The sequence below is a fragment of the Streptomyces sp. NPDC026500 genome (assembly GCF_055567635.1).
The window spans coordinates 1-55,360 of the sequence record NZ_JBVHQB010000031.1 but is presented as its reverse complement, the minus strand read 5'-3'; the positions used below and the strand labels follow the sequence as shown (position 1 = coordinate 55,360).

Here is a 55,360-nt window from a genome sequence, read left to right as displayed (position 1 = left end):
CCTTCCCGATCGCCTTGCGTACATCGGCCTTGACCGGCAGCTTGTGGGTGCCGTCGCCGAGTGCCATGAACGAGCTGCGGAAGGGTCGGCCGTCGATCGTGCCGCTGACCTTGACCAGTCCCCGGGTTCCGAAGAACGCGACGGACTCGGGCCAGACCACGTAGGTCCAGCCGCCTTTCTCCGGGCTCTTCCGCAGCACCGCCGTGAATTCCGCTTCGAGCCTGCCCGCCGTGCTCATGTGGTCCTCCCGGTCCGGTGGTCGTCCTCTTCAAGAGACCACCGCAAGCGGGAAAACTCATCGCGAGCGGTCGGGTTCCGCCTCGGCTCAGGCCGGGACGCGGTCCAGGAATCCGTGCACGCTGCGGATCCGGCCCTCGCCGTCCAGGACGATCACGTCGAATCCGGCGACGGGCGCGGAACCGTCCGTCACGTCGACCAGCTCCCAGCCGAAGCGGGCCGTGTCGTGGTGGCCGTCGACCGCGCCCAGCAGGCGGAAGGTGAAGCCGGGGAACTGCTCGTGCGCCGCCGTGATCACGGCCGCGATCTGCTCGTGCCCGCGGACGTCGGCGAGCGGGTCGGTGTACGTGCCGTCCGCGGTCCAGGCGGCGGCCACCGCTTTCGTCAGCGTGTCCCGCCCGCCCGCGTTCCAGGCCTCGAAGTAGCGGGTGACGGCGGTCTCGTAGCGGTCGGTGATCGCGGACATGGTGAACCAGCCTCCATCGAGGAACGTATTCATGGTCAGGGTCCGTATCCCGAGCCGGTGTTGCCGCTCCGGGATGCGGTAAGACCACCCTGGCGGGCGCCGCTCGAAGCGTCGATTACCTGCGGGGTAGTGCCGCGGGCCAGGAGGCCCGGGACGCGGGCGGTGCCGTTTCGGCCAAACCCGGCGGTGAATATGCCAAGAGACTGGCTGGAATCACATGGTGACAGTGTGTCAGTAGTGACGATACTCAATCAGTAGGGCAATTCAGCCACACCCGTGCACCAGCACGGTGCACTGCATATGAGCCGCAGGGAAAGTGAGGCCGGACCGGCGACGAGCGACGCCAATGGGGGAAAACGTGCACGACGAATTCCTGTGCCATGTCACCGCGTACGGCATCTGCGGCGGTCAGCGAGTCGGCGTACCCCTGGGCACCTATCGCGCGCCGACCCTCGCGCTGGCCCTGTGGTGGATGCGGGACCGGGCGGCCTGGATGGCCGAACGGCTCGATCCGCAGCCGGAGGACCCCACGTTTCCGCCCAACTCGATCGCGCCGGTGGGGGAGAGCGTTCCCGACGTTCCGACGATGTTGCGCGCCTGGTGCGGTGACTCCGAGCAACAGGAGCTGGTCGCCGAGGAGTTGGCCGCGGGAAAGCTCGTGCGCGTCTCCACCAACGACGACACCACCGAATACGAACTGCTCGCGGAATCGGTGGACGCCCTGCGCATGCACCGCACCGCCGCGGTGCTCGGCATCTCCGCCGCCTGACCTTTCGCGCGCTCCGGCCGTGGAACGCTGATCAGGCGCACATGTGGGCGAATCGTTAGAATTCTGGCATGGCAGAGAGGCAGATCGCGGCGACTGCACCCGAGCTCGTCCTCGAAACCGAGACGGGCTCGACGGTGATGAGTCCGAACCACGATTACCACGTCGGGCGCGATCCCCTGTGCGACGTCGTGATCGACGACGTCCGGGTCTCGTGGCACCACGCGGTGCTGCGGCCCCAGGCCGATCACTGGACGCTCGAGGACGAGAACAGCACGAACGGCACGTACGCCGACGGCCGGCGCGTCCACGAGTGGGGTGTCGGACCCGGCAGCGTCATCCGCTTCGGCAGTCCCGCCGACGGCCCGCGCGCCGTGCTCGTCCGCCACCCGCCACCTGCCGCGGAGCGCCCCTCGGCCGTCTCCATGCCGGCCGCCACCGGCACCTTCAGACAGCCGACCACCGTACGGCCGCTGCCCTCCCGCACGGTCCGTATCGGACGCGGCGCCGACAACGACCTGGTCATCGACGACCTGATCGTCTCCCGGAACCACGCCGAACTGCAGGCCCGGCCCGACGGGACGTACGAGATCGTCGACCTCGGCAGCCACAATGGCACGTTCCTCAACGGCCAACCGGTCGAGCGCGCCCCGGTCACACCCGGTGACATCGTCGGCATCGGGCACTCCGCGTTCTGCCTCGTCGGCGACCAGCTGCAGGAGTACGTCGACAGCGGCGAGGTCTCCCTCGACGTGCAGGACCTCACCGTCGAGGTGGACAAGGGCCGCAAGACGCTTCTGGACCAGGTGTCCTTTCCCGTCGGCGAGAAATGTCTGCTCGCCGTCGTCGGTCCGAGCGGTGCCGGAAAGTCCACGCTCCTGAACGCGCTCACCGGACAGCGGCCCGCCGACCACGGCACGGTGCTCTACGACGGCCGTGACCTGTACCGGGACTACGCCGAGCTGCGCCAGCGCATCGGCCTCGTCCCGCAGGACGACATCCTGCACGCCCAGCTGACCGTCCGGCGCGCGCTCACCTACGCCTCCGAACTGCGCTTTCCGCAGGACACGGCCAAGGGGGAGCGCCGGGCGCGGGTCGACGAGGTGATCGGCGAGCTGGGCCTGGAGCAGCGCGCCGACCAGCCCATCCACAGTCTGTCGGGCGGACAGCGCAAGCGCGTCAGCGTGGCCCTGGAGCTGCTGACCAAGCCGTCCCTGCTCTTCCTGGACGAACCGACCTCCGGTCTCGACCCGGGCATGGACCGTTCGGTCATGCACATGCTGCGCGGTCTCGCCGACGACGGCCGAACCGTCATCGTGGTCACGCACAGCGTGCTCAGCCTGGACGTCTGCGACCGGCTCCTGGTCCTCGCGCCCGGCGGCAAGGTCGCCTACTACGGGCCGCCCGACGACACCCTGGCCTTCTTCGGCTACCGGCAGTGGCCGGAGGCGTTCGAAGCCTTCGAGCGCGACACGGACCGGGCCTGGGCGGAGGAGTACCGGGACTCGCCGTTCTATCGCCAGTACATCGACAAATCCACCTCTCAGCCGAGGATGCCGGACGCGGCCACCGGGGCGCTCGTCGGACCGCCGCCCAAGGCCCAGAGCTGGGGCTCCCAGCTGCGCACCCTGGTCCGCCGCTACGCGGCAGCGCTGGGCGCCGACCGGACCTTCCTCGCGATCATGATCGCCCTGCCGTTCGTGATGGGCGCGATGGCGCGGGCGCTGGCCGGCAGCAAGCTGACCCGGGACACGGCGATGAACGCGCTGCTCATCCTGTGTGTCGGCGGTGTGCTGACCGGAGCGGCCAACGCGGTGCGGGAACTCGTCAAGGAGCGGACGATCTACCAGCGAGAACGGGCCGTCGGCCTGTCCAGATCGGCGTACCTGATGTCCAAGGTCGTCGTCCTCGGCACCATCACCGTGCTCCAGGCAATCGTGCTCACCCTGGTCGCCCTGTTCGGCGTCGATCTCAACGCCCCCGGCGGCAAAGGCGTTCTCATGCCTCCGCTCGTCGAGATCACGCTGGCGGTCGCCCTGCTCGCCTTCACCGCGATGATGCTCGGCCTCCTCGTCTCCGCCGTGGTGCGCAAGGAGGAGGTGACGATGCCGCTGCTGGTGCTGCTGGCCATCGTCCAGGTGGTGTTCTGCGGCGCCCTGCTGAAGCTGAACGGCGTGCCCGGCATCGAGCAGCTGTCCTGGCTGGTGCCCTCCCGCTGGGCCCTGGGCGCGATGGCCGGGACCATCGGCCTCTCCCGGATCGTCCCCGGCGACCTGACCGGCGACCCGCTCTTCCGGCACTCGACCGGTGTCTGGCTCCTCAACATGGGGATGCTGATCGTGCTCTCCGTCGTCTTCGGCTGGCTGGTGGCCCGGCTGCTGCGGCGGCACGAGCCCGCGGTCATGCGGAAGTAGGCGCCGATGACGAGCCCCGACTTCCGCCCGACGCATGTCGTTCCGCAGGACGGGCTGCCCGCCTGGGAGTCGCCGGACCCCTCCAGGCCCACCGTCCCCCTCGACGCGCTGCTGCCGGTCGAGCTCGTCGACCGGCTCGGGGACTGGGGGCGGGTCGTCTGCGCGAACGGCTGGTCGGCCTGGGTCGACGGCCGCCTGCTGATCGCCGTCCCGCAGGTACCGCCGGCGGCGACGCGTCCGCTCGCCCGCACGGCCGATCCGCGCCCGCTGCTGGCCCGGGTCGAGGATGCGCTCACCGACTACCGGAAGGCCGCCGAGGAACTGGCGTCCGGGAAACTCGAGGCGGAGAGCTTCCGCGCCCGGACGCAGGGCAGCCGGATCGGCGTCGTCGTCGACGGCGAGTCGCTGTGGCTGTACGACGGCGAGCACGAGCGGTGGGTGTACTGCGACGGAACGCGGCTGAGCACCTTCGCCGCCGAGCGCACCCCCGCGACCGCGCGATCCCGGACGGCTCGGGAGCCCGGGGAACAGGCCCCGGAGCGTGACCGGGGCCCGGAGCGGGAGCGGGAGCGGAACCAGGATCGAGACCTGGAACGGGAGCCGGGGCCGAGGAAGGCGCACGAGCACGAGGCGGAACCGACGCGGATCGTGACGGAAGCCGGCCCCGGCGGACCTCCCGGCGGACCTCCAAGCGGACCTCCCGGCGGACACGAGCCCACACGACTGGTCACCTTCGACGGTGACGACCGGGGCGAGGACTGATGGACGGCGCCGGGCGCCACCGGGGTGACGGCTGATGGACGAAGAATCCCAGCGCGACACCAGCCTGTTCTCGGGGCGGCCCTCCGATCTGATCGGACGGCAGATCGCGGGCTACCGGATCGAGCGGGAGATCGGCCGCGGTGGCATGGCCGTCGTCTACCAGGCCAAGGACCTGCGCCTGGACCGCACGGTCGCCCTCAAGCTGCTCGCCCCGGAACTCGCCCGCAACGACACCTTCCGCGGCCGCTTCACCCACGAGTCACGGGTGGCCGCCGCGATCGACCACCCGCACATCGTGCCCGTCTTCGAGGCGGGCGAGACGGACGGTGTCCTCTACATCGCCATGCGCTACGTCGCCGGCCGCGACCTGCGTCATCTCCTCGACCGCGAGGGGCCGTTGCCGGTCGCGGTGGCCGCCCGGATCGCCCTCCAGGTCGCCTCGGCCCTCGATGCGGCCCACGACCACGGCCTGGTGCACCGGGACGTGAAACCCGGCAACATCCTGGTCGCCCAGGGCACCGACAGCGACCATCCCGAACACGTCTATCTCACGGACTTCGGGCTGACCAAGAAGTCGCTGTCACTGACCGGGTTCACGAGCGTCGGACAGTTCGTCGGCACCCTGGACTACGTGGCGCCGGAGCAGATCTCCGGCAAGCCGGTCGACGGCCGCTGCGACGTCTACAGCCTCGGCTGTGTCGTCTACGAGACGATGGCCGGCAAGCCGCCCTTCCAGCGCGACGACGACATGGCGCTGCTGTGGGCCCACCAGTACGACCAGCCGCCGGCCCTGACCACCAAGCGGCCCGACATCCCCGACGCGGTCGACGCCGTTCTCGCGAAGGCGCTGTCCAAGAGCCCCGACGACCGGTACGACTCGTGCCTGGCCTTCGTCAGCGCGCTGCGGATCGCCGCACGCGGTCCGGTGACCGGGGGCGGCACCGGGTCGCGGACGGACGCCGAGGCCGCACCGGGGCACCCCGGGCCACCGCCGGAGCCACCCGCCTGGGCCCGGCCGGTGTTCCGGCACTGACGCGAGCGCAGCGCACCCGGCCGGCGTCAGCCGGTGGACTCGACCTCGCCCCTGCGCCGGACGCCCTTCGCGAGCAGCGCGCCGAGGAAACCGGCGACCAGTCCCCACAGCACGGCGAAGCCGAGGGCGCCCCACACCTGGGGCTTGAGGAAGAGTTCCCCCTTCAGACCGCCGCCGATGTCGCCGAGACCGAGGATCGACAGGCCGAGGTGGGCGGAGATCCGGCCGAGGAGACAGATCATGAGCACGGTCAGCGCCAGGGCGACCGCCATGTGGACGGCGTGCTGCCAGGCGCGCACCCGGGCCGGTGAGCGGGCCGCCATCAGGAACGCCGCCCCGAGCACCAGGACGGCGTCGACGACCACCAGCCACCAGATCCTGCTGTCGTAGTCGGCGAGGGTGCCGAGATTGACCGCGGAGATGTCCGGAGTGCGCAGCACCTCGTCGAGCAGATGCGGCATCGGCAGCCCGAACGGCCCGTCCACGCGCCCGTTCCAGGTGGCGCCCAGCCCGATGGTGAACGCGAGCCAGACGACGTTGGGAAGCCCGAGGAGCATCACGGCGAACGTCTCGGCCGCATGGCCGCGGGTCGCCGCCACCACCAGTCCGATGACCACGCCGAGGCCGACGCAGGTGAGCAGCAGGACCACCATGGCGTACGCGGCCGGTCGCACCGATTCCTGGAAGCGCAGCAGCCGGGCGGGAAGCGGCGCGCCGCGCGAGACCAGCAGCGCGATCACGAACACGCCCGCCAGCCACAGCACTCCGAAGACCAGGGTCTGTGCCACGGCGGCCTTGAAACCCACCTCGGGCGTTGCGCCGAACAGGTCGCCGATGGCGCCGATGGTGCCGTTCCCTAGGTCGACGGTGAAGTTCTGGCGGGCCGCGAGCGCCAGCCCGATCAGGGCGAGCAGCCACAGGACGACGAGCCGTCCGGCCCAGCCGGCCAGCTCCTTCGCCCCGGCGACGGCGCGATGCCGCAACGGCCGCAGGAATCCCGCCCCGAGCACCAGCGCCCCGGCCAGGGTCACCGACAGCGGGATCACCGTGAGGCCCGCCTTGGTCTCGGCGATGCCTCCCGCGTCCCCCGTGAACTCGATGGTGCCGCCGACCGCCGTGACGACGGTGGCCGCGACCACCCGTGGATAGGCGTTGTCCGGAAGGTCGGTGGCGCCGGACGCCCACAGACCGAGAGCGGCGACCACCCCCATGACGACCAGCCCGGCCAGTACGGCCACGAGGGCCTGGACCCAGCCGTGGCGGGTGGCCGGACGCGCACCGCTGCTGTCGACCGGCTGGGCGGACGGTGTCTGGGGACTCACGCTGCCACGCTAAGCAGCGCCGACACCATCCGCCCCTCGGGAGGGCCGACCGCGTCGGCTTGCGGGCACTGGCGGACCGAGGCACACAATGGGTTCGTTGTGGAAGAAAGCGACATAAAAGCACCTACGTGCCGCAGCGTCCCTCCATCGGGAAGAAGAGCTCGTGAGCGTCGAACCGCCGTCCTCCGGCCGCCCCACCGGACCGCCTTCGGGCCCCCTGTCGGGTCCGACCCAGCCGAGCCCCACCCAGCCCGTCGGCCGCCCGCCCGCAGGACCGCCCAGCGGCGCGTCCGGCGGGGGAAGCGGAGCCGGCGGTTCGGGAGCCGGCGGTACGGGCGGCGGTGGCACGGGTGGTGGTGGCGCGGGCGGTCCCTCCGGGCCCGGCGGAGGTGCCACCGGCCCGGGGCAACCGGGCCGGGGACCCGAACGGCCCTGGTGGCGGTCGGCGCCGCGGGTCGCGCTGATCACCGGTGTCGTGGCGGCGGCGGTGATCCTGGGCCTGGTCTTCACGAACAGCGGTGGCGGGTCCAAGAACGCCAGCAGTGAGGTCTTCCTGCAGTCCGCGGACAAGACGGGGCCCGACCCGTTCACCGAGTCGACCGCCAACGACAGTTCCACCGCGCCGCAGACCCCGGCGACGCCGGCCCAGTCGGCGCCCGCCAACGCGACCCGCGCCGTGAGCGGTAACGCTCCCGGCCTCTACGGCGGCACCCGCAACGTCGCCAGCTGCGACGTGGGCAAGCAGATCAGCGCGCTCCAGGCGGACCCGGCGAAGAACAAGGCGTTCGCCTCGGTGGAGGGCATCCAGCCGGACACCGTCCCCGCGTATCTGCGCTCCCTGACCCCCGTGCAGCTCCGCATGGACACCCGCGTCACCAACCACGGCTACCGCAACGGCGCCCCCACCAGCTACCAGGCGGTCCTCCAGGCCGGCACCGCCGTCCTCGTGGACGCCCGCGGTGTGCCCCGGGTGCGCTGCGCGTGCGGCAACCCGCTGCTCGCGCCGGTCCCGCAGAACGGCACCCCCAAGCCGACGGGCGACTCGTGGCCGTCGTACCGATCGCAGAACGTCGTGGTCGTGGCGCCCTCGACGACGATCATCAACGTGTTCGTCATCTTCGACCCGGACAACAACGAGTGGATCGCCAGGCACCGGGGCGACAACGTGCACCACGACAAGAAGACGCACCCCCCGGTGAACCCCTCGCCGTCGGTCAGTGTCTCGGGCTCCGCTTCGCCGTGCTCCTCGCCCGGCGAAAAGAACTCGGCATCCGGAAGTCCGTGCCCGTCGACCTCGACCTCGCCGTCGACCGAGAGCTCGTCACCGTCGTCGTCCTCGCCTTCCACACCGTCCTCCTCCTCGCCGTCCTCGGTGCAACCGGAGACCCCGTCGAGCGGGCCTCCGACGACGCAGTCGGCTCCGGCGTCCGGTTCGGCGTCCTCCGATCTGACGACGCAGTCGGCGGCCTCCGCCGCCTCCTCCTCCGCCTAGGCCGACGGCGTTCCGCGGATTCACCGAGAGCGGAACGCCGATCCCTTCCCGTGCGGTCCGGGGCTCCTAGGCTGAAGAGGTGAGCAACCAGATGCCGAACGAAGCCCGCGTCATTCGCCTGCGCCCGGTGGCAGCACCGGAGCGCTCCCGGACCCCGGCGGTGGCCGAGGCCCCGGCTCGGCCACCGCGGCCGCCGGTCATCGTGCCGCGCCCGGGACCGACGGCTCCCGCCGCTCCCACCGGCAAGGAGCCGTTGTGGCGCGACCTGGTCGGCGACGTCCTGCGGCGTGAGCGCCTGGCCCAGGAGCGCACGCTCAAGGACGTGGCCGACGCGGCCCGTATCTCCATGCCCTACCTCTCCGAGGTGGAGCGCGGCCGCAAGGAGGCCTCCTCCGAGGTCCTCGCGGCCGCAGCGCGCGCCCTGGGTCTCGGCCTCACCGAACTGCTGTCGCTGGCCCAGCGCGAGTTGACCCGGCACACCCGGGCCGAGTCCGTCCGGGGCCGCTCCGCCTCGACCCCGGCCTCGGCCTCCCGGTACGACGGCATGTGCCTCGCCGCCTGACTCCGACCGGCCCCGGGGCGACCCGGGGTCAGAGCACGGCGAGCCGCCGGCTCAGGATCTCGTCCGCGAGTCCGTACGCCACCGCCTCCTGCGCGGTGAAGATCTTGTCGCGGTCCATGTCCGCGCGCAGAGTGGTGACGTCGTGGTGGGTGTGCCGGGAGAGGACCTCCTCGACCTGCGAGCGGATCCGGAGCATCTCCTTGGCCTGGAGGCTGAGGTCCGACACCGTGCCCTGACGTCCGCCGCTCGCGGGCTGGCCGAGCAGCACGCGCGCGTGCTCCAGGACGAACCGCCGTCCGGGATCGCCCCCGGCCAGCAGCACCGCGGCCGTGGAGGCGGCCTGCCCGACGCAGAACGTCGAGATCGGCGCCTGCACGAAGGTCATCGTGTCGTAGATCGCCATCAGCGAAGTGAACGAGCCGCCGGGGGAGTTGATGTAGATCGCGATCTCGCTCTCCGGACTCGACGACTCCAGATGGAGGAGCTGCGCGATGACGACGTTGGCGACGCCGTCGTCGATCTCCGTGCCGAGGAAGATGATCCGCTCCGAGAGCAGCCGGCTGAAGACGTCGTACGACCGCTCGCCCTGCGGTGTCCGCTCGACGACGTTCGGAATCGTGTACGTACCCATGTCAGAGTCCCATCCGTCGCCGTGACGCGGCCGGGCGGACATCGTCGAGCGACTCCACGACCCGGTCCACCATGCCGTACTCCTTGGCCTGTTCGGCCGTGAACCAGCGGTCGCGGTCACCGTCCCGGGAGATCGTCTCCTCGCTCTGGCCGGTGTGTTCCGCGGTGATCCGTTCGATGGCCCGCTTGGTGAACTCGAGGTTCTGCGCCTGGATCTCGATGTCGGCGGTCGTGCCGCCGATGCCCGCGGAGGGCTGATGCATCATGATCCGCGCGTTCGGCAGCGCGAAGCGCTTGCCGCGCGTCCCGACGCTGAGAAGGAACTGCCCCATGCTCGCGGCGAAGCCCATCGCGAGTGTGGAGACGTCGTTGGGGATCAGCCGCATGGTGTCGTAGATGGCGAGGCCCGCGGTCACCGATCCGCCCGGACTGTTGATGTACAGGCTGATGTCCGTGCGCGCGTCCTCGGCGGACAGCAGGAGCAGTTGGGCGCACACCCGGTTCGCGGAGACCTCGTCGACCTGGGTGCCGAGGAGGACGATCCGCTGGGCCAGCAACTGCGCGGCCAGATGGTCGTCGAAGCGGGTCGCGGGAGTGTCGCCCTCCTCGGCCCGCGGTGCGCGGGCCGGATCCCAGCCGGTGATGAGGGGAGTCATGGTTCCTCCTGGTCGTGACGCGGCGGGCGTCGCCGCTGACTCCACTCTCGGCCCGGTGACGGTGCCGGACCGGAATTCTCGGCCCGCAGCAGATTCGCTGTCGGCAGAGCCGGAGAGCGGAGAGCCGGAAGGCCGGAGAGCCGGGCGCCGCCGTACCCGGACTTCCCGACCACGGCGAGGTCGACGACAGGAGGTCCGGCACCATCCCTCAGGCGATCGCCCGGAGTTGACGGAAGAACGCCCGGATGTCCGCGACCACCAGATCCGGTTCCTCCATCGCGGCGAAGTGGCCGCCCCGGTCGAACTCGGTCCAGCGGACGATGGTGTCGGCGCGTTCCGCGACATGGCGCAGCGGGACGAAGTTCTCCTCCGGAAAGACGGCGAGCGCGGTCGGGGCGGTCGACGGCTCGGGCGGCGTACCCCAATAGTTCGCGTGGGCACGCTCGTAGTAGATCCGTGCGGACGAACCGGCCGTGCCCGTCAGCCAGTACAGCATCACATTGGTGAGCAGCAGATCCCGGTCGACAGCGTCCTCGGGGCGGTCCTTCGAGTCCGTCCACTGCCTGAACTTTTCCGCGATCCAGGCGAGTTGACCGACCGGCGAGTCCGTGAGGGCGTAGGCGAGCGTCTGCGGCCGGGTCGACTGGAGCGCGGCGTAACCCGCTTCCTCGCGGTTCCAATCCTGGCCCCGCCGCCAGGATTCGAGGGTGCGCTCGCGTTCGACCGTGGTCAGCGCGGACAGTTCCTCGGCTGTCGGCTCGGTGACGGCGTACGAACCGGGCAGCAGGTTGAGGTGGACGCCGGTCACCCGGTCCGGGTGCGCGCGCCCCAGTTCACGCGAGACGGCCCCGCCCCAGTCCCCGCCCTGCGCGCCGAAGCGCCGGTAGCCGAGTCGCTCCATCAGCTCGGCGAACGCGGCGGCCACCCGGGTGAACTCCCAGCCCGTGTCCCGTGTCGGCCCCGAGAGCCCGAAGCCCGGAATGCTCGGAACGACCAGGTGAAAGGCGTCGGCCGGATCGCCGCCGTGGGCGCGTGGATCGGTCAACGGCCCGACGACATCGGTGAATTCGACGATCGACCCGGGCCAGCCGTGCGTCATGATCAGCGGGGTCGCCCCGGGTTCCGGCGAGCGGATGTGCGCGAAGTGCATTCGCGCGCCGTCGATCTCGGTGGTGAACTGCGGCCATGCGTTGAGGCGTTCCTCGGCCGCGCGCCAGTCGTAGGTGTGCCGCCAGTACCGTACGAGATCCTGGAGGTAGTCCTTGGGGACCCCGTAGGCCCAGCCCACTCCGGGCAGTTCGTCGGGCCAGCGGGTGTGGTCGAGGCGTCGGTGCAGGTCGTCCAGGTCGCTCTGCGGGAAGTGGATACGGAACGGATGGACGCCGGGGGCGTCGGTGAAGGTCATGTCCGCGGATGCTAACTCCGCGGGCGGGGCGTCCGGCAGCGGTTTGTCCCGGCGCCGGAAGCCGCGCCGACCCGGCCCTACCGGCTGGTAGGGCTTGTTCGGAAGAGCCTGCGGCGGCGGGGTGGACCCGGGGCGTCGCGGGTGAGTTCATGCGCGCGCGACAGATGAGTTTTCGGACGAGGATCAGTCGACAGAAGTGACGACGTTTTCGCCCAAGGAGGTTCGCATGTCCGCCGACGGTTTCACCACCTGTCTGTGGTTCGACGGCCAGGCCGAGGAGGCCGCCCACTACTACGTCTCGATCTTCAAGAACTCCAGGCTCGGCAGGGTCGGCCGCTACACCGAGGCGGGCCCGGGCCCCGCCGGTTCGGTGCTGGCCGTCGAGTTCGTGGCCAACGGCCAGAAGTTCGTCGCGCTGAACGGAGGCCCGCAGTTCACGTTCGACGAGGCGATCTCGTTCCAGATCGACTGCGCCGACCAGGACGAGGTGGACCACTTCTGGAACAGGTTCGTCGAGGACGGCGGCGCGGCGGGTCCCTGCGGCTGGGTCAAGGACAAGTACGGACTGTCGTGGCAGGTCGTGCCCTCCCGGCTCATCGACCTGGTCAGCGACCCGGACCCCCAGAAGGCGGCCCGCACGACCCAGGCGATGCTCCAGATGTCGAAGCTGGACATCGCGGCCCTGGAGAGGGCGTACGCGGGGGAGTAGCCGACGGGCACCGTGCGGCAACGCGGACCGCACGCCGGGCGCAGGGCACGGCGCCGGGACGGCGTACGGTCCGCCCGCGGGCGGTGGGGGAGGGGTGCGTGGCCGGATGTCCTCGGGACCGGTGGCGGCGGTGCGGCGGCGCCGTACCGGCGCCCGCAGAATGGCCTTCCACGGCCCAAGGGGAGGATCACTCATGTCGCGCCACCACGAGCTGAAGTACCGCACGGTCACGGCGTTCCAGCGGCGTATCGGCAACCCCCTCCTCAGGCGACTGCCGGTGCAGACGCTCATCGAGACCACCGGACGCGCCTCGGGTCTACCGCGCCGGACACCGATCGGAGGCCGACTGGTCGGGCGGCAGTTCTGGTTCGTCTCCGAGTACGGCGACCGCTCGCAGTACGTGCGCAACATCCTGGCCGATCCGAGGGTTCGGGTCCGCGTCAAGGGGCGCTGGTACAGCGGCACCGCCCATGTGCTGCACGGGGACGACGCCCGCGCCCGGCTGAAGACTCTGCCCCGGTTCAACAGCGCCGCCGTCCGCATGGTCGGCGCCTCCCTCACCACCGTGCGCGTCGACCTCACCGACTGAACGCGTCGGTCGCACCCGACCGAACCGACCCGGCCGCGGAACAGGTCCTGAGCGTTCCTCAGGCCGGGTGGTTCCGGGGGTGGATCCGGGCCGCGAGTACCGCCACGTCGTCCTCCGCGTGCCGGGCGTCGAGCTTGACGAGCACCTCGTCGAGCAGGTCGTCGACCCCGGCACCCGGCGGCAGACGCAGCCCGGCCAACCGTGCCAGCGACTCGTCGATGTCCTCGTGGCGGCGTTCCACGAGTCCGTCGGTGAACATCACCAGGGTGTCGTCGGGGGAGAGTCTGCGGACCACCTGCTCGTAGCCGCCCACCCCCGTGCCCAGCGGCGGACCGACCGGCAGTGGCAGCAGCTCGCCGGAGCCGTCCCCGGCGAACACCACCGGAGGCAGATGCCCGGCGCCCGCGATCACCGCGACGCCGCGCGCCGGATCGACGCGGACGAGCAGACAGGTGGCCGGACGCCGGGTGCCCTCCTCGGCGACCGCCGCGTCCAGACGGCGCAGCACCCGATGGGGCGGCAGATCCGTGGAGGCGACATAGCGCAGCATCGAGCGGTACGCGTTCATGTCCACCGCAGCGTCCAGGCCGTGGCCCATCACGTCGCCGACGACCAGCAGGGTCCGCCCGAAGTGCAGCCGCACGGTCTCGAACCAGTCCCCGCCCACCAGGGTCCCGCCCCCGGCCGGCAGATAACGGGTGGCGAGGTCGAGGTTCGGATGTGGCCGGCCCGGTTCGGCCAGCAGCGCACGCTGCAGATCCAGGACCGTACCGCGGACGGTCTCGTGCTTCCGGGAGTGGCCGAGGTGCACGGCCGCGAGGCGCGCCGCGTAGTGCGTGCCCGATGTGTCGGCGTCCGTGAACGGTGCTCCCTGCCGGACGGCGAGCAGCACCCCGTACAGGCGTCCGTGCGCGAGCAGCGGCACGGTCAGGACCTGCCGGGGTATGCGGCCGGACAGGTCGATCGAGGCGGCGATCGGATGCCCCTCGTCGAGCGCCCGGACGGACAGCGGGCGCGGACCGCCCGACGGGGTGAGCAGGTGGGTGCGGCCGGCGGTGGCGACGCGGAAGAAGTCCGGGTCCGGGGAGTGACGGTCGGCCGCGACGTCCCTCGGCAGCAGGTCCACCGCGGCGGACTCGCAGAAGTGCCGGCAGACGAACGCCACGAGTTCCTCGCAGGTGGTGCGCTCGTCGAGTGTCGTGCCGATCGACTCGATGGCGTCCTCCAGGGCGTCGGACGGCGACCCCGCACCCGCTGTGTCGTCACCGCCCCGGCCCGCCATCGCACCTCCACCGCAGCACCCGCGTGGGTCCATCCACGCATGGGGTCGGCGCGCCCGCATGCTCAGCTATTCGGCGGGCGGTCGTTCACCAGCACCGCCGCCCCGTCGAAGCGGCCCGCCTTGAGATCCCGCAGGGCCTGCGGCGCTTGTTCCAGCGGATAGGCGTGCGTCGTGGCGCGGATGCCGTGGCGGGCCGCGAGGGCCAGGAAGTCCCTGCCGTCCTCACGCGTGTTGGAGGTGACGCTGCGCAGTTCCTTCTCGTAGAACAGGTCACTCTCGTAGCGCAGCGGCGGGACGTCGCTCAGATGGATGCCCGCGACCGACAGGACGCCGCCGCGGTCCAGTGCCCGCAGGGCGACCGGGACCAGATCGCCGACCGGCGCGAACAGGATCGCGCTGTCCAGGGGCTCGGGCGGCTCGTCGTAGGCCCCGCGGGCGGACGCGGCCCCCAGGTCGAGTGCCAGCTGTCGCGCGGCCGGATCCCGCGTCAGTACGTGCACGGTGGCGCCCTCGGCGAGCGCGAGCTGTGCGCAGAGGTGGGCGCTGCCGCCGAAGCCGTACAGGCCGAGCCGGCCGCCCCGGGGCAGCGCGGCCCTGCGCAGCGCCCGGTAGCCGATGATGCCCGCGCACAGCAGTGGCGCCAGGGCGATGTCGTCCACGCCGTCCGGCAGCCGGTAGGCGAAGGCGGCCGGCACCGTCGTGTACTCCGCGTAACCGCCGTCCGCGTCCCAGCCGGTGTACTCGGACGCCGGGCAGAGGTTCTCGGCCCCTCGTACGCAGTAGCCGCAGGTGCCGTCCGTGCGGCGCAGCCAGGCGACCCCCACCCGGTCACCGTGGGCGAAGCCGCTCACGGCTCCGCCGGTCCCCGCCACCACGCCGACGACCTCGTGGCCGGGCGTCACCCCGCGGCGGTGCACGGGCAGGTCGCCCTCACTGACATGCAGATCGGTGCGGCACACCCCGCAGGCGCGGACATGCACCAGGAGCTCGTCGGGTCCGGGCGTCGGCACCGGTCTCTCGACGAGCCGCAGCGGCTCCCCCTCGATCGGCCCCGGCTCGGACACTTCCCACGCCCGCATCATCCCGTACCCCGTCCCGTCGACGGCCAGGTCGGCCCGTTCTCCAGTGTCGTGCAGCGCCCGCGCTTCGGCGCGCGGCCCGCCCGAAGGCTGGCTAGCGTGAACAGCGCAACCGTTCACCGAACAGGAGAAGGTCGGGTCATGGCCGTACAGCCTGAAGGAACGCCCTGCTGGGCGGACGCGATGTTCAGCGATGTCGAAGGGGCCAAGAGTTTCTACGGGGACGTACTCGGCTGGACGTTCGGCGAGGCGTCCTCGGAGTACGGGAACTACACGCAGGCCTACTCCAACGGCAAGGCGGTCGCCGCCGTCGTGCCGCCGATGCCGGGGCAGGAGGGCCAGTCCGCCTGGTGCCTGTACTTCGCCTCGCCCGACGCCGCCGCCACCGCCGCGAAGATCAAGGACAAGGGCGGCGAAGTGCTGATGGAGCCGATGCAGGTCGGCGAGTTCGGCACCATGACGCTGGCCCGGGACCCCAGCGGGGCCGTCTTCGGCGTCTGGCAGGCGGGTGTCCACGAGGGTTTCGAGTCGATCGGTGAGCCCGGCGCGTACGCCAGGGCCGAGGTCTTCACCCGTGACCCGGAGAAGTCCGACGCGTTCTTCCCGGCCGTCTTCCCCTTCACCGCCCAGCAGGTGCGCGACGACGCCATCGACTTCCGCATCTTCAACCTCGACGGGAAACCGGTCCTCGGCCGGATGAAGATGACGGACGACTTCCCGCCCGAGGTACCGCCGTACGTCAACGTCTACTTCACCGTCGAGAACTGCGACGCGGCGGTGGCGAAGGCGACCGAGCGCGGTGCGGTCCTGCGCTTCGGGCCGATGGACAGCCCGTTCGGCCGGTTCGCCGCGCTGAGCGACCCGCAGGGCGCTCCGTTCTCCGTCATCGACATGAAGACGACCCAGGGCGAGATGCCCGAGATGACGGACGTGTCCTGACGCCTTCCAGGGCACGGGCGACCACACGTCTGGGGGCTTGAGGCCCGCGAGGCTTGAGGCCTGCGAGGTTTGAGGCCCGCGAAGCGTGCGGCCTGCGAAGCGTGCGGCCCGTGACCGTCTCCCCGAGGACGCGGTCGCGGGCCGCCGCTCGGCCCGCGCCCGCCGCCACCCGCAGGCCCGCGGGGTGCGCTGCGCCGGCCCTCTGCGCAGGCCGCATGCTTCGCGGGCCCCTGCGCCCGCCCCCGTGCAGGCCGCCCCCCTGCGCCTGCCTCCCCTGCGCCTGCCTCCCCTGTGCCGGCACCCTGCGCCCGTGCCCCCGCGCCCCTGCGCCCGCGCCCCGTGCGCGGCGCCCTCGCCGGGGCGTGGCATGATCGGGGTCATGCCTGAACGCGTTGTGGCCGCCTGTGACGGGGCTTCGAAGGGAAACCCGGGACCCGCCGGATGGGCCTGGGTCGTCGCCGACGGGGACGAGACCCCGATCCGCTGGGAGGCGGGACCGCTGGGCACGGCGACCAACAACGTCGCCGAACTGACCGCGCTGGAACGCCTGTTGACGGCGATCGCGGCGGATGTGCCGCTGGAGATCCGGATGGACTCCCAGTACGCGATGAAGGCCGTCACCACCTGGCTGCCGGGCTGGAAGCGCAAGGGCTGGAAGACGGCCGCGGGCAAGCCCGTCGCGAACCAGGAACTGGTCGCCCGCATCGACGAACTCCTCACCGGCCGCACGGTGGAGTTCCGCTACGTCCCCGCCCACCAGGTCGACGGCGACCGGCTGAACGACTTCGCCGACCGCGCCGCCAGCCAGGCCGCGATCGTGCAGCAGCCCGCGGGCAGTGACCTCGGGTCTCCGGAGCCGCCGGCGTCGCCCGACACCCCCGCTTCCTCCGGCGCCTCCCGCCGCCGCCCCGCGGCCAAGGCGCCCCGGCAGGGCACGTCGAGCCGCACCATCAAGGCGAAGTTCAACGGCCGTTGTGCGTGCGGCCGTTCCTACGCCGCGGGTGAGCCCATCGCCAAGAACGCCCAGGGCTGGGGTCACCCGGAGTGCCGCACCGAGGAGACGGGCGGCGCCTGACGCTCCGGCGTCCCAGCGCCGTACGCGTCCCCGTGCCGCAGGTGCTCCCACGCCTGCCGGACTGCCGATGACCGGTCGGCTCCCGCTGAGAGGGCCGCCGGTCACGGGAGCGGCCGGGATCAGGCCGTGTCGAACGTGTAGAACGCGGTGTGGTCGAGCAGGTCGGCCGGCCGGGTGTCGTTCCACGGCTTCATCGTCTCGCCGAGGTCGACGACGTCCGGGGTGCCCGCCAGCGGGAGATAGCCGGAGCCGGGGTGACGGCGCTGCCACTCGGACCACAGCTTGTCTATGAAGGCGTGGTGGAGCCAGAACACCGGATCGTTGGGGGAGACGCCGGTGCCCATCTGGCCGCCCACCCAGACGTGCACCCGGTTGTGCAGATTGACGCCCCGCCAGCCTTCGAGGTGATTGCGGAAGCCGTCCGAGGCGCTGTTCCAGGGCGCCATGTCGTACGTCGCCATGGCGAGCACGGACTCCACCTCGGCGCGGGTCGGCAGGTCCCGGACCCCGTCGCCGAGCGATCTGCGCAGGTAAGTCCGGCTGTCGACGCGGACGTTGATCGGCCAGTTGCCCGACGCGGCGGCGAACGGGCCGTCCATCACCCGGCCGTCCAGGCTGCGTCCGGTGCCGCCGAGGAGGTCGGGCGCCCACAGGGACGAGCGCGCCGTGCGGTCGCTGCTCCAGTCCCAGTAGGGCAGTGCCACCGAGGAGTCCACGGACTGCAGGGCCCGCTCGAACTCGAGAAGGAATCTGCGGTGCCAGGGCAGGAACGACGGTGAACGGTGGCCCGTGCGCTCGCCGTTGTCGGTGTCGCCCATGATGAAGGCGTTGTGCGTCGTGACGAAGGCGTCGTACTTTCCACTGCGCTTGAGCTGCAGCAGCGCGGCGACGAATCGCCGCTTCTCGTCGGCGGTCAGGCTCGCCTGGTTCTTGCGTACGGTCATGTGCGGGACTCCACGATCTGCTTGCGGGGTGGTTCAGTTGGCGGCGAAGGGCACGAGCGGCGCCCCCTGCAGCTCCACGACGGCGGCTCGGGCGGCGGCGCGCGGGGTGGGCACGGGGGCGTAGTGGCTGACGACGCTGATCCAGCTGCCGTCGGCGTTGCTCATGACGTGCAGCTCCGTGCCATCGATGAACACGGCGTATCCGGCGCCGTGATGGTGACCGCCCCCGGTGACCGGGCGGCCTTCTATGCGGCGCCCCTGGAAGACCTCGTCGAAGGCTTCAGGGCCGCCGTGGTGATGCTCGGCGGTGGACCGCCGTGGGGTGGGCCCGTTCGGAGACGCGGACGCCGAAGACGCGGCGAGGGTCTGGGCACCGGCGCCCGCGGCGAGCGCGGCGGCGGCCCCGAGGGCACGGCGACGAGTGACCTCCGGCATGCGGAGACCTCCTGTGATCAGCTGGGTTGATGACCCGATATGCCTATCGGATCGTCAAACAGCGGGAGAAATCGCCGAATGTCGGTTGGCCGTGATCCGGACAATCGCGCATATGTCGTGCAAGGTTGAACGAAGATGATCTTGCTGTGCGGGGTACTCGTGGCGCACTCGCGGGCGGAAATCCTCCGGCGGGGGGACCTCGCATGGATGATCTTGCGGTCGCGACCCCGGGCTCGTGGCGCGGCTCACGCCCGCGATCTGGCGTGAACTGTGGGCATGAACTGTGGCATGGTGCCCCCTGCTACTCTTCGTGATCAATTGACCGCATTGTGCAACATAGGGGAGTGCGCGTGAAGATCGCGTGCGTCGGTGGCGGACCCGCAAGCCTGTACTTCTCGATCCTGATGAAGCTCCAGGACCCGTCCCATGACATCACCGTCCATGAGCGGAACCCGGCCGGATCGACGTACGGCTGGGGAGTGACCTACTGGGCGGGCCTGCTCGACAAACTGCGTGAGGGCGACCCGGCGTCCGCGCTCGCCGTCAGTGAGAACTCGGTGAGCTGGAGCGACGGCGTCGCCCATGTCGGCGACCGTACGACCGTGCACCCGGGCGACGAGGGATTCGGCATCGGCCGCCGCCGGATGCTGGAGCTGCTCGCCGAGCGGGCCCGGGCCCTCGGGGTACGCGTCGAGTACGAGAGCGAGATCACGGCCGACCGGCTGCCCGACGCCGACCTCGTCGTCGCCGGGGACGGGGTCAACAGCGCCCTGCGCGAGCGCCACGCGGACCACTTCGGCAGCGAGTTCGACCTCGGGCGCAACTACTACATCTGGCTCGGCACCACCAAGGTCTTCGACTCCTTCACCTTCTCCTTCGTGGAGACGGAGCACGGCTGGATCTGGTGCTACGCGTACCGCTTCAGTGACGACCGGAGCACCCTCGTCATCGAGTGCTCCCCGCGGACCTGGACCGGCCTCGGACTCGACGGCGCGAGCGAGGCCGACGGTCTCGCGCTGCTGGAGAAGCTCTTCGCCGACCTGCTGAACGGGCACGGACTGATCGGCCGGGCGCAGACCGACGGCGCCGCCCAGTGGCTCACCTTCCGCACCCTGACCAACCGGACGTGGCACCGCGGAAACCTCGTCCTGCTCGGCGACGCCGCCCACACCACCCATTACTCGATCGGCGCGGGCACCACCCTCGCCCTGGAGGACGCCATCTCGCTGGCCCGGGCGCTGCGCGAGCACACGGACCTGGAATCCGCGCTCGGTGAGTACGGGCGGGAGCGCAGGGCGGAACTCCTGTCGGTGCAGAGCGCGGCCCGCCACAGCGCGCAGTGGTACGAGAACCTGCCGCGCTACATCCGCCTTCCGCCGGCGCAGATGTTCGCCCTGCTCGGGCAACGGCACTCGCCGCTGCTGCCGTACGTCCCGCCGCAGCTGTACTACCGGATCGACCGCGCGGCCGGGCGGCTGGAGGTGCTGCGCCGCTTCAAGCGCTGGATCGGACCGAAGGTGGCCCGCGGCGTACAGTCCCGCGCCCGGCGCTAGATTCTCCGTCCCGGCCCCCCGAGGCGCCCCCCAGCTACCTCGTGAGAAGCGGACCCCACTTGGGGTGAATGACAATTCACCGCTATGGTGAATTGTCATTCACCCCTTTGTCGCGTCTACTTCTGGAGTGTCGATGTCGGCTCTGCGCGAGCGGCTCGCGATTCCCGTCCTGGCGTTCGGCGGGATCCTCATGGCCGTCATGCAGACGGTGGTCGTCCCGTTGCTGCCCGACCTCCCCCGGCTGACCGGCGCCTCGGCGGGCGCGGTCTCCTGGATGGTGACGGCGACCCTCCTCTCGGGAGCCGTGCTCACCCCCGTTCTGGGCCGCGCCGGTGACATGTACGGCAAGCGGCGCGTGCTGCTCATGGCCCTCGGGATGATGACGGTCGGCTCGCTGATGTGCGCGCTCACCTCGGACATCCGCGTCCTGATCGTGGCGCGCGCCCTGCAGGGCGCGGCGGCCGCCGTGGTCCCGCTGTCGATCAGCATCCTGCGCGACGAACTGCCGCCGGAGCGCACGGGCTCCGCGGTCGCGCTGATGAGCTCCACCGTGGGCATCGGCGCCGCCCTCGGCCTCCCGCTCGCGGCCCTCGTGGTGCAGTACGCCAACTGGCACGTCATGTTCTGGGCGACGACGGCACTCGGTGTCTTCGGGACGGCACTGGCCTGGTGGGCGGTGCGCGAGTCGCCCGTCCGGGAGCCCGGCCGCTTCGACACGGTGGGCGCGCTCGGCCTGGCCGCCGGACTGGCGTGCCTGCTGCTCGCCGTGTCCCAGGGCGGCACCTGGGGCTGGACCAGCCCGAAGATCCTCGGCCTGTTCGCCGCCTGCGCCGCCGTCCTCACGCTGTGGTGGCGACAGCAGCTGCGTACCGAACGCCCCCTCGTCGACCTGAAGCTGGCCGCCCGTCCGCGTGTCGCGCTGCCACACATCGCCGCGCTCCTGACGGGCTTCGCGTTCTACGGCAACTCGCTGGTCACGGCGCAGCTGGTGCAGGCGCCCACGGCCACCGGCTACGGACTCGGCCTGTCGATCGTCGCGACCGGCCTGTGTCTGCTGCCCGGCGGGGTGACCATGCTGCTGCTCTCGCCCGTCTCGGCGCGCATCTCGGCGGCCCGCGGTCCCCGGGTGACGCTGGCCCTCGGTACGGCGATCATCGCCTCCGGCTACGTCCTGCGGATCGCCGACAGCCGCGACCTGTGGATGATCATCCTGGGCGCGACGGTCTGCGCGATCGGCACCACCTTCGCCTACTCCGCCCTGCCCACCCTGATCCTGCGTGCCGTGCCCGCCGGGCAGACCGCGTCCGCGAACGGCGTCAACGTCCTGATGCGCACCATCGGTCAGGCCGTGTGCAGTGCCGCCGTGGCCGCCGTGCTGGTGCACCACACGAGCCTGGTCGCGGGAGCCCCGGTGCCGACGCTGCACGGCTATCTGCTGGCCTTCGCGATGGCGGGTACCGTCGCACTGGTGGCATGCGCCGCCGCACTGTCGATACCCACCGACCCCGCCTCCCGCGAGACCCCGCGCACCCGCCGCCCCACCGGCGCACCCCGCGACGAGGCCCTCGAAGGAGCTTGAGCACCGTGACCACCCCGCACTCCGGTCTCACGGCGTCCCCGACCGTCCCGGGGCCAGGTGAGCAGCCGCCCGCCGCCACTCCACCGCACCGGGAGGGGGAGGCCGCACCCGCAACCCCCGCGACGCCTGCCGCGCCCCGGCGCGACGCCGAGGCGAGCAAGGCGGCGATCCTGCGCGCGGCCCGATATCTGCTGGCCCGGCACGCCCACGCGGACATCACGCTCAAGGCGGTCGCCGACCGGGCGGGGGTGAGCCCGCCGCTGATCCTCAAGTACTTCGGCAACAAGGACGCGCTGTTCGCCCGCGTCATGTCCTTCGAGTCCGACGCCGACGCCCTGCTGGACGCCCCGCTGGAGGAGCTCGGCCGGCACATGGTCCGCCATCTCCTCGAAGGCCAGACCCAGCGCGGCGCCGACCCCGTCCTGCGGATCGTCTTCGCCCCGCTGCAGGGGGAACAGGGCGAGATACTGCGCGCCAACTTCCGCGCCCAGGTGAGCGACCGTCTCGCCCGGCGGCTGAGCGGAGAGGACGCGGGCCTGCGCGCCGAACTCGCCGTGAGCACGCTGCTCGGCCTCGGCGTGATGTACGGCATCGCCCGGGGCTCGCACCTGCGCGCCACGACGGTCGACGACATCGTCGACCGGTACGCGCCGGCGGTGCAGGCCCAGCTCGCGCCGTGAGCCGGTCGGCCCCAGGGCGATCGGCCGCGCCGGTCAGTTCACCCCGTCGGGGCGGAACTGGATGCTGATCCGGGGTCCCGCCGCCCGTGCCGTCTTGGGGATCGCGTGCTCCCAGGTGCGCTGGCAGGAGCCGCCCATCACGATGAGGTCGCCGTGGCCCAGCGGGCGCCGCACGGTGTCCCCGCCACCGCGAGGCCGCAGCAGGAGATCGCGCGGGGCGCCCACGGACACGATGGCGACCATCGTGTCCTCGCGGGCGCCCCGGCCGATCCTGTCCCCGTGCCAGGCCACGCTGTCGCGGCCGTCCCGGTAGTAGCAGAGCCCGGCCGTGGTGAACGGCTCGCCCAGCTCCTCGGCGTACCGCACGGACAGCGCGTCCCGGGCCTCTTCGAGGATCGGATGCGGCAGCGGGTCGTCCGCGCGGAAATAGGCGAGCAGCCGGGGTACGTCCACCACGTGCTCGTACATCTGACGCCGTTCGGCCCGCCACGGCACCTCGGCGGCGAGGCGGGCGAAGAGCTCGTCCGCCCCGCTCAGCCAGCCGGGCAGCAGGTCGATCCAGGCTCCGTCGCCCAGCGCGGTGCGGTGCAGTCCGTTCAGCGGACCGAGTCGGAGCTCGTCGGTCTGGTCGAAGAGCGAGCCCTGGAGGTGCATGGCCATACGGCCAGCCTACCCCCGTAATCGAATACATGTTCCATCAAGCGGGTGTGTCCTGGTCACCAGGGGATGGGGCCCGCCGCGTCGAAGTAGCCGCCGGTCGGTCCGTCCGGGCCGATCCGCGCCATGCGCACGATGATCTCGGCACCCTCCTCCACGGTCTGCGTCCCGGTGTTGCCGTTCAGGTCGGTGGCGGTGTAGCCCGGCTCCACCGCGTTGACGCGGATGCCGGGGAACGCCTTCGCGTACTGCACGGTGATCATGTTGACGGTGGTCTTGGACGCCGGATAGGCGACGCCCGGGTAGGCGTGGGTCGGGCTCGCGGGGTCGGTGATCCGGGTCAGCGAGGCCAGGCCGCTGCTGAGGTTCACCACGACCGGGGCGGCCGACCGCTGGAGCAGCGGCAGGAAGGCGTGGGTGACCCGGACGAGACCGAAGACGTTCGTCTCGAACAGCTCGCGCATCATCCCGGCGGTCACCTCCGCCGCACCGATCACGCTGTTTCCCTCCCCGCGCCCCTCGATTCCGGCGTTGTTGACCAGGACGTCCAGGCCTCCCTCCGCCTCGATGGTCTTCGCCGCGGCGGCGACGGACGCGTCGTCGGTGACGTCGATGACGACGGCTCGTGCTCCGAGTTCCTCGGCCGCGCGCCGCCCGCGTTCCGGGTCCCGGCTGCCCACGTAGACGGTGTGGCCTGCCGCGACGAGCCGGCGGGCGGTCTCGAAGCCGAGGCCCTTGTTCGCTCCGGTGATGAGTGTTGTGGTCATGCGTCCAGACTCCGGCAGCGCCGCGCGGACAGCCAGGAGTCCGGTCTTCCTGGGACTGCCGGTACCAGGCGGGTCCGCGCGCGGAGGTGCACAGTTGGTGGCATGGCGAACACGGAGTTCGGGCGGACGGTGCGACGCTGGCGCGACCGGGTCACACCGGAGGCCGCCGGGCTGCCCGGCGGCGGGAACCGGCGTGCCGCCGGACTGCGCCGTGAGGAGCTGGCCCTGCTCGCCGGTATCTCGGTCGACTACATCACCCGCCTCGAACAGGGCCGGGCGGCCCATCCCTCGGAGCAGGTCGTCGAGGCACTGGGCCGGGCACTGCGGCTGTCCGGGGCCGAACGCGAGCACCTCTTCCAGGTGGCCGGGCTGGTGCCGCCGGGCCGGGGCATGGTGCCCGCCCACATCACCCCGGGCGTCCACCGGCTGCTCGACCGGCTGAACGGGACGCCCGTGGCGGTGTACGACGCCGCGTGGACCCTGCTGCTGGCCAACCCGCTGTACGCGGCCCTACTGGGGGATCCCTCCGGGTGGCGCGGCAACGAACGCAACGGCGTCTGGCGCAATTTCGTCGGCCCCGCCGGCCGGGTGCGGCACACACCCCGGGAGCGGCGTGCCTTCGAGGCGACGCTCGCCGCCGACCTGCGCGCGACCGCGAGCCGGTACCCGACGGACCGGCGCCTGACGCAGCTCATCGACGACCTGTGCGCGAACAGCGTGCGCTTCGCGGAACTGTGGGAGTCCGGAGCCGTCGCCCGCCACGACGCCTCCCGCAAGACCATCGACCATCCCCAGGTCGGCGCCGTGACCCTGGACTGCGACGTGCTCAGCGTCGCGGGCAGCGACCTGCGGATCATGGTCTACACGGCCGAGCCCGGCACGGAGGACGCCGAACGCGTCGCCCTCCTCGGCGTTCTCGGCACCCAGGCCCTGGGGTCCGTCTGACCATTCCCGCCGGGCCCGCGGCGCCTGGCCGCACCTCGCCGCATTGTCGGGCGGCACGCCCGAATACGCCCGGTACGAGGGTGACCCTCCGCCTTGCGATGCACGGCACCGGACGCCCCGGCCCGATCCGACGTGAATGGTCGGACAGGCCCTGGTGGAGTGATGTCGTCTACAACACCAGCCGGTCGGCGAGCACTTCGCGGATCACGTGCTCGGCGTTGCCCGCGATCACCGGGTTCGTGCCGCGGTAGTACGGGAGTTGGATCAGCGCCATGGACAGGGCCCAGCCACGGCCGCGCGCCCAGCCGGCGTCGTCGGCACCCGTCGTGTCCCGGAAGACGGACCTCGCCGCGGCCGGCAGGAGGTTCCAGGCCGGGATGAAGTCGCAGGCCGGATCGCCGGTGCCCAGGGTGCCGAAGTCGAGGACGGCCGCGAGGCGGCCTCCGCGGACCAGGAGGTTCATCGGCATCAGATCGGAGTGGAGCCACCGCGGCGGGCCCGTCCACGGCGGCGCCGCGAGCGCTTCCTCCCAGGCCGCCGTCGCGGCCCCCGTGTCGATCACGTCGCGCAGGTCGGTGATCGCCGCTCGCGTCTCGGCGTCCGCCGTGGCCAGCGGTGTGCCGCGGTAGGCGGTCGGCCCGCCGGGCAGGTCGATCCCGCGCAGGGCGGCGACGAACGAGCCGAGGTCGGCGGCCAGCGTCCGCGCGTCGGTGAGGGCGCCGGGCGCCGGAAGGTCGCCGTCGAGCCAGCGCAGTACGGCCCAGTACCACGGATAATCCGCCGCGGGGGTGCCTAGGCCGAGGATCTCGGGGACCGGGAACGGGAGCATCGGGGCGAGCCGCGGCAGCCACGCGTGCTCCTTGACCATGTCGTCGGCGCCGTCCGCGATACGCGGGAGACGGACGGCCAAGTCGTCGCCGAGACGGTAGACGGCATTGACGGTTCCGGCCGACTCTACGCGCTTCAGGGGCAGTTCGGCCCACTGCGGGAACTGCTCGGCCAGCAGGCGTCGTACGAGCGCCCCACCGATCCGTGCCTCGCCGACGTGCATCGGGGCTGCTGACACGCGGCCTGCTTTCCGTGGGGAGAAGGTGGACTTGCGCCATCCTGCGTCCCGTTCGGGCCGCGTCGCAACGCGTTTCCGGCGGCCAGGCAACCTCGCGGACGCGATCGTCGTCTTGATCGGCAACGGGCGGGTGGCGCGTCGTCCTCCATGAAGCAGAAATTCACGGATGGAAATCGGACGCACTATACCTCTTGCGTATACATGCCGTGTATACATCGGGTGTATAGCGGAGTCGGTGTACGTCAACGCCTTGAAAGACCCAGCTACAGCATCACCACCACGTCTTGACCAAATGTGGACGGACGGTGGCAGACGGAAAGGCATTCATGTACGGCAAGGCCTTCGCCCCGGAGTACCAGGGCGCTTTGACCACCCTGTCGGTGAACTCCTCGCTGACCGACGTTCTCGCGGCGGGCACCGAGCAGCTGCGCGCCGCCGAACGCACCGGCGCGCATGCCGAGGCCGCCCGGTCGGGCCTCGCGGTCGCCGAGGCGCACCGCCGGCTCGGGCAGGTGGCGGACGCCGACCGGGCGTGGAAGGCGAGTTACCGCACCGCCCGGGAGGCCGGTGACGCCGCCGCGATGGCATGGGCGCTGTGGAGCGGCGGCACGCTGGCCCGCCAGCGAGGAGCGTTCCCGCTGGCATGGCGGTTGCTGCGGCTCGCCGCCGAACTCGGCGGACAGGCGGGGGATGTCGTCGTGCGCGGCTACTCGCTGGCCGGTATGGCGGAGACCGGCCGCATCCAGGGCGACTACGCGGCCGTGACCGCCCTGCACGAGCAACTGCTGGCCGAGGCCCGCAAGCGCGGCGAGGCCCGGCACACGGTGTGGGCCCTGGAGGGAATCGCCCAGATCCACCGCAACACCGGCTCGTACGAGCGTGCTTACGCCATGTTCGAGGAGGCGGCAGGGATAGCCGCCCGGGCCGAGGACCGGCGTGGCCACGCCTGGGCGCTGCGAGGCCTCGCGGACATCGTCTCCGTGCGCGACGGGGACGCGGACCGCGCGCTGGAGCTGCTGAGCGAGGCGGAGGTGTCCTGCCGCGCGATGAAGCTGTCCGGCGCGCTGGCCTACAACCACAAGATGCGCGGCAACGTCCTCTACCGCGCCGGGCGTTACGAGCAGGCCCGCGATGTGTATGCGGGGGCCCTCGCCGAGTTCGAGGCGATGAGCGAGCCGCGCGGACGGGCCCTGTCCCGGCTCGGACTGGTCAAGTCCCTCGCCCGCCTCGGCCGCGACAGCGCCGAAACCGCCGCCGAACTCGACGAGTTGGCGACGGTGCTGGAGGGCATCGGGCTGCGGCACGCCCGGCAGATGGTCGAACGGGCACGCACGGAACTGGGGTTGACGCCCGAGACCGGCGAGAGGGAGGCCGCGTGATGACCTCGACCGCCCTGCACCGCTCGAAGGTCCCGGCAGCCCCGGCCAATTCGACAGCCACGGCCGTCCAGCCGCCCACCGCCCCACAGGTGCTGCGTCGCTGCCGTGAACTCGCTGCCCCCGCCCTGTCGGAGGCGATCGACACGCTGCACCCCTGGGTCGCCGAGATGGCCGGCTACGCGCTCGGCCGCTGCGAGGTCGGCGGCGCCCCCGCCGACCATGGCCAGGGCAAGGGCGTACGACAGGCGCTGGCCGTCCTCGGGGCGGAGGCCGTCTCGGGCCCGGCCGGGGCGGGGGTGCCGGGGGCCGTCGCGGTGGAGCTCGTCCACGTCTTCTCGCTGCTCCACGACGACATCATGGACGGTGACGCGCTGCGCCGGGGGCGCCCCGCCGTGTGGAAGGCGTACGGCACCGGTCCCGCCGTCCTCGCGGGCGACGCGTTGTTCGCGCTGGCCGTGGAGACCGTGGCGACGACTCCCCAAGCCGGTCTGGCCGTACGGCAGTTGACCGCGGCTCTCGGTGACCTGGTGCGCGGCCAGGCCGACGACCTGCTGTTCGCAGACCGGCCCTGGACCGGACCCGGGGCGGTGAGTGCGGGGGAGTACGAGACGATGGCCGAGCGCAAGACCGGTGCGCTGCTCGGCTGCGCGCTGGCGCTCGGCGCCCGGCTGGCGGGAGCGCCGGACCGGACCGTGACCGTGCTGGACCGCGCCGGACGGCATCTCGGTGTCGCCTTCCAGATCGCCGACGACGTACTCGGCATCTGGGGTGATCCGTCGGTCACCGGCAAGCCGGTCCACGGTGACCTGCGGCAGGGGAAGAAGACCCTGCCGGTCCTCGCCGCGCTCAACGCGCCGGGGTGCGCCGATCTCGCCGAACTCCTCGCGGCCTCACGCTCTTTGGACGGCGCGGGTGTCCGCCGCGCCGCGGCCCTCGTCGAGCGGGCCGGCGGCCGCACGGCGGCCTTGCGCGAGGCGCGCCGCCGGCTGGCCGCGGCGGACACGCTCCTGGCGGGCGTGCCCCTCGCCCCGGGGCCCGCGGCGGAACTGCGCACGCTGCTGTCCGCCCTCGCCGACCGCACGATCTGACACCTCCGCACGGTGCGACATGGGTCACATACGCGCGTCAATCGGCCTCGCCAGGCAACCGCCTCATTCCCCCTCACATCTGTCCGGTCGGTGCACTGTTGGTCACTCATTGATCACCGAGAAGCAAACATTTGTAAAGAGATGCCCCTAAAAGCAAGAAAAGGGATCTTTCTTCTTTACATGTACATGAGAAATCGGTGAGGGTGGCGAATCGGGGCCCGACAGCCCCCGCGGCGCCCAACAGCGCTGCGCCGTAAGGCGGTTGGCGAACCCGGCCGCCTCCGTGCAAAGGAACTCAGTGCGTAGACCCCACATACGCCGCGTGGCCATCGCCGTTGCGGTGACGACGGCCGCCACACTTCCGGGTCCCGCCTTGGCGGTGGCCTCCGACGAGCCCGCGCGCGCGGCGACTTCGGTCTCCTCGCCGGTGGCCGCCGCCAGGGCGGCGGCGTTCGCGCACGCCTCGGCCACCGGTGTCACCCAGGGCGACACCCTCCAGGTCAAGGACGTGATGACGGACCCGGACGGAAAGCAGCACGTCCGCTTCGTCCGTACGCACCGGGGCCTGCCGGTCCTCGGCGGCGACATGGTCGTCCACCTGGGCAAGCGGAGGGAGTACCTGGGTGTGACCCGGGCCGCGGACCACGTGGTGAAGCCGTCCACCGTCGAGGCGAAGCTGACCCCCGAGCAGGCGGAGCAGAAGGCCGAGGCCGTCGCGAAGGGTGACGCGGGCAGCGCCCGACTCGTCGTGGACGCCCGCGACGGCGCCGCCGCCCTCGCCTACCAGGTGCTCGTCATGGACAGCGACACCACGGAGGCCGGCGGGTCCAGCACGGTCGTCGTGGACGCCCACACCGGCCGGATCCGCAGCAACACCCCGAACACCGACGAGTTCATATCGCCGTCCCTGGCGGACACGCTGCGCAAGCGGGGCGAGAGCGCGACCCCGCGGATCGGTACGGCCGCCGGGCTGTCCGGTCTCACGAGCGCGGCCGCGGCCGGCCACTACCCGGTCAAGGCCACCGGCAGCGGGGCCTCCCTCTTCGCCGGCAAGGTGGCGCTGACCACCACCCGGACCGCGCGGACCAGCTATCTCCTCAAGGACCCGACCCGGTGGAACACCGAGACCCGGGACGCCAAGGGCCAGGAGCTGGAGTCCTTCGCGCGGGGCAGGACGTTCACCGACGGCGACAACAAGTGGGGCACCGGCACCACGGCCGCCCGGACCACCGCCGCGGTCGACGCCCAGTACGGCATCACCCAGACCCTGGACTTCTACAAGAAGGCCTTCGGCCGCAAGGGCATCAAGAACAACAGCGCCGGCGCCCGGGGAATGGTCCACTTCGGCAACAAGGTCGGCAACGCCTTCTGGGACTCGACGTGCGGCTGCATGCTGTACGGCGACGGCGACGGCGATCTGTTCAAGAAGCCGCTGGTCGTCCTCGATGTCACCGGTCACGAGCTGACCCATGGCGTCGTCGACGCGACGGCCGCCCTCGAACCCACCCGCGTGGACGAGGACGGCAACCAGTACGGCGAGCCGGGCGCCCTCAACGAGTCGCTCGCCGACATCTTCGGCTCGAATGTCGAGTTCTCGGCGAACAACCCGAAGAACCCGCCGAACTACCTGGTGGGGGAGAAGCTGGGCCTCGCCCAGAAGTTCCTGCGCCGCCTCGACCACCCGTCCCTCGACCGGCTCGAGGAGACGATCGACTACTGGTCGCCCGCCGCGTACGACACCGAGGTGCACGCCGGCTCCGGTGTCTCCTCGCACGCGTACTACCTGCTCGCCGAGGGCAGCGGCCGCAAGACGATCGGCGGCGTGACGTACGACTCGCCGACGTACGACGGTTCGCAGGTGACCGGGATCGGCCGCACCAAGGCCACCGCCATCTTCTACCGGGCGCTCACCCGTTACATGGTCTCCACGACCGACTTCCATGACGCGCGCACGGCCACGCTCAAGGCCGCCGCCGACATGTACGGGGCGGGCAGCACCGAGTACAAGGCGGTGGACACGGCCTGGGCCGCCGTCGACGTCACGGTCGCCAACACCCCGGCCGCGGAGCACTGACGGACAACGCCGACGAACGACCGAAGGGTGCCCCGCCGTCCGGCGGGGCACCCTTCGCGGTCCCCGGATCAGTGCTGCTGCGCCTTCTGCGGTGTCGCCTCACTGGGACGTACGACGACGTAGCCCTCACCCTCCAGCTTCAGCTGCACGGCCTCGCCCGAGCCGCCTCGGATCATCGAGCCGATCGACTGCGAGCGGTGCAGCGAGGTGCGCAGATGCGCCGTCCAGCCGACGACCGCGTCGGTGTCGACGAACACCGGCTGCTGCTGGGAGACGGGTATGACCAGCGGGTTGCCCTCGCAGATCAGACCCAGGCTGCCGTGACCGGTGAAGACGCTGTTGAACAGACCGCCGCCGGTGATGCCCGCGCCCTTCACGGTCTTTATCTCGTACGACAACGAGGCGTCGAAGCACAGGACGTTGCGGCCGTTGACCGTGAACACATCGCCGGGTTCGATGCCCACGATGAAACAGTTCTGTGCCTCGTGGGCGAACCAGGCCTCGCCCTGCCCGCGGACGGTCATCAGCGGAAGTCCCTCACCGGTGACGGCCCGCTTGAGCATCCCGCCCACGCCCTGGCCCTTGCGCTCGAACTGGAGACTGCCCCGGTAGGCGACCATCGCGCCCTGACGCGCGAACATCTCGCCCTGGACGGCGTACTTGATGGACTTGGCGTTCTGGACGGTCATGCCCGCCGCGACCGCGGGCTGCACCATGTGGTCACTGGAAAAGAGATCACTCTGCATGCGGGCATCCTGTCGCGGAGGGTGGGGCTCCGCCAGAGGCGTGGCGATCTTGCGACACGCGGTGACGGAGGTGCGACATGCCGAAGGCCGGCCCGGGTCAACCGGACCGGCCTGCAAGGACGTTGTCAGGCGGCTTCGGACGCGCCGACATGGCTGTGCAGCTGGTTCACGACCTCGGCGATCTGAGCGGCGACCTCGGCGTCGTCGACGGGGTGGGTCTCCGCGAAGCGGACCACGGAGCCGGGGACGGAGAGCTTGACGTCCTCCAGCACGGTGCCGCCGGCGATGCCCACGGCCTTGCGGGTCTCGTCCTGCGCCCAGACGCCGCCGAACTGGCCGTACGCGGTGCCGACCACGACGACCGGCTTGCCGCTGAAGGCGCCGGCGCCGAACGGACGGGACAGCCAGTCGATGGCGTTCTTGAGGACGGCCGGGATGGTCCCGTTGTACTCCGGCGAGAAGAGCAGGAAGGCGTCGGCGCCGTTGGCCGCGGCGCGCAGCCGGGCGGCGGGGGCGGGCACGCTGCCCTCGACGTCGATGTCCTCGTTGTAGAAGGGGATCTCGGCGAGGCCCTCGAAGAGCTCGACCTCGGCACCCTCCGGGGCGAGCTTGACGGCCGCCTCGGCGAGCTGACGGTTGTGGGAACCGGCGCGCAGGCTGCCGACGAGCGCGAGGATGCGTACGGACATGGATATCTCCCGAAACTGGAAACGCTGAAACACTGCGGCAACAAAACGGACCGAGGTCCGCTTAAAGGTGTACCACCTAAGCGGACCGCAGTCCAGTTGACCCTGTTGCCGTTACGCTGGCGTCATGTCCCATCCACTTCCACCGTTTCCGAAGCGACCGGAACCGTCCGACGAGCCCGTCCTCATGGAGCTCACCGCCCCCGAGGACGCCCCGCTGCGCGCCGACGCCGCCCGCAACCGCGCCCGCCTGCTGGAGGCGGCCGCCCGGCTGGTCGAGGAGCACGGGGTGGCCAGGCTCACGATGGAGGGTGTCGCCGTATCGGCGGAGGTGGGCAAAGGGACCGTCTTCCGGCGCTTCGGCGATCGCACCGGCCTGCTGATGGCGCTGCTCGACCACACCGAGCAGCGCTTCCAGACCGCCTTCATCAGCGGTCCGGCCCCGCTCGGCCCCGGCGCGTCACCGGTGGAGCGCCTGCACGCCTTCGGATGCCACGCACTGCGCCAGACCTCCGAACAGCTCGACCTGTACCTCGCCGCCGAGCCCGAGGCCACCCGCCGCTTCACCTCAGCGCCGTACCGGGTCCGCTTCATGCATGTGTGCATGCTGCTGCGGCAGACGGACTCGGGCCCGGGCATGGACACCGAGCTCGTCGCCCAGACCCTGATGGGATACCTGGACCCCGCCCTGATCGGTCATCTGACCCGCCAGCGCGGTATGTCGCCGGAGCGCCTGGAGACCGGCTGGCGGGACCTGGTGGACCGGAGCGTCGGTCCGCGCATCGCCTAGCGCCCTGTCCCCGGGCGGGCGGACAATGGATTCATGGGGCATCGCCTGGAGGACATGAGCGCACCCGCCCGGCTGGCCGGCCCGGACGAGGGCATCAGCGCCCAGGAGCTGGCTCTCGCCGCCCGGAACCACGGGCTGCCGCTGGAGGCCCTGCGGTACGAGGTCACACCGCCAGGGCTGCACTATGTGCTGACGCACTACGACATCCCGTACGCCGAAGAGGCCTCCTGGCAGCTCGTTCTCGGCGGACGGGTGCGGCGCCCGCTGCTGCTCGGAGTCGACGAGCTGAAGACGTATCCCGCGATCAGGCAGCGGGTGACCATGGAATGCGCGGGCAACGGTCGTGCCCTGCTGACGCCCCGGCCGGTGAGCCAGCCTTGGCTGGTGGAGGCGGTCGGGACCGCCGAGTGGACGGGCGTGCCGCTGCGGCTGCTGCTCGCCGAGGCGGGGGTCGAACAGGACGCCGTGGACGTGGTGTTCACCGGTGCGGATCACGGCGTCGAGCGCGGGGTCGAGCAGGACTACCAGCGTTCCCTTCCGCTGGACGTGGCGCGCGGCGACGAGCCCGAGGTCCTGGTGGCGTACGCGATGAACGGTGCCCCGCTGCCGCCGCAGCACGGACACCCTCTGCGACTCGTGGTGCCGGGCTGGTACGGCATGGCACATGTGAAGTGGCTCCGCGAGATCACGGTGACGGAGACCCCGTTCCGGGGATTCCAGCAGGCCGTGGCGTACCGGCTCCGGCAGGACGCCGGCGAGGAGGGTGAGCCGGTCAGCCGGATCGCCCCGCGCGCCCTGATGGTCCCGCCGGGCTTCCCCGACTTCATGTCGCGGGCGCGGGCGGTCCAGCCGGGCGCCGTCGGCATCACGGGACGGGCCTGGTCGGGGCGTGCGCCGGTGACCGGGGTCGAGGTCAGCACGGACGAGGGGCGCTCCTGGCACCCGGCCGAACTGGACCGGGCGACCCCTCACCGGTGGGCCTGGCGCGCGTGGCACTTCACCTGGACGGCGACTCCCGGCCGCCATGTCCTCAGTGCCCGCGCCACCGACGCCGAGGGCCACACCCAGCCGCTCGACCAGCCCTGGAACAGGGGTGGCTTCGAGAACAACCTCGTCCAACGGGTCCCCGTGCTCTGCCTGGATTCCGGCGGCGACATGGGACACCGATGACGCTCCGGGTGCGGACCGGAACGGTTGCCGCCGCCGACGCCTTCTGGTGGTGACGCCACGGGAACGGGGGCGGGCCCCTCAGGACCCGCCCCCGTCTCGTCCTCGACGGAACTCCAACTCCCGTCCTCGACGGAACTCCCGTCAGCTGAACGGATCCAGCGTGACGAACGCCTGCTGCGGATTGCCGTCGTTGACGAGGGACTCGTGGTTGCCGACGTCGTCGAAGGCGAACGCGTAGGCCTTGCCGTCGGCCATCTGCGCGTGGATGTTGCGGGCGTACTGGTTGGTCACCCCGTCCGCGTAGAAGTTCGCGGAAGTGGTGTCCGGCTGGTTGGGGTTGGTCAGCAGTGTGGTGCGGTTGAAGCCCGCGCACAGGGTGCGTGAAATGGGGCCGCGCACCAGGTCGTTGGGCGCGTCGAGCAACTTGTAACAGCCGAAGATGCTGTCCGCGTCGGGCTTCTGGAAGCTGGTGACGACCGCTCCGGAGCTGTTGGTGAAGTTCATGACGTTGCCGGAGACCCGGCCGAAGTACTTCGTGTTCGGCTGGTCGCCGAACGGTGTCACCGTTAGCGTCGACGAACTGTACTTCTGCCAGACGCGGTTGATGTAGTCGTCCATCACGGTGGCCGGAAGGGCGCCCGACTCGATGCCGTGCCCCGGGGCGAGCGCCCGCAGCACCGTGCCGTCCGACCGGGTCTGGATGAGGTTCGCCCAGCCGCCCGGCTGACTCCGCAGCGCGTTGAGGAAGCCGTTGTAGCCACCGGACTTGAGGTGACCGGTGCTCTTCGTGGTCCCGTCGGCGAGCTTGACTCCGACGGCGTACGGGGCCGAGAACATGTCGACCTGGGTGCTGTTGAGCCACAGGCCGGAGTCGTTGAGCGTGTACTCGGACCAGTTGAAGAGGATGTTGTGGTTCGGGTCGCTCGGATTCTGCACGGCCGGCTGCACGAGACCGCCGGTCGTCACCCGGAAGTCGAGCTTCTGCCCGAACGAGAAGTAGATCCGTCCGGAGAACTTGGGGAGCTGGATCGTCTTCGACTGGCCGTTGGCCGGTCCCGCGATCGACGCGTCGGGTGCGGGCGTCGGCGGATTGCCGCCCACGGGCCACGCGTGGAAGGTGCCGTTCGCGTCGGCCCAGCCCTGCTTTCCCGTCGACAGCTGGGTGCCGAGATCGTATACGTAGACCTGTTCGCTGCGGCCGGAGTTGTTCGTGAACGTGAGGGGGATGGTCGCCGGGACCGCGGCTTCGGCACGAGAAGGCGCGCCGAAGGTGAGCAATGCCGTGGAGAGCGTGACCGAGACCAACGCCCAAGCCGGCCATCTGGTGTGTACGCGCACTCTCTGCCTCCTTGATGTGGGGGTTCAGCGAGGTGGAATACCGCGGACGGAGATCGTCCGCTTCCCCTTGAGAGCGCTCTCAGAATTGCGCGCGCGTAACGTACATGTCAACGATTCACGCAAAGTCGGTCCGGTCCAACTTGCTTGCGGCTGGGGCGGGTTCGGGCCGTGTGTGGGTCCGGACCCGCCCCAGACCCGTATCCGGCAGCCCGGCCCGCCCCGTGCGCGGCAACTCGACCTTCGCGAACACGGCGAGGGCGGTTCGTTCGCGGCCGTCACCAACGACCCTTGCCGTCACAGGGGTTGACCGCGAAGAGCCCTCACTGGTTCAGTGGCTCATCCACTCAGCCACTGACCCGGAGGGGGAAACGTGGAGGCTCTGCCCCGCGAGACCATCGTGGACGTCCTGGAGGACCGGCTGCGTACGGACATACTCGACGGCCGTCATCCGGCGGGGAGTTACCTTCCTCCGGAGCGGCGGCTGGCCGACGGGTACGGCGTCACGCGTACCACGCTCAAGCACGCCTTCGGGCGGCTCGTGCAGGCCGGGCTGCTGGAGACGCGGCACGGAGTCGGGACCCGGGTGCGGGACTACGCGCGGCTCGGTGGGGCGGATCTCCTGCCCATGCTCGTGCGGCACGACGCGGGCTGGGTGCACGAGGTGTTCGAAGTGCGGCGCGGGGTGGGCGCGTTGATCGCCGAGCGGGCCGCCGAGCGCGGCACCCGCGTACAGCGGGCCGAGTTGAGCGCGCTGCTCGCGGCCGTACGGCGGGCCGAGGGCGCCGACGCGGTGCAGCTCGCCGATGTGGAGGTGCACCGCGCGCTGGCCCGCGCCACCGGCAACCGCGTCTACGTCCTGCTGACGAACACGCTCTTCAACGCCTACCTGCCGGTCCGCTCCCTGCTGAAGGGACCCTTTACCGATCCGGAGGCCGCCCACGAGAGGCTGGCGCCGGTCGTGGAGGCCGTGACCGCGGGGGACGCCCGGCGAGCGCACGCGGCGGCCGACACCTATCTGCGGGCCACCGAGCGCATCATGCTGGAGGGCCTCGCATGAGGGGCACGGTGTTCACCGAGACCATGCTCGGCACGGTCCGCCTCGACGGCGAGCCGGGGGAGCGGCGCATCCGGCTCGACCTGCGCGCCACCGCCGACCGGGTCCTCCTCCCGCACCGGACGACACAGGCCCGCCTGACCGGCCGGGCGCGGATCACCGGACGCGCCGACGACCATTGTGCCGAGGGCGAGTTGGAGGTGTCGCCGATCGCCCGGCGGCGCATCCGCTACCGGCTCACGTTCACCGCCGACGGGCGCCGCCTCACCCTGGACGGCTGGAAGTCCGTGACCCCACGCCGTCCCCTCGCGTCGATGACCGTGCTGCCATTCACCGTGTACGAGGGCGACGCGGGGGTGGGCGAGGGGGTCCTGCGCTTCCCCGTGGCCACCGGCCTCGCCCCCTTCCTGCTCAGCTTCCGCTTCCCGCGCCACCAGAACCCCGCGGAACACATGGCACCGCGATGGAACGGCTCCCCGGGCCGCACCGAGGTCTGGTACACCACCATCACCGACCCGGCGAGCGGCACCGGAATCTGGCTGCACCACGAACTCACCGCACCCGCCGACGGATCCGAGCCGTTCGCCCATGGCTGGGCCGCGGTGTTCCCCCGCGAGGGCGAGGTACGGCACGCCCGCTTCGGACCCGTCCCCTGGACCCGGCCGACGGACGGATTCGCGACCGAGGGAGTGACCTGTGCCGCCGGGCAACTGACCGGCAGCGCCGGTGACTTCCGCTGGAAGATTGCCGAACGGCCGCAGGGAACACCGCTGTTCACCTTCCCCCGCTGGTCCTGGCGCCGCCCCGTGCTGCCGGCCGCCCAGATGCTCCCGGCCGCCCGAGCCACGTACGAGGGCGAATTCGCCTACGGTGGAACGATCTTGAACCTGCGCGGCGCACCCGGCGCCTCGGCCCGGATCTACGGGCACGGCAACGCGCACCGGTGGACCTGGCTGCACGCGGACCTCGGCGACGGCGACGTCCTGGAGATCGTCGCCGCCGTGTCCACCCGGCCCGTGCTGCGACGGCTGCCCCCGCTCGTCTTCCTGCGCCTGCGCCGACGCGGCCGCACCTGGCCGCGGCGCCCGGAGCGTTCCGCGATCGGCCGGCTGGGACTCGGACGCTTCCGGGCCGCGTTCGGCCTGCCCGAGTGGACGGTCACCGGCCGGACGGCACTGCGCCGCATCCGCGTCGAGGTGAACCAGCCCGCGGAGCGGACCCTCACCCTCGAGTACCGCGACCCGGACGGCGCCCGCGCGGTGTGCCGCAACAGCGAGTCCGCCGACGCCCGAATCGTCCTCGAGCGCTGGTGGGGCCACTGGCGCCCGGAGGCATCCTGGGTGCTGGACGGCACCGCGCACGCCGAGGCGGGAGAACGATGACCGCCGACGGGTTCGTCGCCGCGCTGCTCGCCGACGAGGGTGACGCCGAGTGGGCCACCCGAGTGCCGAAGCGCCTCGACTCGGTGCTCGCCGCACTGCCCCGGCCGGCGCGCGCCGGGGTGCACACCGCCGTCGCCGCCCTGGAGACGTACGCCGTGGTGCGTACCGGCAGACGCCTGGCGGCCCTTGGCCCCGACGAACGCGAGGACGTGCTCCGCTCCCTGGCCGCACGACCCCGGCTCGCCCCGCTGCTGGACCTCCTCAAGGTTCCCGTGCTGCTGGCCGCGGGCACCGAACGGATGCCGGTCGCAGCCGCCCCCGCGACCGCGCCGGTGGATCCGCCCCTCGACTGCACCCCGGCCGAGGAATGGCCGGCCCGCAGCACCGCCGACGTGATCGTCGTCGGCTCCGGCGCGGGTGGCGCGATGGCCGCACGGACCTTCGCGCGCGCCGGACTGAGCGTGGTCGTCCTGGAGGAGGGCCGGCACCACTCGACGGCGTCCTTCGGCCGCCGGGCACCACTCGACCGGTTCGCCGAGCTGTACCGGGACGGCGGCGCCACCGTGGCCGTCGGCCATCCACCGATCCTGCTGCCGGTCGGCCGTGCCGTCGGCGGCACCACCGTGGTCAACTCCGGTACCTGCTACCGCACTCCGGCCCATGTCCTGGCACGCTGGAGCAGTGCGTTCGGGTTCGGGCTCGCCGACCGCTTCGGGCCCCTCCTCGACGAGGCCGAGCGAACCCTGCGCGTGGCGCCCCAGCCCCTCGACGTCCTCGGCAACAACGGACTGCTCACCCTCAGCGGGGCCGAACGCCTCGGCTGGCGGGCCGCCCCGCTGCGCCGCAACGCCCCCGGCTGCAAGGGCTCGTGCCAGTGCGTGGTGGGCTGCCCCACCGGCGCAAAACAGAGCGTGCAACTGTCCGTGCTGCCCGACGCCTGCGCCGCCGGTGCCCGGATCGTCACCGGCGCGCGGGTCCGCCGGATCCTGCTGGACCACGACGTGCCGGGCCCGCCCCGCGCCGCCGGAGTCCGGGTACGCCGCACCGACGGCAGCGAACTGGAGATCCTCAGCCCCCTCGTAGTGACGGCGGCCGGGACCCTGGAGACTCCGCCCCTGCTGCGCCGCTCGGGCCTCGGCGGACACCCTCGCCTGGGCCGGAACCTCAGCGTGCACCCGGCCACCAGCGTCGCCGGACGCTTCGCCGAGCCGGTCACGGCCTGGCGCGGCGTGCTGCAGAGCGTCGGCGTCGAAGAACTGCACGCACGCGGAATCCTCGTCGAGGCGACCGCGAGCCCGCCCGGCATGAGCAGCTTCGTCCTGCCGGGCCTCGGCCGGGAACTGCGGCGCGAACTGGAGGGCGTGGACCATCTGGCGACCCTCGGCGCCATGATCGCCGACCGCCCCTCCGGGCAGGTCAGGGGCCGGGAACGGACGCTCGTCCGCTACGACCTCGACCCCCGCGACGGCGACCGTCTGATGACCGCCGTACGTGCCATGGGCCGCCTCCTCTTCGCCGCCGGGGCGGAGGAGGTCCTCACCGGAATCCCGGGCGCGCCCCGGGCCCGGTCGCTCGACGCGCTCGACGAACTGCTCACCTCGGTGGGTGCCCGCGATCTGCACGTGTCCGCGTTCCATCCGACCGGCACGGTGGCCGCGGGCGCCGATCCGCAGCGGGCGCCCGCCGACCCCGAGGGCAGGCTCCGCGGTGTTCACGGAGTCCTCGTCGCGGACGGCTCGGTCCTGCCGGGATGCCCGGAGGTCAATCCGCAGCTGAGCATCATGGCGGCGGCCCTGGCGATCTCGGACGCGTGGCTCGACGGACCTCGGAACGGTCACTGATCGGTCGTATGCCACCCCAATGGGCCCCCGTGGTTCGCCGCCGCCCGGCGCGGCACAGAGCATGAGGGAGTCCGTACGGCAGGAAAAGGACGAGCCCCGTGCCCCGTACGGCAGGAAGAGGCGAGCCCCCATGAGCAGACGCGTTCCCCACGGCCGAAGCGGAACACGGCGTATCGCTGCCCTGCTGTCCGCGGTCGCGTGCGGCTCCGTTCTCGTCTCGTGCAGCTCGGACAACGGCGGCGGCAGCAGCACGGCCTCCATCACCCCACGGCCCACGCCGCCGAACGCGTCCAACTTCACGGGGACGCCGCCGTCCGCGATCGCCTCGGCCGCCTCCTCGATCATCGAGTCCGCGAGCGGGCGGGCGTCGTCGGCGGCCGCCTCCGCCTCCGCCAGGGCGTCGGAGTTCGCGGCGTCGGTCTCCGCCGACACCGCCCGCGCCGCCGCCACCGCCGAGAAGCAGCTGAAGAACGTCACGGGCAGCGGCAACGCCACGTCCGAGGTGAGCATGACCGGCCTGCCCACGGCGGAGACCGGCGGGCTGCGCGCGTTGGTCGTCACCATCACCAACAAGTCCGGCAAGACGGCGTCGTACGCCGTGCAGGTCGACTTCAAGAACCCCGACGGCAAGGTTGTGCAGACGTCGTTCGTCGGGAAGGAGAACCTCGAGCCGGGGAAGAAGGCGCAGCCGGTCGTGATCAGCAGGCAGCCCGCGGAGCCCCAGCTCACCCCCGTGCTGGCCAAGGCCCAGCGCTACTGACGAGTGCCGGACGGGCGAGAGCGACATCGGGCGCCCACCAGTGCTCTGACGGAGTGTCAGTCCTCCCGGACGAGGTGTACCGCCGTGCTGGACCAGTCGCCCGCCGGCAGGCCGAGGTCGAGCCCGTACTCGCCGAGCACCGTGGAGTGGTGCACGGCGCCGGTGCGGGCGTCGCGGTAGCGGCCCCCGGGGGTCAGACCGCGCGGCCGGACCGGCAGCCTCGGCGCGCCGTGGCGGGAGACGCGCCGGTAGGCGAGCAGCAGGGTCTCCGAGGCGTCCGCGGCGGTGTACTGCACCACGCAGACCGAGTCCTCGGCGGGCGGCGACAGCCGGTCCAGCCTGCCGTGCTGGACGAGATGGCGGACCTTCTTGTACGTGGCGACCAGGTCGGCCCCCTCCCGCAGTTCCTCGTCGGACCAGTGGGTGAGATCGCCTCCGATGCCGAGCGCCCCGGCCATCGCCACATGGAAGCGGAACCGCAGCGGGACCGTACGGCCGGTGAACTGGTTGGGTACGTCGGTCACCCAGGCGCCCATCGTGCGGGCGGGGTAGATCTGGCCGTAGCCCTGCTGGATCCCCATCCGGTCGGCGGCGTCGGTGTTGTCCGAAGCCCACGCCTGGTCCGTGCGGGCCAGAATGCCCAGGTCGACCCGGCCGCCGCCACCGCTGCACGTCTCGATCCGCAGCGCCGGATGGTCCGCTCGCAGACGGTCGAGGACCCCGTAGAGATTGCGCACGTACGCGGGGCCGAGGCGGTCGGCGCCGTCCTGCCGGTCGGGCCAGCCGGCCTCGCTGAACGCGCGGTTCATGTCCCACTTGAGGAAGTCGACGCCGTGGTCGCCGACCAGCCGGGTCAGCCAGCCGTGGGCCCAGTCGGCGACCTCGCGGCGGGCGAGGTTGAGGATCAGCCGGTTGCGCAGCTCGGAGCGGGGGCGGCCGGTGAAGTGCAGTACCCAGTCGGGGTGTTCGCGGTACAGGTCGCTGTCCGGGTTCACCATCTCGGGCTCCACCCAGAGGCCGAAGCGCATCCCGAGCCCGTGCACCGCGCGGACCAGCGGAGCCAGCCCGTCCGGGAAGCGGTCGGACGCCGGTGTCCAGTCGCCGAGGCCCGCCCGGTCGCTGCGGCGCGCCCCGAACCAGCCGTCGACGACGTAGAGCTCCACCCCGAGCGCCGCCGCCCGCTCGGCGAGGGCCTTCTGCCCGGCCTCGTCGACGTCGAAGCCGGTCGCCTCCCAGGAGTTGTAGAGCACCGGGGCGAACTCGTCGGCATGGGGCAGGACATGGGCCAGCACATACGCGTGCCAGGCGCGGCTGGCCGCGCCGAAGCCGCCGTCGGTGCACACTCCCGCGAACGGGGGAGTGGCGAACGCCTCGCCCGGCGCGAGCGGCACGGTCGTGCCGTCCTGGCCGGGGCCGCCGGTGAATCCGGCCCGCCCGTCGGGGGTGCGCTGCACGGTGACGCGCCAACTCCTGTTGGAACGGGGCTGGCTGGTGGAGGCGAAGCCGGGAAAGTTCACGACGCCGCCATCGGAACAGGTTGATCATGTCGGGCAGCCAGACGGCGGTTCATGAGTGCGATCATCGACCAGCGGATGACGGCCTCGCTCGTGTCGGTGCGTCGTTCGTAGTCCCGGACCAGGCGCCGGCTGCGCAGGAGCCATGCGAAGGATCTTTCGACGACCCAGCGGCGGGGCAGTGCCTGGAAGCCGCGGACGTCCTCATGGCGGTGGACGATGTCGAGGACGAGCCCGAGATGCTGGCTGGTCCAGTCGGTGAGGTGCCCGGTGTAGCCGCCGTCGGCCCAGACCTGCGTCAGCCGCCGGAAGTCCTTCTTTGCCGCGGGCAGAAGCGTCCGGGCGGCGTCCCGGTCGGTCGTGGATGCCGGTGTGACCAGCACGTTCAGCAGAAGTCCGAGCGTGTCGGCGAGCAGATGCCGCTTGCGGCCGTTGATCTTCTTGCCTGCGTCGAACCCGCGTGAGGCGTGGGCGACGGTGGCGTCCGCCTTCACCGACTGCGAGTCCACGACAGCGGCACTGGGTTCCGGGCCGCGGCCCTCGCTGGTGCGGACGGCCTCACGGAGCCGTTCATGCAACTCAGTCACGAGGCCTGCGTCCCGTCGATCTCGCCCACCGTGAGGGGGCGCGACTGGCGGCCGAGCACCTGCTGAACCGGGGGTGCCGGCGGATCGTCACCGTCACCGGGCCGCTCGGCGTGGCCGCGAGCCAGGACCGGCTCGCCGGGTTCCGCGACACGATGGCCCGCAGGGGACATCCGTACGTCCCCGTCGCCGAGGGCGGGTTCACGCTGGACAGTGGTATGGCGGCGATGTCGGGGCTGCTGTCCGAACATCCGGACGTGGACGGGGTGTTCGCCGCCAACGACCTGATGGCCCAGGGCGTGTGCCAGGTACTGCGGGAGCGGGGCAGACAGGTGCCGGACGATGTCGCGGTCGTCGGCTTCGACGACTCCAGTGTGGCGGTCACGTGCCGGCCTCCGCTGACCACCGTGCGGCAGCCGGTGGAGGAGATGGCCGCGGCGATGGCCGCTCTCCTCGACGAGCACATCCGGGGCGTACGCACCGAACCCACGTCGCTGATCTTCGACCCGGAACTCGTGGTGCGGGCGTCGGCGTAGCCGGGCGCCGCCCGTTTGCCACGACCTGCTGCCGTCGGACCGCGTTGTCCGGCCCACGCCCCTGGCCGGGGTGGGCGGCGCGTGCCTCCGCGCACCACGGGCCCTCCGGTCTGCGGGTTCACCGGTGCCGGTGGCGGACACTGGACTGGTCAGGATGGACGAGCACCCGGCCGGACAGACGGGCCGGCGACGGAAGGCAGGCGCATGACCCACCCGATCGCCGTGGGCGTGGACGGATCACCCGAGAGCAGGGCGGCGCTGGCCTGGGCGGGCCGGGAGGCCGTCCGCCGGGGTGTGCCCCTGCGGGTGGTGTACGCCTGGCACTGGCCGCCGCACGACATGGTCGGTGGTGGTGACCGGGAGGACCAGGCACGCTGGGTGCGCGGCATGATCGAGGACGCGGCGCGCACGGTCACCGCCCGGCACGGCGACCTGCCGGTGACGGTCGACGTGATCGACTCCGTCGAAGGTGATGTGGTCGAGGCGCTGCTGGGCGTCGCGGCCGAGACCGGGACACTGGTCCTCGGGTCGCGCGGCTACGGCGCGTTCGTCGGCTTCCTGCTCGGTTCCGTCGGACAGCGGGTGATCTCCGAGACGCCCTGTCCGGTCGTGCTGGTGCGCTCGGAGGACCGTCCCGAAGGGGAAGCGGGTGGCCGGGAGATCGTCGTGGGCCACCAGGGCGGTCCTGAGGACGGTGAGGCCACGCTCCGTTTCGCGTTCGAGACCGCGGCGGTCCGTGGTGCGGCGGTGCGGGCCGTACGGGCCTGGAGTCTGCCGCCGGTGTTCGCCTACAGCCCTGGCTCGCTGAAGATGCTGGACGAGGTCGGCGGGCTTGAGCCGTACGAGAGGAAGGCGCTGGCCGAGGCGCTCCAGCCCTGGCGCGAACGCTTTCCCGAGGTGCCCGTCACTCAGCACATCGAGATGGGCAGCGCGGGCCAGGTGCTGCTGTCACTCTCCGAGCGGGCCCAGCTGATGGTCGTCGGGCGCCGGGCCTTCCGCTCCGCGGTGGGCGCACGGATCGGGTCGGTGGCCCACGCGGTGATGCACCACGCGCCCTGCCCGGTGGCGGTGGTTCCGCACTCCTGAGGACCCTCGGAACGCGGCCGGCGCACCGCCGGCCGCGTTCAACTCCCGAAGGCACGACCGGCGTCGAGGCCGGGTGCGAGCAATCTTGACGTGAACTGTGGCCGCGCCGACCAGTGGCACACGTACGCCGTGGAGTGGACCCCGACGACGATGCGCTTCTACGTCGACGACGCCCTGGTCCAGGAGACGACCCGCAACAAGATGGAGTCGACCCGGGGTCAGTGGGTCTTCGACCACAACCAGTACGTCGTCCTCAACCTCCCCCTCGGCGGCACCTGTCCGGCGGGCTGGAACAAGGTCACCACGCCCTACTGGGGGCTGCCCCGGTCGAGCGTCGACCGGGTGGCGGCCGGGGGAGTCCAGGCCGAGATCGACTGGGTGCGCGTCGAGCAGAAGCGGTGACGTGAGATGACCCGGGCCGGACGTGGGAGCTAGCCGTTGTCGGCCCGGGACATCCGCAGCGCGAGATCCTGGAGGAGATCGGCCGTCTTGACGTCGGTCCGTCCGGAGTCGTGGAGGTCGGCGAGTTCGGAGAAGAGGAACGCGAAGGCGCCCACCAGGGAGATGGCGGCGGGCAGATAGGCGTCCGCGACCGCCTGCCCGGCCTCCGCCGGGCCGGCGTCGCCGGGCACCTCGACGCGCGGGAACACCTCGGTGACGAGCGCGCCCAGGTTGTTCTCGGCCGACTCGACCCCGGCCTCCTCGTCCTGGGCGATCCTGCGCACCATGGCGTTGGTCTCGGTGAGCACGCCGATGGCGCGCAGGATGATCTCCGTCTGTTCCATGCCGTGAGCCTAAACGGGCGAAGCCCCGCTGTGACAGGGATCTTGGTCTCGGGATGGTAGACAGTGACCATGAACGACATCTCCCGCGCCCGCCGGGCCGCCGAGCGATGACAGCGGGCATCGACACCCCCGACCGCCGTGGCCGCACCGGACTCGACCGGGTGGGCCGAGACCTCACCGGCAACCCACGGGTCAAGATCCGCGACGTCCAACTCCTGTCCTGCCACTGGTACGTGGAGCGCACCACCACCTTCGACCTCCAGCTCGCCGACGGAAGCTGGAGCACCCAGGAGCGCGAGACCCATGACCGCGGCAACGGAGCGACCCTCCTGCTGTACGACGCCGAGCGGGAAACCGTGCTGCTGACCAGGCAGTTCCGCTATCCCGTGTACGTCAACGGGCACCCGGACGGCATGCTGATCGAGACGCCGGGCGGCCTCCTCGACGAGGCGGACGAGCACCCCGAGGTCGCCGTACGGCGTGAGGTCATCGAGGAGACCGGGCACACCGTCGGCGCCGTCGAGCACGTCTTCGACGTCTATATGAGTCCGGGTTCGGTCACCGAGCGGGTGAGTTTCTACGCCGCCTCCTACGGCCCGTCCACCCGCACCCATGAGGGCGGCGGACTCGACTCGGAGGGCGAGGACATCGAAATGGTCGAACTGCCCTTCCGCGACGCCCTGGCGATGGTGCGCGCCGGGGAGATCGCCGACGCCAAGACCATCATGCTGTTGCAGTGGGCCGCTCTGGAGGGCCCGTTCAAGAAGGCTTGACTTGGAGGGCACTTCAGGTTCCAGACTCCCGTTCAGGCCCGGGGACTTCGGGCCCGAACGGGAGGGACACCATGCGCTACCGCACGATCGGCACGGACCCGAGGACCCGCCGTGAGGTGAGCGTGCTCGCGCTCGGCGCGATGCTGTTCGGCTCACTGACCGACGAGAAGACCTCCTTCGCCGTACTCGACCGCTATGTCGAGGCAGGCGGCAACTTCATCGACACGTCCGACAACTACGCCTTCTGGACCGACGGCGGCCAGGGCGGCCAGAGCGAGGAACTGCTCGGACGCTGGCGGCGCAGCCGGGGCATCGGCGACGAGATCGTCCTCGCGACCAAGCTCGGCGCACGGCCGCTGGCCCCCGGCACCGACTACGTCGACAACCCCGAGGGCCTGTCCGCCAAGGTGATCCGCGAGGCGTCCGAGCGGAGCCGGGAACGCCTCGGCGTGGAGAAGATCGATCTGCTGTACGCGCACATCGAGGACCGCACCGTCGCACCTGGCGAGACCGTCGGGGCGTTCGCCGAACTCGTCGCGGAAGGCGCCGTCGGACTGCTCGGGGTGAGCAACCACGCCGTCTGGCGCGTGGAGCGGGCCCGCGCCCTGGCCGCCGCGGCCGGACTGCCCGGCTACGAGGTCCTCCAGTACCACCACAGCCTCCTGCGCCCCCGCTCCGACATTCCGAGCGGCCTCTTCCCGGAGGGCGGCCTCGGAGCGGCGACCGGTGAACTCGTCAGCTACCTGGGGGCCGAGCCCGGCCTGACCCTGGTCGCCTACTCGCCGCTGCTGGGCGGCGGGTACGGACGGCGTGACAGGCCGCTGCCGTCCGACTACGACCACCCGGGAAACGCCACCCGCCTCTCCGTGCTCCAGGAGGTGGCGAAGGAGGCGGGAGCGACCCTCAACCAGGTCGTGCTGGCGTGGCAGATCGGCGGCGAGCGGTCGGTGATCCCGCTGGCCGGTGCCTCCTCGGTGGCCCAGCTGGAGGAGAACCTGGCGGCGGTGGACCTGGAACTGACCCCGGACCAGCGGGCCCGCCTGGACGCGGCCCACTGACAGCCTTCGAGCCCGGCACGGCCGGCGGGCGGGCGATCCGGACGACTCCCGCTACCGGTGTTCACCGCCCACGGGGCGTCCGGCGGGTGGTGAGCAGCAGGGCGATGTCGTCGGGGCGCTCGTTGGCCTGCCGTGCCTCCGCGGTGAGCAGATCGGCGGCGCGGGACAAGGAGGGTCCGCCCGATCTGAGGCGACGTGAGGGGCCGGCCTCGGCCAGCGTCGCGCGAAGTGCCTCGATCCCCTCGTCGATGTCCGTGCCGGGCCGCTCGACCAGGCCGTCGGTGTAGAGGGCCAGCACGGCCCCGGGCTCCAGCACCAGGTCCGTCACGGGATAGTCGGCCTGCGGGTCCACACCGAGCACGACACCGCCGGGCAGGTCCAGGACCTCCGTGCGGCCGTCGGGATGGCGCAGCAGCGGCTGCGGATGGCCGGCCCGCGCGGCCTGCGCGACACCGGTCAGCGGGTTCAGCCGGACATAGCAGCAACTCGCGAACTGGCCCGGGTCGAGGTCGATGAGCAGCCGGTTGGTGCCGCTCATCACCTCGTCCGGAGGATGGTCTCCGAGGGCGAACGCCCGTACCGCGCTGCGCAGTTGACCCATGGTGGCGGCGGCCTGGACACCGTGCCCCTGTACGTCGCCGATGACGAGGGCGAGCCCGTCGCCGGCCTCGACGACGTCGTACCAGTCGCCGCCCACGTCCATGCCGACGGTGCCCGGCAGATAGCGGCCCGCCGTCTGCACCAGAGGGTGCGCCGACAGGCGGTGCGGCAGCAGGGCCTCCTGGAGCCCGCGGGCGAGCGCGGACTCGTTGTCGTAGCGCCGCGCCCGTTCCAGGGACTGCGCGATCAGGCCGGCGAGCGCGGTGAGGACCGTACGTTCCTCGGTGGTGAAGGTGCGGGGCCGGTCGAACCCGAGGATGCACGAGCCGACCGGGCGTCCGGAAGCGATCAGCGGAAGGAAGGCACGGGCCCCGACCGTGGCGTCCAGGTCGATGCCCGGATAAGCGGCGGCCAGCTGTTGCATCGACTCGAAGAAGAGCGGCCGGCCGCTGGTGAGCGTCTCGACCCCGGGCAGTTTGGCGTCCAGGCCCACGCCGTCGAAGGGGGCGAGGAACCCCTGCGGGAAGCCGGTCTCCCAGGCCAGATAGAGCCGGCGGTCCTGGAGCAGATAGATTGCGAGACGGCGGCTGCCGAACGCGGGCAGCAGCTCGCGCATCACCACCTCGGAAACCTGCCGCGCCGTCACGGCCTCGGTCAGCGCTATCGCGAGGACGATGGGCCGGTACTGCGGTGCCGCGCCCGTGACACCGGTGTCGGGTTCTTCGAGGTCGGCCCGTACGGCCTGCGCCGCCTCGGCCTCGAACGGAGCGTTCCCGGTGGCCTCCGCGGCCCGTCCCAGAGGCATGATCTTGCAGGTCACACCCCTGGGTCCGGGATAGACGGAGATACTCAGCCAGGTTCCCGCCCCCTGGCCCGGAGACGTCTCGGTTCCGCTCTCCAGCGGGCTCCGGGCCCGGAAGTGCACCGGGTCCGGCGAGAGCAGCGCACTGCGCAGATGATCCTCGTACGCGGGGTGGTCCATCCACGGCACCACATCCCACAGCAGCCGCCCCAGCAGCTCGCCGCGCGGGCGGCCGAGCAGTGCGGCGGCGCGGGGATTGGCATAGGTGATCTGCCCGAGCCGGTCGATCGCGAAGACGCCCTCCGGGAGCTGGTCGGCCGCTCCGTCCGCCGCCGGCCCCGGTCCCGGGTCGACGAGCGCGCCGCTGACCCGGTACGGCGGTACGTCCGCTCCCCCCGCGGTCCACAGTTCAAGGAGCCGGAGCCCGCCACCGCCGGTGCGTACCGGCATCGGATGGGGCGGCGGACGGCCGGCGGCGGTCTCGCGCAGGGCGGCCAGCAACAGCCTGGGTTCGTCGTGGGCCAGCGCGTCCGCGAAGGCCTCGGGGGTGCCGTCGAAGTCCTCCTGGGGGATCCCGAGCAGCGCCCACAGGGCGTCGTCCGCGATCAGCGCGTTGTCGCTCGGATCCCAGGTGAAGCCGCCGACGCAGCGGGTGGACGGGCCGTCGGCGGGCGGGCGCGTTCCCAGCGGTTCGGCGTCCCACAGGACCGGGGACCCGTCCTTCTCCAGCAACGCCAGGGCGGCTCCGAGCTCCTCCGCCACCGCCGTCATCCGGTCGCGGTCCGGGAGGACCTCTGTGGCGTCCGAGGCCGGCGGACGCAGCACCGTGAGGACGCCGTACGGGGTGGAGTCGCCCACGACCGGCAAGTAGAGCGAACCGAACTGGAACGGCAGCCCGGCCGCGAGCTGCGGATAGCGGCGCATCGTCTCCGCCGGATCGGCGAGCAGCACCTCCACCCCGAGCCGATGGGCGTCCGCGACCGGAAACGGCCTGTCCATGTGCATGCGCCACCAGGGGCGGAAGAGGGGGCCCGGCAACCCCGCGAGCACCGCGAGGCGCAGCAGACCGGGGGTGCGGGAGCGCAGATACACACCTCCCGCGAAGCCGCGGGCGGCCCGGATCGCGTCCGTCACCGCGTCACTGAGCAGGACGGCCAGGCTGTCCAGCGCCTGGCCCTCACGCTCGGCGCTCCCTGTCATCGGTCTGCCCTCGTCCGCCCGCCGCCAAGGGGGTAACACAGCAAGAATGCGCCTCTCAGGTCGCTGACCGCACCTCGACGTCCTCCGCGGCACCAGGACGTGAGGCCATTCTTCCCGGCCTCGCCCGAATGTGCCCAGCGCGAAGATACCGGCTCGGGCGTGGTTCGGGAGCTGTCCGGAAGCGAGCGATTCAGGACGCCGGTCCACGCGCCAGCGTCTCGGCGGCGACGGCCGCCACGGCCTCGGCCATCGCGCCGAGCGCGGGGAAGTCGAGCTTCCACTGCTGCCAGAACAGCGGAACGTCGACGCCCCGGCCCGGTACGAGGTGGACCAGCCTTCCGGCGCGCAGCAGCGGTTCGGCCTGGACCTCGGGCACCATGCCCCAGCCCATTCCGGCCACCACGGCGTCGACGAAGCCTTCCGACGTCGGGACGAAGTGGCGCAGCGCGCTCGCTCCCGGACCGCCGGCGAGGGCGCGGACGAAATCGTCCTGGAAGTCGTCGTTGCGGTCGAAGGCCACCACCGGGGCGGAGCCGATCACCTCGCGCAGGGGTGTGCCGGTCGTGGTGCCGAGCCACTGTTCGACGCAGCCGGGGCTCGCCACCGGCAGATAGCGCATCCGCCCGAGGGCGCGGACGGAGCAGCCGGCCACCGGGTCGGGCGACGACGTCACGGCCGCCATCACCGTTCCCTCGCGCAGCAGGGCGGCGGTGTGGTCCTCGTCCTCGCGGCGCAGTTCGAAACAGAGCCGGAGTTCTGGCGGCACACGGGCGAGGGCCGGCAGGAACCAGGTCGCCAGCGAGTCGGCGTTCACCGCGATCGACAGTCGGGTGGGCTCCCCGGACCCGGACATGCCGAGTTCGGCGTGCGCGTCCCGCTCCAGCCGGGCGAGTCGGCGGGCGAAACGCACCACGATCTCGCCGGACTCGGTCGCCCGCACCGGCTTCGTCCGCATCAGCAGGACCCGGCCGGTGCGCTGTTCGAGTGACTTGACCCGCTGGCTCACCGCCGAGGGCGTCACATGGAGCACCGTGGCCGCCGCGTCGAAGGTGCCCTCGTCGACCACCGCGAGCAGGGTGCGCACCTGGTCGAGGGGAAGTTCCGCCATCATGAACGCTAATGTTACGTAAGAATCTTTAGCTGTACTCCGGGCGATCCGCTTTCTAGCGTCGAAGCCATGACAGACGCCCTCACCACCGCGGTCGCCGGATTCGGCACCGGCCTCTCCCTCATCGTCGCCATCGGCGCCCAGAACGCCTTCGTGCTGCGCCAGGGCATCCGCCGGGACGCCGTCCTCGCCGTGGTGGGCATCTGCGCCCTGTCCGACGCGCTGCTCATCGCGCTCGGGGTCGGCGGGGTCGGCGCGGTGGTGGTGGCCTGGCCCGCCGCGCTCACCGCGGTCGCGCTGGTCGGCGGCTGTTTCCTCATCGTCTACGGGGTCCTCGCCGCCCGGCGGGTGCTGAAGCCCTCGGCCCTCCGGGCGGCGACCGTGTCCCCCGGCTCCTGGCGCCGCGCCGTCCTCACCTGCCTCGCCCTGACCTGGCTCAACCCGCACGTCTACCTCGACACCGTGTTCCTGCTCGGCTCGCTCGCGGCCGACCGCGGATCGCTGCGCTGGACGTTCGGGCTCGGCGCGGCCCTCGCCAGTCTGTGCTGGTTCGCGGCTCTCGGGTTCGGTGCCCGGCTGCTGGGCCGCTTCCTGGCCCGGCCGGCGTCCTGGCGCGTGCTGGACGGACTGGTGGCCACGACGATGATCGCGATGGGCGCCACGCTGATCGCCGGCGCCTGAGCCGCCGTACACCGCCCTGGGCCGCCGTACAGGGCGGCCTGCGAGCGCTCGGCGCTGGACGCCCTGCGCACCAATCCGGTCCCCCGGGGGACACAAGCCGCTCACGCTCGGTCATAGTGATCCCCGAATCGAAAGATGTATCGAGCAACCAGGATGAGCGTGGACACGAGCCAGAGCAGTACGGACAGTGGCGCCGCCGCGTCCGACGGGAGCGCGGAAGCCGAGCGGCCCGACCGTTCCGGATGGCGCCGCTGGGCCATGGACACCCGGCCGCTGCGCCGCCCCGCCTACCGTCGGCTGTGGTCGTCGACGGCCGTCACGTCCGTGGGCAGCCAGCTCACCGCCGTCGCCGTGCCCAAGCAGATCTACGACATCACCGGCTCCTCGGCCTGGGTCGGCTACGCGAGCCTCGCCGGCCTGCTGCCCCTGGTGGTCTTCGCCCTGTGGGGCGGCGCGATCGCCGACAGCGTGGACCGCCGCAAGCTGCTGCTCGTCACCAACACCGGCATAGCCGTCACCTCGCTGCTCTTCTGGGTCCAGGCAGCCACCGAACTGGATTCGGTGCTCGTCCTGATGGTCCTGCTCGCCGTCCAGCAGGCGTTCTTCGGCCTCAACTCCCCGGCGCGCAGCGCGTCCATCGCCCGGCTCGTCCCGGCGGACGAGCTGCCCGCGGCCAACGCGCTCGGCGCGACCGTCATGCAGACCGGCTCCGTGGCCGGGCCGATGCTCGCCGGTGCGCTCATTCCCCTCATCGGGCTGCCCGAGCTCTATCTGATCGACGCCCTCGCCCTGTGCGTCACCGTGTGGGCCGTCCTGCGGCTCCCCGCGCTGCCACCCCTCGCCGGGGCGGCCTCCCAGCGGGCGGGCCTGCGCGAAGTGGTGGCCGGCTTCCGCTACATCGCCCTGCACAAGGTGCTGCTGCTGTCCTTCCTCGCCGACATCATCGCCATGGTCCTCGGCATGCCCCGCGCGCTGTTCCCGCAGCTCGCCGCCGAGACGTACGCCCCGTACGGCGAGGGACTCGCGCTCGGGCTGCTGTTCGCGGCGATCCCCATCGGCGCGGTCCTCGGCGGGCTGATGTCGGGCACTTTCTCCCGCGCCCGGCGGCACGGCCTGATGGTCATCGTCTCCGTCGCGGCCTGGGGTGCGGCCATCACCGGGTTCGGGCTCAGCGCCAGCCTGTGGGTCGCCGTGGCCTTCCTGGCCGTGGCCGGGGTCGCCGACATGGTCTCCATGGTCTTCCGCGGCGCGATCCTGCTGTCCGCCGCCACCGACGAGATGCGCGGGCGGCTCCAGGGCGTGTTCACGGTCGTCGTCGTGGGCGGCCCGCGCGTCGCCGACGTCCTGCACGGCACGGCCGGCTCGGCGTTCGGGGCACCCGCCGCGGTCGCCGCCGGCGGGCTTCTGGTGATCGTCGCGGTGCTTGCGCTCGCTTTTGTCACACCGGCTCTGAGGCGTTACACAATCTGAATAGTGATCTGAAGCGGAATGGACCTTCGTGGTTCTAAAGTGACCGCCATGGGGGACACGCGACCTACCTCGGAATTCCACGCGCAGAACATCAGCGCGGACAGCACCGCCCGTCTGGTGGGCGCCCTGGATGCTCAGGACGTCAACGACGGTGTACAACGCCTGCGTTCCTGGGCGCACGCGGCTCTGGCCGTACGGCCCGGAGAGCGGGCGCTCGACATCGGCGCGGGCACCGGCTCGCAGACCCGGCGTCTCGCGGCCGCCGTGGGTCCCCGGGGCAGGGTGCTCGGCATCGAACCGAACCCCGGCCTGCGCGCCGTGGCGGAACAGCGCGGGACCGAGGAGCGCAGTGCCGCGCGCTTCGCCGACGGTGACGCCCTCGCCCTGCCGCTGCCCGACGCCACCGTCGACGTGGTGTGGTGCGAGCGAGTGCTCCAGCACCTCGTCGAGCCGGAGAAGGCCGTCTTCGAGATAGCGCGTGTGCTGCGCCCCGGCGGGCGGGTCGCCCTGCTGGACACCGACTGGGCGACCACGATCCTGCACCCCGGTGACCCCGAGACGATCGCCGCTCTCACCACCGGCGCGCTGTCCGCGGCCGCCGACCCGTACTCCGGACGCAAGCTGGTGGGACGGCTGACGGCCGCCGGCCTGGTGGTCGACGACCGTGGGTCGCAGGCCCTGCTCCAGGATCACAAATCGGTCGCCTGGCCGCTCATCCGCATGCTGGGCGATTCGGCGCTGCGCCGTGGACTCATCGGCGAGACACAGCGCGACCGCCTGTACGAGGAACTCACGGAGGCGGCGCGACAGGGCGGTCTGCACATGTCCGTGACGATGTTCGGAGCCGTGGCACACCGTCCGGAATGATCCGGTTCATGGTGGCGTCGTACCGTCCGGAATGATCCGGTTCATGGTCGCGTCGTACCGTCCGGAATGATCCGGAATACAATGGAATGGCCGTCGCTGACGGACTAGTACGCAGATTTCCCCTGGTATTGGGGGTACGCGAACACCATGTACACCGCGAGCCATGATCTGATCGCAGCAAGTTCGACGCTCAACGCGGGCGCCGCCTTCATCGGCGGCCTCATCATCGCCGGTGCGCTCGTCTGGGCCGTCCGGATGGGCATCAGGGTGCGAAACCTGGAATCGCGCCCGCCCACTCCCGAAGAGCAGCCCCGGCTGCCCGACGGCGGGGCGGTGCACGAGGAACGGGAGATGCGGGAACCCGACGAGGTTCCGCACGCCGCGGACGAGAGCGAGCGGCTGATGCCGTACAACATGCACTCCGCGAGCACCAAACACGCCGACGACCAGCATCGCAAGCGCTGGCAACCGGGATCCAGCGGGTCCTTCGGCAGCGGCGGACCCGGCAGAACCTGACCGGGACGCGAAGGAGCCGACCGCCGCGAGCGGTCGGCTCCTTCACGTCCCGCACGGGCGGTCGGCGCCCCGCGGCCGGGGCGCGGGAGGCCGACGCCCGCGGATGTCGCACGGGAGGCCGATGCCCCGCGCATGTCGCACGGGAGGCCGGCGCTCTCCGCATGGCGTGCAGGAAGCCAGTTCCCGACGCAGGGCCCACGGGGCTCGGACTCACGTCACGCTTCCGGGAGATCGGCCGCCGAGTCCTCCGGAGCGAGGTCGGGACGCAGCCGCAGCCATGACGGCTGGCGCAGCAGTCCGGCCCGGGTACGGGTGCTGTAGCGGACCTCGCCCACCAGCCGGGGCAGCACCCAGCGCGCCTCGGCAGCACGCGGGAGACTGTCGAAAGGGCAGCGGCCGGTCTCCGCGGCCCGCAGGAGTCGGGCGAGTTCGGCGCGCTCGGCCTCGCTCCAGCCGGTGCCCACGCTCCCGACATAGCGCAGTCTTCCGGCGTCGCGCTGGCCCAGGAGCACGGCGCCGGGCAGTCCCGACAGGCGCCCCTTCCCAGGGACCCAGCCGCCGACGAGAACGTCCACGGTCCTCATGTTGCGGATCTTGATCCAGGACCGTGAGCGCACGCCGGGCTCGTACACCGAGTCCAGCCGTTTGCAGACCAGCCCCTCAAGACCGCTCTCCCGCGTCGCCCGCAGTGCCGCTTCTCCGTGGCCCACGAGTGCCGCCGGTGTCGACCAGAACGGGCCGTCGAGGGCGAGGCTCTCCAACGTCTGCCGCCGCCGCGCATAGCGCAGGCCCGTGAGATCGCCCCCGAGATGCATCACGTCGAACAGGACGAGATGGGCGGGTGCTTCATCCGCGCGCCGAGCGGCCTTGCCCGGCGACCGGGCGAGGCCCATCCGGGACTGCAGCAGCTGGAAGTCGCCCCGGCCCTGTTCGTCCAGTACCAGCACCTCGCCGTCCAGGACCGCCGCGGTCGTGCCGAGAACGCCGCCGAGGGCCCCCAGTTCTGGGTACGCGGCGGTGATGTCCTCGCCGGAGCGGGCCCGCAGCAGCACGCTGCCGTCCCCGGGCAGATAGACCACGGCACGCTGACCGTCCTGTTTCGTCTCGTACGCCCAGCGCATGTCCTGTCCGGAGGCCGGCAGGGTTCCGGGGGTCGCGAGCATCGGGGCGATCAGCGGCAGGTTCGGCAGGTTCACAGCTGTTGTGTCGACCCTCCGCCGACGGCACACGCTTCACGGACGCCTGTTTCCCCTGATCGGCCGCGCCGTGGGTGTCCAGGGCCTGTCCGACCATTCACGTCGGATCGGGCCCGGCGGGAATGGTCGGACAGGCCCTAGCTGTATTGCCCTGTGAGGTTGGGGACGCGGCTGGCGGGTGGTTTGCCTGCGAGCGCGGTGTGTCCGCGGTGGTGATTGTAGGTGTGCAGCC

Annotated in this window: 51 protein-coding genes and 3 pseudogenes (1 of these 54 cut by a window edge); 32 read left to right on the top strand and 22 right to left on the bottom strand. The window is 71.6% G+C overall.

Going from position 1 to position 55,360, the window contains the following annotated elements; all coding sequences use genetic code 11:
• A protein-coding gene (locus tag ACZ4N5_RS37765) for a DUF1905 domain-containing protein (RefSeq protein ID WP_467761530.1) crosses the window boundary here: on the bottom strand, positions 1 to 238 show its 5' portion. Its footprint begins 50 nt before the window's first position; 238 of the gene's 288 nt are visible here — the first part of the coding sequence; its start codon is at positions 236 to 238; its stop codon lies off the left edge, out of view.
• 87 nt (positions 239 to 325) lie between these two features.
• Positions 326 to 703 (bottom strand): nuclear transport factor 2 family protein, encoded by a 378-nt coding sequence (locus tag ACZ4N5_RS37760; RefSeq protein ID WP_467761564.1) that lies wholly within the window; start codon positions 701 to 703, stop codon positions 326 to 328.
• A gap of 358 nt (positions 704 to 1,061) precedes the next feature.
• Here ACZ4N5_RS37760 and ACZ4N5_RS37755 point away from each other — a divergent pair, with 358 nt between their 5' ends.
• From ACZ4N5_RS37755 to ACZ4N5_RS37740, 4 genes are all read left to right on the top strand, one after another.
• Positions 1,062 to 1,472 (top strand): hypothetical protein, encoded by a 411-nt coding sequence (locus ACZ4N5_RS37755; protein ID WP_328557338.1) that lies wholly within the window; start codon positions 1,062 to 1,064, stop codon positions 1,470 to 1,472.
• A 68-nt stretch (positions 1,473 to 1,540) separates the two neighbouring features.
• Entirely contained in the window at positions 1,541 to 3,883 is a 2,343-nt protein-coding gene (locus ACZ4N5_RS37750; protein ID WP_467761529.1) for an ABC transporter ATP-binding protein/permease, read from the top strand.
• A 6-nt stretch (positions 3,884 to 3,889) separates the two neighbouring features.
• The gene (locus ACZ4N5_RS37745; RefSeq protein ID WP_467761528.1) at positions 3,890 to 4,645 is read left to right on the top strand and encodes a hypothetical protein; all 756 of its coding nucleotides are present in this window, start codon (positions 3,890 to 3,892) and stop codon (positions 4,643 to 4,645) included.
• Positions 4,646 to 4,679: 34 nt separating this feature from the next.
• Positions 4,680 to 5,678 carry a serine/threonine-protein kinase gene (locus tag ACZ4N5_RS37740; RefSeq protein WP_467761527.1) on the top strand — a complete coding sequence of 333 codons (999 nt, stop codon included), beginning with the start codon at positions 4,680 to 4,682 and terminating at the stop codon, positions 5,676 to 5,678.
• Between the two features lie 26 nt (positions 5,679 to 5,704).
• On the opposite strand, the gene ACZ4N5_RS37735 is transcribed toward ACZ4N5_RS37740, so the two are convergent.
• On the bottom strand, positions 5,705 to 7,000 hold the full coding sequence (locus ACZ4N5_RS37735) for a streptophobe family protein (protein WP_467761526.1): 1,296 nt from the start codon (positions 6,998 to 7,000) through the stop codon (positions 5,705 to 5,707).
• Positions 7,001 to 7,163: 163 nt separating this feature from the next.
• On the opposite strand from ACZ4N5_RS37735, the gene ACZ4N5_RS37730 reads away from it, so the two are divergent.
• Together ACZ4N5_RS37730 and ACZ4N5_RS37725 are read left to right on the top strand one after the other, a co-directional pair.
• Positions 7,164 to 8,492: a DUF6777 domain-containing protein gene (locus tag ACZ4N5_RS37730; protein ID WP_467761525.1), complete on the top strand. Its 1,329-nt coding sequence runs from the start codon at positions 7,164 to 7,166 to the stop codon at positions 8,490 to 8,492.
• Between the two features lie 79 nt (positions 8,493 to 8,571).
• Positions 8,572 to 9,054, top strand: coding sequence for a helix-turn-helix domain-containing protein (locus ACZ4N5_RS37725; protein ID WP_467761524.1), 483 nt, complete (start codon positions 8,572 to 8,574; stop codon positions 9,052 to 9,054).
• Between the two features lie 28 nt (positions 9,055 to 9,082).
• On the opposite strand, the gene ACZ4N5_RS37720 is transcribed toward ACZ4N5_RS37725, so the two are convergent.
• The 3 genes from ACZ4N5_RS37720 to ACZ4N5_RS37710 form a co-directional block, all read right to left on the bottom strand.
• Positions 9,083 to 9,685, bottom strand: coding sequence for a ClpP family protease (locus ACZ4N5_RS37720; RefSeq protein WP_467761523.1), 603 nt, complete (start codon positions 9,683 to 9,685; stop codon positions 9,083 to 9,085).
• A 1-nt stretch (position 9,686) separates the two neighbouring features.
• The gene (locus ACZ4N5_RS37715; protein WP_467761522.1) at positions 9,687 to 10,340 is read right to left on the bottom strand and encodes an ATP-dependent Clp protease proteolytic subunit; all 654 of its coding nucleotides are present in this window, start codon (positions 10,338 to 10,340) and stop codon (positions 9,687 to 9,689) included.
• 208 nt (positions 10,341 to 10,548) lie between these two features.
• Positions 10,549 to 11,745: an epoxide hydrolase family protein gene (locus ACZ4N5_RS37710; RefSeq protein ID WP_467761521.1), complete on the bottom strand. Its 1,197-nt coding sequence runs from the start codon at positions 11,743 to 11,745 to the stop codon at positions 10,549 to 10,551.
• 226 nt (positions 11,746 to 11,971) lie between these two features.
• Here ACZ4N5_RS37710 and ACZ4N5_RS37705 point away from each other — a divergent pair, with 226 nt between their 5' ends.
• Both ACZ4N5_RS37705 and ACZ4N5_RS37700 read left to right on the top strand, forming a co-directional pair.
• Positions 11,972 to 12,454: a VOC family protein gene (locus tag ACZ4N5_RS37705; RefSeq protein WP_467761520.1), complete on the top strand. Its 483-nt coding sequence runs from the start codon at positions 11,972 to 11,974 to the stop codon at positions 12,452 to 12,454.
• 193 nt (positions 12,455 to 12,647) lie between these two features.
• A complete protein-coding gene (locus tag ACZ4N5_RS37700; protein WP_467761519.1) occupies positions 12,648 to 13,043 on the top strand; it encodes a nitroreductase/quinone reductase family protein in 396 nt (131 codons plus the stop codon).
• Between the two features lie 58 nt (positions 13,044 to 13,101).
• On the opposite strand, the gene ACZ4N5_RS37695 is transcribed toward ACZ4N5_RS37700, so the two are convergent.
• Both ACZ4N5_RS37695 and ACZ4N5_RS37690 read right to left on the bottom strand, forming a co-directional pair.
• Entirely contained in the window at positions 13,102 to 14,325 is a 1,224-nt protein-coding gene (locus tag ACZ4N5_RS37695) for a PP2C family protein-serine/threonine phosphatase (RefSeq protein ID WP_467761518.1), read from the bottom strand.
• A gap of 62 nt (positions 14,326 to 14,387) precedes the next feature.
• On the bottom strand, positions 14,388 to 15,404 hold the full coding sequence (locus tag ACZ4N5_RS37690; RefSeq protein ID WP_467761563.1) for a zinc-binding alcohol dehydrogenase family protein: 1,017 nt from the start codon (positions 15,402 to 15,404) through the stop codon (positions 14,388 to 14,390).
• A 141-nt stretch (positions 15,405 to 15,545) separates the two neighbouring features.
• Here ACZ4N5_RS37690 and ACZ4N5_RS37685 point away from each other — a divergent pair, with 141 nt between their 5' ends.
• The gene (locus ACZ4N5_RS37685; protein ID WP_467761517.1) at positions 15,546 to 16,343 is read left to right on the top strand and encodes a VOC family protein; all 798 of its coding nucleotides are present in this window, start codon (positions 15,546 to 15,548) and stop codon (positions 16,341 to 16,343) included.
• A 367-nt stretch (positions 16,344 to 16,710) separates the two neighbouring features.
• The gene (locus tag ACZ4N5_RS37680; RefSeq protein WP_467761516.1) at positions 16,711 to 17,418 is read left to right on the top strand and encodes a ribonuclease H family protein; all 708 of its coding nucleotides are present in this window, start codon (positions 16,711 to 16,713) and stop codon (positions 17,416 to 17,418) included.
• 119 nt (positions 17,419 to 17,537) lie between these two features.
• Here ACZ4N5_RS37680 and melC2 read toward each other — a convergent pair whose 3' ends face one another.
• Both melC2 and melC1 read right to left on the bottom strand, forming a co-directional pair.
• Positions 17,538 to 18,362 (bottom strand): tyrosinase MelC2, encoded by an 825-nt coding sequence (gene melC2, locus ACZ4N5_RS37675; protein WP_467761515.1) that lies wholly within the window; start codon positions 18,360 to 18,362, stop codon positions 17,538 to 17,540.
• A 33-nt stretch (positions 18,363 to 18,395) separates the two neighbouring features.
• Entirely contained in the window at positions 18,396 to 18,797 is a 402-nt protein-coding gene (melC1, locus tag ACZ4N5_RS37670) for an apotyrosinase chaperone MelC1 (protein ID WP_467761514.1), read from the bottom strand.
• A 350-nt stretch (positions 18,798 to 19,147) separates the two neighbouring features.
• Between melC1 and ACZ4N5_RS37665 the strand changes: the two genes are divergently transcribed.
• The 3 genes from ACZ4N5_RS37665 (at position 19,148) to ACZ4N5_RS37655 (ending at position 22,609) form a co-directional block, all read left to right on the top strand.
• A complete protein-coding gene (locus tag ACZ4N5_RS37665) occupies positions 19,148 to 20,350 on the top strand; it encodes an FAD-dependent monooxygenase (RefSeq protein WP_467761513.1) in 1,203 nt (400 codons plus the stop codon).
• Positions 20,351 to 20,483: 133 nt separating this feature from the next.
• Positions 20,484 to 21,929, top strand: a complete 1,446-nt coding sequence (locus ACZ4N5_RS37660) for an MFS transporter (protein ID WP_467761512.1) — start codon at positions 20,484 to 20,486, stop codon at positions 21,927 to 21,929.
• Positions 21,930 to 22,096: 167 nt separating this feature from the next.
• Positions 22,097 to 22,609 carry a TetR/AcrR family transcriptional regulator gene (locus ACZ4N5_RS37655; RefSeq protein WP_467761562.1) on the top strand — a complete coding sequence of 171 codons (513 nt, stop codon included), beginning with the start codon at positions 22,097 to 22,099 and terminating at the stop codon, positions 22,607 to 22,609.
• 33 nt (positions 22,610 to 22,642) lie between these two features.
• On the opposite strand, the gene ACZ4N5_RS37650 is transcribed toward ACZ4N5_RS37655, so the two are convergent.
• Both ACZ4N5_RS37650 and ACZ4N5_RS37645 read right to left on the bottom strand, forming a co-directional pair.
• A complete protein-coding gene (locus ACZ4N5_RS37650; RefSeq protein ID WP_467761511.1) occupies positions 22,643 to 23,269 on the bottom strand; it encodes an alpha-ketoglutarate-dependent dioxygenase AlkB in 627 nt (208 codons plus the stop codon).
• Positions 23,270 to 23,325: 56 nt separating this feature from the next.
• The gene (locus ACZ4N5_RS37645) at positions 23,326 to 24,033 is read right to left on the bottom strand and encodes an SDR family NAD(P)-dependent oxidoreductase (protein WP_467761510.1); all 708 of its coding nucleotides are present in this window, start codon (positions 24,031 to 24,033) and stop codon (positions 23,326 to 23,328) included.
• A 102-nt stretch (positions 24,034 to 24,135) separates the two neighbouring features.
• Here ACZ4N5_RS37645 and ACZ4N5_RS37640 point away from each other — a divergent pair, with 102 nt between their 5' ends.
• Complete coding sequence (locus ACZ4N5_RS37640) at positions 24,136 to 24,978, top strand: helix-turn-helix transcriptional regulator (protein WP_467761509.1); 843 nt, start codon at positions 24,136 to 24,138, stop codon at positions 24,976 to 24,978.
• A 169-nt stretch (positions 24,979 to 25,147) separates the two neighbouring features.
• Here ACZ4N5_RS37640 and ACZ4N5_RS37635 read toward each other — a convergent pair whose 3' ends face one another.
• Entirely contained in the window at positions 25,148 to 26,044 is an 897-nt protein-coding gene (locus ACZ4N5_RS37635; protein WP_467761508.1) for an aminoglycoside phosphotransferase family protein, read from the bottom strand.
• A gap of 326 nt (positions 26,045 to 26,370) precedes the next feature.
• Here ACZ4N5_RS37635 and ACZ4N5_RS37630 point away from each other — a divergent pair, with 326 nt between their 5' ends.
• The 3 genes from ACZ4N5_RS37630 (at position 26,371) to ACZ4N5_RS37620 (ending at position 30,585) form a co-directional block, all read left to right on the top strand.
• Positions 26,371 to 27,423, top strand: a complete 1,053-nt coding sequence (locus tag ACZ4N5_RS37630) for a tetratricopeptide repeat protein (RefSeq protein WP_467761561.1) — start codon at positions 26,371 to 26,373, stop codon at positions 27,421 to 27,423.
• The gene (locus ACZ4N5_RS37625; RefSeq protein WP_467761507.1) at positions 27,423 to 28,511 is read left to right on the top strand and encodes a polyprenyl synthetase family protein; all 1,089 of its coding nucleotides are present in this window, start codon (positions 27,423 to 27,425) and stop codon (positions 28,509 to 28,511) included. The genes ACZ4N5_RS37630 and ACZ4N5_RS37625 overlap by 1 nt, the downstream gene beginning before the upstream one ends.
• 298 nt (positions 28,512 to 28,809) lie before the next feature.
• On the top strand, positions 28,810 to 30,585 hold the full coding sequence (locus ACZ4N5_RS37620; protein ID WP_467761506.1) for a M4 family metallopeptidase: 1,776 nt from the start codon (positions 28,810 to 28,812) through the stop codon (positions 30,583 to 30,585).
• 68 nt (positions 30,586 to 30,653) lie between these two features.
• On the opposite strand, the gene ACZ4N5_RS37615 is transcribed toward ACZ4N5_RS37620, so the two are convergent.
• Both ACZ4N5_RS37615 and ACZ4N5_RS37610 read right to left on the bottom strand, forming a co-directional pair.
• A complete protein-coding gene (locus ACZ4N5_RS37615) occupies positions 30,654 to 31,331 on the bottom strand; it encodes an AIM24 family protein (protein ID WP_467761505.1) in 678 nt (225 codons plus the stop codon).
• 125 nt (positions 31,332 to 31,456) lie between these two features.
• A complete protein-coding gene (locus ACZ4N5_RS37610; RefSeq protein ID WP_467761504.1) occupies positions 31,457 to 32,020 on the bottom strand; it encodes an NAD(P)H-dependent oxidoreductase in 564 nt (187 codons plus the stop codon).
• Positions 32,021 to 32,144: 124 nt separating this feature from the next.
• On the opposite strand from ACZ4N5_RS37610, the gene ACZ4N5_RS37605 reads away from it, so the two are divergent.
• A complete protein-coding gene (locus ACZ4N5_RS37605) occupies positions 32,145 to 32,807 on the top strand; it encodes a TetR/AcrR family transcriptional regulator (RefSeq protein ID WP_467761503.1) in 663 nt (220 codons plus the stop codon).
• Between the two features lie 33 nt (positions 32,808 to 32,840).
• Positions 32,841 to 33,977, top strand: a complete 1,137-nt coding sequence (locus ACZ4N5_RS37600) for a sulfite oxidase (protein WP_467761502.1) — start codon at positions 32,841 to 32,843, stop codon at positions 33,975 to 33,977.
• A gap of 141 nt (positions 33,978 to 34,118) precedes the next feature.
• Here ACZ4N5_RS37600 and ACZ4N5_RS37595 read toward each other — a convergent pair whose 3' ends face one another.
• Entirely contained in the window at positions 34,119 to 35,282 is a 1,164-nt protein-coding gene (locus ACZ4N5_RS37595) for a glycoside hydrolase family 64 protein (RefSeq protein WP_467761560.1), read from the bottom strand.
• A gap of 403 nt (positions 35,283 to 35,685) precedes the next feature.
• Between ACZ4N5_RS37595 and ACZ4N5_RS37590 the strand changes: the two genes are divergently transcribed.
• The 4 genes from ACZ4N5_RS37590 (at position 35,686) to ACZ4N5_RS37575 (ending at position 40,352) form a co-directional block, all read left to right on the top strand.
• Positions 35,686 to 36,372: a FadR/GntR family transcriptional regulator gene (locus tag ACZ4N5_RS37590; protein ID WP_467761501.1), complete on the top strand. Its 687-nt coding sequence runs from the start codon at positions 35,686 to 35,688 to the stop codon at positions 36,370 to 36,372.
• The gene (locus ACZ4N5_RS37585) at positions 36,369 to 37,751 is read left to right on the top strand and encodes a hypothetical protein (protein ID WP_467761500.1); all 1,383 of its coding nucleotides are present in this window, start codon (positions 36,369 to 36,371) and stop codon (positions 37,749 to 37,751) included. Before ACZ4N5_RS37590 ends, ACZ4N5_RS37585 begins: the two co-directional genes overlap by 4 nt.
• Positions 37,748 to 39,592 (top strand): GMC family oxidoreductase, encoded by a 1,845-nt coding sequence (locus tag ACZ4N5_RS37580; protein ID WP_467761499.1) that lies wholly within the window; start codon positions 37,748 to 37,750, stop codon positions 39,590 to 39,592. The genes ACZ4N5_RS37585 and ACZ4N5_RS37580 overlap by 4 nt, the downstream gene beginning before the upstream one ends.
• A 130-nt stretch (positions 39,593 to 39,722) precedes the next feature.
• Complete coding sequence (locus tag ACZ4N5_RS37575; RefSeq protein WP_467761498.1) at positions 39,723 to 40,352, top strand: hypothetical protein; 630 nt, start codon at positions 39,723 to 39,725, stop codon at positions 40,350 to 40,352.
• A 56-nt stretch (positions 40,353 to 40,408) separates the two neighbouring features.
• Here ACZ4N5_RS37575 and ACZ4N5_RS37570 read toward each other — a convergent pair.
• Together ACZ4N5_RS37570 and ACZ4N5_RS37565 are read right to left on the bottom strand one after the other, a co-directional pair.
• Positions 40,409 to 41,821: pseudogene (locus tag ACZ4N5_RS37570) on the bottom strand (alpha-galactosidase); the annotation flags it as partial.
• A gap of 44 nt (positions 41,822 to 41,865) precedes the next feature.
• A complete protein-coding gene (locus tag ACZ4N5_RS37565; RefSeq protein WP_467761497.1) occupies positions 41,866 to 42,453 on the bottom strand; it encodes an IS5 family transposase in 588 nt (195 codons plus the stop codon).
• Between the two features lie 14 nt (positions 42,454 to 42,467).
• Here ACZ4N5_RS37565 and ACZ4N5_RS37560 point away from each other — a divergent pair.
• From ACZ4N5_RS37560 to ACZ4N5_RS37550, 3 genes and pseudogenes are all read left to right on the top strand, one after another.
• Positions 42,468 to 42,986, top strand: a pseudogene (locus ACZ4N5_RS37560) (LacI family DNA-binding transcriptional regulator); the annotation flags it as partial.
• 204 nt (positions 42,987 to 43,190) lie between these two features.
• On the top strand, positions 43,191 to 44,072 hold the full coding sequence (locus ACZ4N5_RS37555; RefSeq protein WP_467761496.1) for a universal stress protein: 882 nt from the start codon (positions 43,191 to 43,193) through the stop codon (positions 44,070 to 44,072).
• 96 nt (positions 44,073 to 44,168) lie between these two features.
• Positions 44,169 to 44,474: pseudogene (locus ACZ4N5_RS37550) on the top strand (glycoside hydrolase family 16 protein); the annotation flags it as partial.
• Positions 44,475 to 44,503: 29 nt separating this feature from the next.
• Here the strand turns inward: ACZ4N5_RS37550 and ACZ4N5_RS37545 are convergent.
• The gene (locus tag ACZ4N5_RS37545) at positions 44,504 to 44,857 is read right to left on the bottom strand and encodes a hypothetical protein (RefSeq protein WP_467761495.1); all 354 of its coding nucleotides are present in this window, start codon (positions 44,855 to 44,857) and stop codon (positions 44,504 to 44,506) included.
• 107 nt (positions 44,858 to 44,964) lie between these two features.
• On the opposite strand from ACZ4N5_RS37545, the gene ACZ4N5_RS37540 reads away from it, so the two are divergent.
• Complete coding sequence (locus ACZ4N5_RS37540; RefSeq protein ID WP_467761494.1) at positions 44,965 to 45,630, top strand: NUDIX domain-containing protein; 666 nt, start codon at positions 44,965 to 44,967, stop codon at positions 45,628 to 45,630.
• Between the two features lie 71 nt (positions 45,631 to 45,701).
• Complete coding sequence (locus tag ACZ4N5_RS37535) at positions 45,702 to 46,688, top strand: aldo/keto reductase (RefSeq protein ID WP_467761493.1); 987 nt, start codon at positions 45,702 to 45,704, stop codon at positions 46,686 to 46,688.
• A gap of 61 nt (positions 46,689 to 46,749) precedes the next feature.
• On the opposite strand, the gene ACZ4N5_RS37530 is transcribed toward ACZ4N5_RS37535, so the two are convergent.
• Positions 46,750 to 49,290, bottom strand: a complete 2,541-nt coding sequence (locus tag ACZ4N5_RS37530) for a SpoIIE family protein phosphatase (RefSeq protein WP_467761492.1) — start codon at positions 49,288 to 49,290, stop codon at positions 46,750 to 46,752.
• A gap of 190 nt (positions 49,291 to 49,480) precedes the next feature.
• Positions 49,481 to 50,401, bottom strand: a complete 921-nt coding sequence (locus ACZ4N5_RS37525) for a LysR family transcriptional regulator ArgP (protein ID WP_467761491.1) — start codon at positions 50,399 to 50,401, stop codon at positions 49,481 to 49,483.
• 66 nt (positions 50,402 to 50,467) lie between these two features.
• Between ACZ4N5_RS37525 and ACZ4N5_RS37520 the strand changes: the two genes are divergently transcribed.
• The 4 genes from ACZ4N5_RS37520 to ACZ4N5_RS37505 all read left to right on the top strand — a co-directional run bounded on the left by ACZ4N5_RS37520 (position 50,468) and on the right by ACZ4N5_RS37505 (position 53,932).
• A complete protein-coding gene (locus tag ACZ4N5_RS37520; protein WP_467761490.1) occupies positions 50,468 to 51,079 on the top strand; it encodes a LysE/ArgO family amino acid transporter in 612 nt (203 codons plus the stop codon).
• 135 nt (positions 51,080 to 51,214) lie between these two features.
• On the top strand, positions 51,215 to 52,549 hold the full coding sequence (locus tag ACZ4N5_RS37515) for an MFS transporter (RefSeq protein WP_467761489.1): 1,335 nt from the start codon (positions 51,215 to 51,217) through the stop codon (positions 52,547 to 52,549).
• 48 nt (positions 52,550 to 52,597) lie between these two features.
• Positions 52,598 to 53,416 (top strand): methyltransferase domain-containing protein, encoded by an 819-nt coding sequence (locus ACZ4N5_RS37510; protein WP_467761488.1) that lies wholly within the window; start codon positions 52,598 to 52,600, stop codon positions 53,414 to 53,416.
• A 147-nt stretch (positions 53,417 to 53,563) separates the two neighbouring features.
• Complete coding sequence (locus ACZ4N5_RS37505) at positions 53,564 to 53,932, top strand: DUF6479 family protein (RefSeq protein ID WP_355857818.1); 369 nt, start codon at positions 53,564 to 53,566, stop codon at positions 53,930 to 53,932.
• A gap of 215 nt (positions 53,933 to 54,147) precedes the next feature.
• On the opposite strand, the gene ACZ4N5_RS37500 is transcribed toward ACZ4N5_RS37505, so the two are convergent.
• Positions 54,148 to 55,095 (bottom strand): ATP-dependent DNA ligase, encoded by a 948-nt coding sequence (locus ACZ4N5_RS37500; RefSeq protein WP_467761559.1) that lies wholly within the window; start codon positions 55,093 to 55,095, stop codon positions 54,148 to 54,150.
• Positions 55,096 to 55,360 lie beyond the last annotated feature (265 nt).

Coding starts and splice junctions, on each gene's coding strand:
- ACZ4N5_RS37760 (WP_467761564.1), bottom strand. CDS start 703: ATGTCCGCGATCACCGACCGCTACGAGACCGCCGTCACCCGCTACTTC.
- ACZ4N5_RS37750 (WP_467761529.1), top strand. CDS start 1,541: ATGGCAGAGAGGCAGATCGCGGCGACTGCACCCGAGCTCGTCCTCGAA.
- ACZ4N5_RS37745 (WP_467761528.1), top strand. CDS start 3,890: ATGACGAGCCCCGACTTCCGCCCGACGCATGTCGTTCCGCAGGACGGG.
- ACZ4N5_RS37740 (WP_467761527.1), top strand. CDS start 4,680: ATGGACGAAGAATCCCAGCGCGACACCAGCCTGTTCTCGGGGCGGCCC.
- ACZ4N5_RS37720 (WP_467761523.1), bottom strand. CDS start 9,685: ATGGGTACGTACACGATTCCGAACGTCGTCGAGCGGACACCGCAGGGC.
- ACZ4N5_RS37715 (WP_467761522.1), bottom strand. CDS start 10,340: ATGACTCCCCTCATCACCGGCTGGGATCCGGCCCGCGCACCGCGGGCC.
- ACZ4N5_RS37710 (WP_467761521.1), bottom strand. CDS start 11,745: ATGACCTTCACCGACGCCCCCGGCGTCCATCCGTTCCGTATCCACTTC.
- ACZ4N5_RS37705 (WP_467761520.1), top strand. CDS start 11,972: ATGTCCGCCGACGGTTTCACCACCTGTCTGTGGTTCGACGGCCAGGCC.
- ACZ4N5_RS37700 (WP_467761519.1), top strand. CDS start 12,648: ATGTCGCGCCACCACGAGCTGAAGTACCGCACGGTCACGGCGTTCCAG.
- ACZ4N5_RS37695 (WP_467761518.1), bottom strand. CDS start 14,325: ATGGCGGGCCGGGGCGGTGACGACACAGCGGGTGCGGGGTCGCCGTCC.
- ACZ4N5_RS37690 (WP_467761563.1), bottom strand. CDS start 15,404: ATGCGGGCGTGGGAAGTGTCCGAGCCGGGGCCGATCGAGGGGGAGCCG.
- ACZ4N5_RS37685 (WP_467761517.1), top strand. CDS start 15,546: ATGGCCGTACAGCCTGAAGGAACGCCCTGCTGGGCGGACGCGATGTTC.
- ACZ4N5_RS37680 (WP_467761516.1), top strand. CDS start 16,711: ATGATCGGGGTCATGCCTGAACGCGTTGTGGCCGCCTGTGACGGGGCT.
- melC2 (WP_467761515.1), bottom strand. CDS start 18,362: ATGACCGTACGCAAGAACCAGGCGAGCCTGACCGCCGACGAGAAGCGG.
- melC1 (WP_467761514.1), bottom strand. CDS start 18,797: ATGCCGGAGGTCACTCGTCGCCGTGCCCTCGGGGCCGCCGCCGCGCTC.
- ACZ4N5_RS37660 (WP_467761512.1), top strand. CDS start 20,484: ATGTCGGCTCTGCGCGAGCGGCTCGCGATTCCCGTCCTGGCGTTCGGC.
- ACZ4N5_RS37650 (WP_467761511.1), bottom strand. CDS start 23,269: ATGGCCATGCACCTCCAGGGCTCGCTCTTCGACCAGACCGACGAGCTC.
- ACZ4N5_RS37645 (WP_467761510.1), bottom strand. CDS start 24,033: ATGACCACAACACTCATCACCGGAGCGAACAAGGGCCTCGGCTTCGAG.
- ACZ4N5_RS37640 (WP_467761509.1), top strand. CDS start 24,136: ATGGCGAACACGGAGTTCGGGCGGACGGTGCGACGCTGGCGCGACCGG.
- ACZ4N5_RS37630 (WP_467761561.1), top strand. CDS start 26,371: ATGTACGGCAAGGCCTTCGCCCCGGAGTACCAGGGCGCTTTGACCACC.
- ACZ4N5_RS37625 (WP_467761507.1), top strand. CDS start 27,423: ATGACCTCGACCGCCCTGCACCGCTCGAAGGTCCCGGCAGCCCCGGCC.
- ACZ4N5_RS37615 (WP_467761505.1), bottom strand. CDS start 31,331: ATGCAGAGTGATCTCTTTTCCAGTGACCACATGGTGCAGCCCGCGGTC.
- ACZ4N5_RS37610 (WP_467761504.1), bottom strand. CDS start 32,020: ATGTCCGTACGCATCCTCGCGCTCGTCGGCAGCCTGCGCGCCGGTTCC.
- ACZ4N5_RS37605 (WP_467761503.1), top strand. CDS start 32,145: ATGTCCCATCCACTTCCACCGTTTCCGAAGCGACCGGAACCGTCCGAC.
- ACZ4N5_RS37600 (WP_467761502.1), top strand. CDS start 32,841: ATGGGGCATCGCCTGGAGGACATGAGCGCACCCGCCCGGCTGGCCGGC.
- ACZ4N5_RS37585 (WP_467761500.1), top strand. CDS start 36,369: ATGAGGGGCACGGTGTTCACCGAGACCATGCTCGGCACGGTCCGCCTC.
- ACZ4N5_RS37580 (WP_467761499.1), top strand. CDS start 37,748: ATGACCGCCGACGGGTTCGTCGCCGCGCTGCTCGCCGACGAGGGTGAC.
- ACZ4N5_RS37575 (WP_467761498.1), top strand. CDS start 39,723: ATGAGCAGACGCGTTCCCCACGGCCGAAGCGGAACACGGCGTATCGCT.
- ACZ4N5_RS37555 (WP_467761496.1), top strand. CDS start 43,191: ATGACCCACCCGATCGCCGTGGGCGTGGACGGATCACCCGAGAGCAGG.
- ACZ4N5_RS37545 (WP_467761495.1), bottom strand. CDS start 44,857: ATGGAACAGACGGAGATCATCCTGCGCGCCATCGGCGTGCTCACCGAG.
- ACZ4N5_RS37540 (WP_467761494.1), top strand. CDS start 44,965: ATGACAGCGGGCATCGACACCCCCGACCGCCGTGGCCGCACCGGACTC.
- ACZ4N5_RS37535 (WP_467761493.1), top strand. CDS start 45,702: ATGCGCTACCGCACGATCGGCACGGACCCGAGGACCCGCCGTGAGGTG.
- ACZ4N5_RS37530 (WP_467761492.1), bottom strand. CDS start 49,290: ATGACAGGGAGCGCCGAGCGTGAGGGCCAGGCGCTGGACAGCCTGGCC.
- ACZ4N5_RS37525 (WP_467761491.1), bottom strand. CDS start 50,401: ATGATGGCGGAACTTCCCCTCGACCAGGTGCGCACCCTGCTCGCGGTG.
- ACZ4N5_RS37520 (WP_467761490.1), top strand. CDS start 50,468: ATGACAGACGCCCTCACCACCGCGGTCGCCGGATTCGGCACCGGCCTC.
- ACZ4N5_RS37515 (WP_467761489.1), top strand. CDS start 51,215: ATGTATCGAGCAACCAGGATGAGCGTGGACACGAGCCAGAGCAGTACG.
- ACZ4N5_RS37510 (WP_467761488.1), top strand. CDS start 52,598: ATGGGGGACACGCGACCTACCTCGGAATTCCACGCGCAGAACATCAGC.
- ACZ4N5_RS37505 (WP_355857818.1), top strand. CDS start 53,564: ATGTACACCGCGAGCCATGATCTGATCGCAGCAAGTTCGACGCTCAAC.
- ACZ4N5_RS37500 (WP_467761559.1), bottom strand. CDS start 55,095: ATGCTCGCGACCCCCGGAACCCTGCCGGCCTCCGGACAGGACATGCGC.